The 57,671-nt window shown below is 41.0% G+C and carries 45 protein-coding genes and 1 pseudogene (1 of these 46 running past the window's edge); 21 read left to right on the top strand and 25 right to left on the bottom strand.

The features are described 5' to 3' along the window. On the top strand, window positions 1-323 hold the 3' portion of the coding sequence (locus tag KO530_RS18180; protein ID WP_216049885.1) for a hypothetical protein. It extends 208 nt beyond the left edge of the window; the window shows 323 of its 531 coding nt (coding positions 209-531); its start codon lies off the left edge, out of view; the stop codon is at window positions 321-323. Here the strand turns inward: KO530_RS18180 and KO530_RS18175 are convergent. Continuing rightward, on the bottom strand, window positions 320-1,195 hold the full coding sequence (locus tag KO530_RS18175) for a WYL domain-containing protein (RefSeq protein WP_216049884.1): 876 nt from the start codon (window positions 1,193-1,195) through the stop codon (window positions 320-322). The two genes, KO530_RS18180 and KO530_RS18175, sit on opposite strands and share 4 nt — an antisense overlap. 332 nt (window positions 1,196-1,527) lie before the next feature. Next, window positions 1,528-2,991, bottom strand: a complete 1,464-nt coding sequence (locus tag KO530_RS18170) for an HDOD domain-containing protein (protein WP_216049883.1) — start codon at window positions 2,989-2,991, stop codon at window positions 1,528-1,530. Between the two features lie 391 nt (window positions 2,992-3,382). On the opposite strand from KO530_RS18170, the gene KO530_RS18165 reads away from it, so the two are divergent. The 7 genes from KO530_RS18165 to KO530_RS18135 all read left to right on the top strand — a co-directional run bounded on the left by KO530_RS18165 (window position 3,383) and on the right by KO530_RS18135 (window position 11,419). Continuing rightward, window positions 3,383-3,574, top strand: coding sequence for a hypothetical protein (locus KO530_RS18165; RefSeq protein ID WP_216049882.1), 192 nt, complete (start codon window positions 3,383-3,385; stop codon window positions 3,572-3,574). Window positions 3,575-3,863: 289 nt separating this feature from the next. After that, window positions 3,864-4,523: a GntR family transcriptional regulator gene (locus KO530_RS18160; RefSeq protein ID WP_216049881.1), complete on the top strand. Its 660-nt coding sequence runs from the start codon at window positions 3,864-3,866 to the stop codon at window positions 4,521-4,523. 98 nt (window positions 4,524-4,621) lie between these two features. Further along, window positions 4,622-5,500, top strand: a complete 879-nt coding sequence (gene prpB / locus KO530_RS18155) for a methylisocitrate lyase (protein ID WP_216049880.1) — start codon at window positions 4,622-4,624, stop codon at window positions 5,498-5,500. Between the two features lie 35 nt (window positions 5,501-5,535). After that, window positions 5,536-6,660, top strand: a complete 1,125-nt coding sequence (gene prpC, locus KO530_RS18150; RefSeq protein ID WP_216049879.1) for a bifunctional 2-methylcitrate synthase/citrate synthase — start codon at window positions 5,536-5,538, stop codon at window positions 6,658-6,660. A gap of 78 nt (window positions 6,661-6,738) precedes the next feature. Next, the gene (gene acnD / locus KO530_RS18145) at window positions 6,739-9,336 is read left to right on the top strand and encodes a Fe/S-dependent 2-methylisocitrate dehydratase AcnD (protein WP_216049878.1); all 2,598 of its coding nucleotides are present in this window, start codon (window positions 6,739-6,741) and stop codon (window positions 9,334-9,336) included. Next, the gene (prpF, locus tag KO530_RS18140; protein WP_216049877.1) at window positions 9,333-10,514 is read left to right on the top strand and encodes a 2-methylaconitate cis-trans isomerase PrpF; all 1,182 of its coding nucleotides are present in this window, start codon (window positions 9,333-9,335) and stop codon (window positions 10,512-10,514) included. The genes acnD and prpF overlap by 4 nt, the downstream gene beginning before the upstream one ends. A gap of 152 nt (window positions 10,515-10,666) precedes the next feature. Further along, a complete protein-coding gene (locus KO530_RS18135) occupies window positions 10,667-11,419 on the top strand; it encodes a sulfite exporter TauE/SafE family protein (protein WP_216049876.1) in 753 nt (250 codons plus the stop codon). Here the strand turns inward: KO530_RS18135 and KO530_RS18130 are convergent. Further along, the gene (locus KO530_RS18130; RefSeq protein WP_216049875.1) at window positions 11,393-12,394 is read right to left on the bottom strand and encodes a phosphotransferase; all 1,002 of its coding nucleotides are present in this window, start codon (window positions 12,392-12,394) and stop codon (window positions 11,393-11,395) included. The genes KO530_RS18135 and KO530_RS18130 overlap by 27 nt on opposite strands. 111 nt (window positions 12,395-12,505) lie before the next feature. On the opposite strand from KO530_RS18130, the gene KO530_RS18125 reads away from it, so the two are divergent. Continuing rightward, the gene (locus KO530_RS18125; protein ID WP_216049874.1) at window positions 12,506-14,533 is read left to right on the top strand and encodes an NADPH-dependent 2,4-dienoyl-CoA reductase; all 2,028 of its coding nucleotides are present in this window, start codon (window positions 12,506-12,508) and stop codon (window positions 14,531-14,533) included. A 128-nt stretch (window positions 14,534-14,661) separates the two neighbouring features. On the opposite strand, the gene KO530_RS18120 is transcribed toward KO530_RS18125, so the two are convergent. Genes KO530_RS18120 through KO530_RS18110 form a run of 3 tightly spaced genes read right to left on the bottom strand, consistent with a single transcriptional unit; the run spans window position 14,662 to window position 17,035 of the window. Next, window positions 14,662-15,558 carry a histone deacetylase family protein gene (locus tag KO530_RS18120; RefSeq protein WP_216049873.1) on the bottom strand — a complete coding sequence of 299 codons (897 nt, stop codon included), beginning with the start codon at window positions 15,556-15,558 and terminating at the stop codon, window positions 14,662-14,664. 42 nt (window positions 15,559-15,600) lie between these two features. Further along, window positions 15,601-16,260 (bottom strand): TVP38/TMEM64 family protein, encoded by a 660-nt coding sequence (locus KO530_RS18115; protein WP_216049872.1) that lies wholly within the window; start codon window positions 16,258-16,260, stop codon window positions 15,601-15,603. A 1-nt stretch (window position 16,261) separates the two neighbouring features. Continuing rightward, entirely contained in the window at window positions 16,262-17,035 is a 774-nt protein-coding gene (locus KO530_RS18110; protein WP_216049871.1) for a gamma-glutamyl-gamma-aminobutyrate hydrolase family protein, read from the bottom strand. A 417-nt stretch (window positions 17,036-17,452) separates the two neighbouring features. On the opposite strand from KO530_RS18110, the gene KO530_RS18105 reads away from it, so the two are divergent. Beyond that, on the top strand, window positions 17,453-18,826 hold the full coding sequence (locus tag KO530_RS18105) for a M28 family peptidase (protein ID WP_216049870.1): 1,374 nt from the start codon (window positions 17,453-17,455) through the stop codon (window positions 18,824-18,826). A 24-nt stretch (window positions 18,827-18,850) separates the two neighbouring features. Here the strand turns inward: KO530_RS18105 and KO530_RS18100 are convergent, their stop codons facing one another. From KO530_RS18100 to ccmA, 12 genes are read right to left on the bottom strand one after another with little or no spacing between them, the layout of a single operon-like run. Beyond that, window positions 18,851-19,435 carry a hypothetical protein gene (locus KO530_RS18100; protein WP_216049869.1) on the bottom strand — a complete coding sequence of 195 codons (585 nt, stop codon included), beginning with the start codon at window positions 19,433-19,435 and terminating at the stop codon, window positions 18,851-18,853. 5 nt (window positions 19,436-19,440) lie between these two features. Next, the gene (gene murI / locus KO530_RS18095; RefSeq protein WP_216049868.1) at window positions 19,441-20,247 is read right to left on the bottom strand and encodes a glutamate racemase; all 807 of its coding nucleotides are present in this window, start codon (window positions 20,245-20,247) and stop codon (window positions 19,441-19,443) included. Window positions 20,248-20,275: 28 nt separating this feature from the next. Then, window positions 20,276-21,052: an MlaA family lipoprotein gene (locus KO530_RS18090; protein ID WP_216049867.1), complete on the bottom strand. Its 777-nt coding sequence runs from the start codon at window positions 21,050-21,052 to the stop codon at window positions 20,276-20,278. After that, the gene (gene ccmI, locus KO530_RS18085) at window positions 21,052-22,302 is read right to left on the bottom strand and encodes a c-type cytochrome biogenesis protein CcmI (protein ID WP_216049866.1); all 1,251 of its coding nucleotides are present in this window, start codon (window positions 22,300-22,302) and stop codon (window positions 21,052-21,054) included. Before ccmI ends, KO530_RS18090 begins: the two co-directional genes overlap by 1 nt. After that, a complete protein-coding gene (locus KO530_RS18080) occupies window positions 22,295-22,735 on the bottom strand; it encodes a cytochrome c-type biogenesis protein (protein WP_216049865.1) in 441 nt (146 codons plus the stop codon). Before KO530_RS18080 ends, ccmI begins: the two co-directional genes overlap by 8 nt. Beyond that, window positions 22,732-23,304 carry a DsbE family thiol:disulfide interchange protein gene (locus KO530_RS18075; protein ID WP_216049864.1) on the bottom strand — a complete coding sequence of 191 codons (573 nt, stop codon included), beginning with the start codon at window positions 23,302-23,304 and terminating at the stop codon, window positions 22,732-22,734. The genes KO530_RS18080 and KO530_RS18075 overlap by 4 nt, the downstream gene beginning before the upstream one ends. After that, window positions 23,301-25,346: a heme lyase CcmF/NrfE family subunit gene (locus KO530_RS18070; RefSeq protein WP_216049863.1), complete on the bottom strand. Its 2,046-nt coding sequence runs from the start codon at window positions 25,344-25,346 to the stop codon at window positions 23,301-23,303. Before KO530_RS18070 ends, KO530_RS18075 begins: the two co-directional genes overlap by 4 nt. A 12-nt stretch (window positions 25,347-25,358) precedes the next feature. Beyond that, entirely contained in the window at window positions 25,359-25,847 is a 489-nt protein-coding gene (gene ccmE, locus KO530_RS18065; RefSeq protein ID WP_216049862.1) for a cytochrome c maturation protein CcmE, read from the bottom strand. Further along, a complete protein-coding gene (ccmD, locus tag KO530_RS18060; protein WP_216049861.1) occupies window positions 25,844-26,098 on the bottom strand; it encodes a heme exporter protein CcmD in 255 nt (84 codons plus the stop codon). Before ccmD ends, ccmE begins: the two co-directional genes overlap by 4 nt. Further along, a complete protein-coding gene (locus KO530_RS18055) occupies window positions 26,095-26,841 on the bottom strand; it encodes a heme ABC transporter permease (protein ID WP_216049860.1) in 747 nt (248 codons plus the stop codon). The genes ccmD and KO530_RS18055 overlap by 4 nt, the downstream gene beginning before the upstream one ends. Continuing rightward, window positions 26,841-27,509, bottom strand: coding sequence for a heme exporter protein CcmB (gene ccmB / locus KO530_RS18050; RefSeq protein WP_216049859.1), 669 nt, complete (start codon window positions 27,507-27,509; stop codon window positions 26,841-26,843). The genes KO530_RS18055 and ccmB overlap by 1 nt, the downstream gene beginning before the upstream one ends. Next, entirely contained in the window at window positions 27,506-28,135 is a 630-nt protein-coding gene (gene ccmA, locus KO530_RS18045) for a cytochrome c biogenesis heme-transporting ATPase CcmA (protein ID WP_216049858.1), read from the bottom strand. Before ccmA ends, ccmB begins: the two co-directional genes overlap by 4 nt. Before the next feature lie 211 nt (window positions 28,136-28,346). Here ccmA and KO530_RS18040 point away from each other — a divergent pair, with 211 nt between their 5' ends. The 4 genes from KO530_RS18040 to KO530_RS18025 all read left to right on the top strand — a co-directional run bounded on the left by KO530_RS18040 (window position 28,347) and on the right by KO530_RS18025 (window position 36,386). Beyond that, the gene (locus KO530_RS18040; RefSeq protein ID WP_216049857.1) at window positions 28,347-30,647 is read left to right on the top strand and encodes a flagellar hook-length control protein FliK; all 2,301 of its coding nucleotides are present in this window, start codon (window positions 28,347-28,349) and stop codon (window positions 30,645-30,647) included. A 12-nt stretch (window positions 30,648-30,659) separates the two neighbouring features. Further along, entirely contained in the window at window positions 30,660-30,983 is a 324-nt protein-coding gene (locus KO530_RS18035; protein WP_216049856.1) for an EscU/YscU/HrcU family type III secretion system export apparatus switch protein, read from the top strand. Window positions 30,984-31,107: 124 nt separating this feature from the next. After that, a complete protein-coding gene (locus tag KO530_RS18030) occupies window positions 31,108-36,063 on the top strand; it encodes a PAS domain-containing protein (protein WP_216049855.1) in 4,956 nt (1,651 codons plus the stop codon). 104 nt (window positions 36,064-36,167) lie between these two features. After that, entirely contained in the window at window positions 36,168-36,386 is a 219-nt protein-coding gene (locus tag KO530_RS18025; RefSeq protein WP_216049854.1) for a hypothetical protein, read from the top strand. Window positions 36,387-36,574: 188 nt separating this feature from the next. On the opposite strand, the gene KO530_RS18020 is transcribed toward KO530_RS18025, so the two are convergent. After that, window positions 36,575-37,486, bottom strand: a complete 912-nt coding sequence (locus tag KO530_RS18020) for an AraC family transcriptional regulator (RefSeq protein ID WP_216049853.1) — start codon at window positions 37,484-37,486, stop codon at window positions 36,575-36,577. 368 nt (window positions 37,487-37,854) lie between these two features. On the opposite strand from KO530_RS18020, the gene KO530_RS18015 reads away from it, so the two are divergent. Together KO530_RS18015 and KO530_RS18010 are read left to right on the top strand one after the other, a co-directional pair. Beyond that, the gene (locus KO530_RS18015; protein ID WP_216049852.1) at window positions 37,855-38,283 is read left to right on the top strand and encodes a DUF1330 domain-containing protein; all 429 of its coding nucleotides are present in this window, start codon (window positions 37,855-37,857) and stop codon (window positions 38,281-38,283) included. Window positions 38,284-38,650: 367 nt separating this feature from the next. Continuing rightward, window positions 38,651-39,241, top strand: coding sequence for a PEP-CTERM sorting domain-containing protein (locus KO530_RS18010; RefSeq protein ID WP_216049851.1), 591 nt, complete (start codon window positions 38,651-38,653; stop codon window positions 39,239-39,241). Window positions 39,242-39,890: 649 nt separating this feature from the next. Here KO530_RS18010 and KO530_RS18005 read toward each other — a convergent pair. The 3 genes and pseudogenes from KO530_RS18005 to KO530_RS17995 form a co-directional block, all read right to left on the bottom strand. Further along, window positions 39,891-40,205: a DUF1840 domain-containing protein gene (locus KO530_RS18005; protein WP_216049850.1), complete on the bottom strand. Its 315-nt coding sequence runs from the start codon at window positions 40,203-40,205 to the stop codon at window positions 39,891-39,893. A gap of 494 nt (window positions 40,206-40,699) precedes the next feature. After that, a pseudogene (locus KO530_RS18000) lies at window positions 40,700-41,254 on the bottom strand (hypothetical protein). A 142-nt stretch (window positions 41,255-41,396) separates the two neighbouring features. Further along, on the bottom strand, window positions 41,397-42,899 hold the full coding sequence (locus KO530_RS17995) for a M20/M25/M40 family metallo-hydrolase (protein ID WP_216049849.1): 1,503 nt from the start codon (window positions 42,897-42,899) through the stop codon (window positions 41,397-41,399). A gap of 594 nt (window positions 42,900-43,493) precedes the next feature. Here KO530_RS17995 and KO530_RS17990 point away from each other — a divergent pair. From KO530_RS17990 to KO530_RS17975, 4 genes are all read left to right on the top strand, one after another. Beyond that, on the top strand, window positions 43,494-45,179 hold the full coding sequence (locus KO530_RS17990) for a glycoside hydrolase family 13 protein (protein WP_216049848.1): 1,686 nt from the start codon (window positions 43,494-43,496) through the stop codon (window positions 45,177-45,179). A gap of 589 nt (window positions 45,180-45,768) precedes the next feature. Then, the gene (locus KO530_RS17985; protein ID WP_216049847.1) at window positions 45,769-48,699 is read left to right on the top strand and encodes a TonB-dependent receptor; all 2,931 of its coding nucleotides are present in this window, start codon (window positions 45,769-45,771) and stop codon (window positions 48,697-48,699) included. A 127-nt stretch (window positions 48,700-48,826) separates the two neighbouring features. Beyond that, window positions 48,827-50,317 carry a tryptophan halogenase family protein gene (locus tag KO530_RS17980; RefSeq protein ID WP_216049846.1) on the top strand — a complete coding sequence of 497 codons (1,491 nt, stop codon included), beginning with the start codon at window positions 48,827-48,829 and terminating at the stop codon, window positions 50,315-50,317. Between the two features lie 2 nt (window positions 50,318-50,319). Then, window positions 50,320-51,810, top strand: coding sequence for a tryptophan halogenase family protein (locus KO530_RS17975; protein WP_216049845.1), 1,491 nt, complete (start codon window positions 50,320-50,322; stop codon window positions 51,808-51,810). A 70-nt stretch (window positions 51,811-51,880) separates the two neighbouring features. On the opposite strand, the gene KO530_RS17970 is transcribed toward KO530_RS17975, so the two are convergent. From KO530_RS17970 to KO530_RS17960, 3 genes are all read right to left on the bottom strand, one after another. Beyond that, window positions 51,881-53,269 (bottom strand): MFS transporter, encoded by a 1,389-nt coding sequence (locus KO530_RS17970; protein WP_216049844.1) that lies wholly within the window; start codon window positions 53,267-53,269, stop codon window positions 51,881-51,883. 200 nt (window positions 53,270-53,469) lie between these two features. After that, window positions 53,470-54,702, bottom strand: coding sequence for an MFS transporter (locus KO530_RS17965; protein ID WP_216049843.1), 1,233 nt, complete (start codon window positions 54,700-54,702; stop codon window positions 53,470-53,472). 12 nt (window positions 54,703-54,714) lie between these two features. After that, a complete protein-coding gene (locus KO530_RS17960; RefSeq protein WP_216049842.1) occupies window positions 54,715-55,731 on the bottom strand; it encodes a LacI family DNA-binding transcriptional regulator in 1,017 nt (338 codons plus the stop codon). A gap of 147 nt (window positions 55,732-55,878) precedes the next feature. Between KO530_RS17960 and KO530_RS17955 the strand changes: the two genes are divergently transcribed. Further along, a complete protein-coding gene (locus KO530_RS17955) occupies window positions 55,879-57,345 on the top strand; it encodes a glycoside hydrolase family 32 protein (protein WP_216049841.1) in 1,467 nt (488 codons plus the stop codon). Window positions 57,346-57,671 lie beyond the last annotated feature (326 nt).

The raw sequence follows: 57,671 nt of genomic DNA, 5'->3' as shown, positions 1-57,671 counted from the left end.
GTTTATTGTTGGCTAATATTGCATATCAGACGAAAAACAAAGTGTTGTTGGTGACCCAAGAACTTATCAACGATCTCTCTACGTCAGATTTAGCTAAACTTATCGCACAAACCCAGCAACAAAATGCCATTATTTATTTTGAGTTCGCTGACGACTTGCTCAACGACAACATTGATTACGCCGATACGGACGAACAAATAAACCTAGACTTACTGTTTAGCGTCATTGAAAAATACCAAGGCTTAGTGATATTTTCGTTAACCCAATTTGAAAGTGCAGAGCGCCTCAAGGCTAGGCATATCAGCGTATTAGCTACACATTAACTTTTGTAACCTGGTGCCAAGGCGGTATTTTCTACGCCAATTAATGCTTCCGGATTGGCTAATGCCAATTGACATCCTTGACCAATAAATTTATGCCCTTGAGAGCAATCAACTTGCCACTGTCTTAATAAGTAGGCAGCCAGTGCAGACCTCACGTTTACCCGTAATTTTCCTTCTACCATGGCATAGTCTAGTTGAATAGCTTTTGGATGTTTAATACTGGGGTGAGCCACTAACACTAACTCGATTTGATGATTCCACTGTTCATCAAATTTCCTAGCCTCTAAGGTATTGATGTCTTGTGCTAATGCATTAACAAAGGTAAATCGAGTACACACAAAATCTCTAAAACTTTGATGTTTCCGATCGTAGGCTCTTACATGCCATCGATGACCGTTATTAACAATAGCGTGAGGTACAATAACTCGGGTTGACTCGCCAGAACTGATTGAAACATAACCGCATTCAATAGGCTGCTTAATGTGAATTGCGCGCATCAAGGCGGCAATAATATTTTGATCAGGATGAATTAAACGCACGGCATCAAAACACTGTTCAGACGGTTGTACGCCATTCGAAATTCCGTTGCCAAAGCCGCGACTCAAGGATGTTAAAATCACTTCAGGGTCATGTTTAAAAACTGGTTTAAATTGCTTTGTACGGTGATAACTTTTGGTTTGATGGACAAGAATAAGATTATTCGGAGCAAGGGCTTTGTAAGCACTAAAATCTCGTGTCGATGCCGCTAGACCCGTTTTAAAACGCTGAATTAAGTCAGTGCGCGCTACGTGTCCAAAATACTGTAAACTAAAATCAATAAAAGCTAAACGCTCTTTTTGACCATGATTCATAGTGTCTAATTCATTTTCCATCTTGTTAGTTCCGGTAACGTTTTTTTCAACTATAAGGATTTCCACAAAAGATTGCAATCAAATTGATGGCATCTTTTTGATTTTGATTTACTGATATTTACTTGAGAAAGGACTAAATAAAAAAAAGTTGAAAACTTTTTAAACTTTTTGGTGGTTTTGCGCGTCATACATAATGACAGCGTAGTGAACTGTTGAATCTCCCCGGGCCGTGAGCAGTAAATGCTAACGGCTTTTTTATTGGCCAATGACTTTTTTATTGCCCCTGTTTCATTGATTAGGCTTATCGGTTTAAGTTTACTGGTTAATATCAACAGGTTTTAGCGGACATTGAATTAAGACTGAAGTCGCTTGGAAACATAGGATAAACAAAGATTTAATTGCTCAGCGATTAAATCAAAATGAGCAAAGTCCTCTTCGCTGAAGTAACTTGCTTTGTCAAAAAATTGCGCACTTATCATCCCCACTACTTTCGAATTTACTTTTACTGGCGATAAACACAGTAAGCCATTTTCAATAAACTGTTCTGATTCAAAAGTCAGATAATCACGCCATTTAATATCCTGATAATTTTCGATAAACACAGTTTCGGCATGCTGAATGGCATAATTCATAATGTTCTGTGAGTCGGTTAAAGGAAATGAACAGTGGAATCGCACCGCCTCCCCTTCACTGTCGACAGTCTGCCTACATTCAATTTGACGCTTATCTTGACTAAACACCCAAAAACCACAGCGATGAAAATGAAATATTTGTGATAATAATTGTAAGGTATGGGTAAGGAATTCATTGATGCTACGACTGGTTCTCGTCAGCGCATTTAATGATTTGATGCTGATGATTAATTGCTCTTCGATGGTCAAATTAGCAAGTTCTACTGGGGCTGGTAATCCGCCAAAATCCTTCTGCATGGGCAAAGGTTTAATATAACTTTCCAAAGCAGATGCGTTGTAAGATGCAAGCAACTCAACTGCCAGTTTGCGTGTGGACTCAATCTTAAGTTTTAGTCTATGTTCATCCACATTGATCAGTGCACAAATGTCTTTGATTAGATGATCAAATTTCGCCCTATTCTTAGGCGGAGAACCAATCGCTTCACTGAGTTGATTGGATAAGCTAATGATATTCATCTCTTTGGTGCGACTTTGTGGCTGATTTAACGATTTGATCAGCAACTCCCCCAAGTTCCAGGTGCGAGCAAGCCCTACGCTCAAATCTTTAAATTTAATCCCTGCCGTGGATGCGCAATATTGCTCAAATGCTATTTTTGGCATACCCGCTTTTTGGATCAACTGACGTGTAAGAGGATTGCCGGTACTCCAAAACGACGTTTCACCTATGTTGTACATCATGGCCGCTAAATACACTTCTTCTTGGGTACTTTCATCGTATTCAGGCACCATCATTTTAGCCAGCAATCCAGCAAAAAATGCATTTGCCATTAATTTCATTAGCCTTTCGTAGACCGCTGGCGAAAGATGTTTGCTATTCAACAAACCTTCCAACACCTTGGCAGTTAAACAAATGTTTTTAACTGATTGAATGCCTAGAAATATTGCAGCACGAGAGACAGTAGTCACCCGTTTCACCGGCGAACGACTAGAACTGTTAGCCACTTTTAATAAGCTGGAAGATAACGCCTGATCGTGCAGTATGACTTTACTGAGGCTGGGAATAGATGATCTATCATCATTTGAGAACTTATCTAAAATTCCGGCAATGGATGTAATTGCTGGTAACTCTTCTTTGGCAAGTAACGCTACCCACTGATCTGACGTCAGCTTTGACTTTTCACGCATATATAGTTCCAAACAGCAAAACGAAGCGGAAACACCTTGTCCAAACGATTGCCAAATTAACCATTAAGTCATCAATAACTTAATTACATTTTTATTACACGCCCGAGTATATCAGTGAAATAACGATTGTCTGCACCTTTGTACAGCTTTGATTTGAACGACTAACGCTTAATCTCATAGAACAAGCAATTTAGTTAGGCAAAATTACCACTTTTTAGTCAAAAAACATCGAATGCGAACATAATAAAAAACACATCCAATTGATTTTATTAACTTTTTTATTTGGAATAAATGTTGCTCTAATTGCTATTAAGCGAAATGACAAGTGTTAGAAAAATCAATAATGTAAATCCCCCCGTTACTGTGGTTGGGGGTTAAAAGGAGAATATAGATGTTTACTTTTTTATGTGGCTTAATAATTTTTTGTTTATGGTTAATCCCCATTGTGGCCATTGCCACATCAAACCGCACCTGCGGAGGCGAAAAAGCTGCATGGTTATTAGCTGTTATATTTATTTCCTGGTTTGCGTGGATATTTTATCTATTGTTAGCACCACTCAAATCTCCCCGCTATGGTGCTTAATTCAGCTAACTAAATCATTACCATTGGCATAACGATACACCTCGACTGGCCCTCTGCGAACAATCCACGGCAGAAGGTTGGTCGAACCAAGCTTATCCAATTTGCACTTTCAATTGTCTTTCCACAAATTACATCCATTCTAAGCTCTTACCGCAATTCCTAATACGACAATATAAAAACGGATCCAATCGTTCAACCCCATATTGTCGACAATATTAAGATTTAATATTGAATTAATGTCCATATAGGTCTATATTGTCGACATTACAGATAATATGAAGAAAAATTTTTGGTCAATTTTTTATCAGAATCACCGGTTACATCAGCGGATAAAACCTTTTTCCAACTTCGCAAAGATATTGTTGAAGGAGATATCCAACCTGGTAGCAAGCTGAGTGAAACAGAATTGTCGACAAAGTATGCGGTCAGTCGAGCTGTGGTTCGTGAAGCGATTAACCGCTTGGAAACCTGCCATTTAGTTGAACGCAAAGCAAATGTTGGTGCCAGGGTTGTTTCGTTGACGCCTGAAGGGTTAATTCAGTTGTATCAAGTACGAGAGTCTCTTGAAGGAATGGCAGCCCGCTTGGCCGCTACCAATATGACTGACCAAGAAGTGAACGAGCTCGAATCTTTACTTTCTGAACACTTTCAAGAAGTAAAAGAAGGACAGTCATATTATCAAGAAGCGGGTGACGTAGACTTCCATTACCGGATTATTGTTGGCAGCAAAAATGAACATCTAATTTCAATGCTCATCAATGGCATTTATCACCTGGTTCGCATGTATCGAGTGCAATTAGGTATGGCAGGACCAAGAGTCTCCACGGCGTTTGATGAACATAAACACATTGTTCAAGCGATAGCTAATCGCGATGGAGAATTAGCTGAAATGTTAATGCGCCGACACATTTTGTATTCCAAAAATAATATTGAAAAGAAATTGCAGTAACGTAACTAACCTGAGCTCGGAATAAGACGTCGTAACTCAAAATATATTATTCCCACTTCAGGTTTACAAACTTCACCGATTGTTAAACAGAGGAAATTATGACTCCAGGCAAAAAATTCAGACAAGCATTGATTGACAATAAACCACTACAAATTGTTGGCACTATCAACGCGTATTCGGCCATGATGGCAAAGCAAATTGGTCATAAGGCTATTTATTTATCTGGTGGTGGTGTGGCAAACGCTTCTTACGGCCTACCCGACCTCGGCATGACGTCTCTTAACGATGTCATCGTTGATGTGCAACGCATTACTGCAGCCTGTGACCTACCACTATTGGTAGATATTGATACCGGTTGGGGTGGCGCATTCAACATCGCCAAAACCATAAGAGATATGGAAAAAGCTGGAGCAGCAGCGGTCCATATGGAAGATCAGGTCGCACAAAAACGTTGTGGACATAGACCAAATAAAGAGATTGTTTCCATTGAAGAAATGACTGATAGGATTATAGCAGCTGTAGATGCCCGTACCGACCCTGACTTTTTCATTATGGCTCGTACAGACTCTTTTGCACAGGAAGGTTTAGAGGCAGCAATCGAACGTGCTAAAGCCTATGTTGCGGCCGGAGCTGATGGCATTTTTGCAGAAGCAATTCAAACCGAAGAGCATTACCGCGCTTTCTCAGAAGCTTTAGACGTGCCTATTTTAGCCAACATCACAGAATTTGGTAAAACTGAGTTGTGGAATAAAGAGCAACTCGCGCAGTGGGGAGCCGATATGGTGCTTTACCCGTTGAGTGCCTTTAGAGCGATGAATAAAGCAGCAGAAACCGTCTACACTTCAATACTAAAAGATGGTGACCAAAAAGCCGTTGTAGATAGCATGCAAACCCGCATGGATCTTTATGATTATCTTGGTTATCACGATTATGAGCAGAAATTAGATAGTCTTTTCTCTCAAGGTAAAAATAAATAACCCTATATTTTTCATTTATAAAACAGGACTCTATCATGGTTGACAAAAAACTAAGTGGTGCGGGCCTTCGCGGTCAAAGCGCAGGAGAAACCGCATTGTGCACGGTAGGTAAATCAGGATCTGGTTTAACTTATCGCGGTTACGATGTATCTGATTTAGCAGATAACGCCACCTTTGAAGAAGTAGCTTATTTATTGTTTAAAGGGGAACTCCCCACTGAAACTCAACTGGCAGATTATAAAGCCAGATTGCTGTTAAAGCGTGATTTGCCTGACGCCTTAAAAGCAGTGTTAAAGTTAATCCCTGCTGATACTCATCCTATGGATGTGATGCGCACCGGTTGTTCATTTTTAGGTAACTTAGAGCCTGAAGATGATTTTAGTCAACAACAAGATAGTGCGGATCGTTTGTTAGCCGCCTTCCCTGCAATAATGTGTTATTGGTATCGCTACAGTCATGACAATGTGGAAATTGAATGTACCACTAATCAAGATTCAATCGCCGGTCATTTTTTGAAGTTATTAACAGATCAAGATCCGTCTGAACTTCATCGCCGAGTGATGGACGTGTCGCTAATTTTGTATGCAGAACATGAGTTTAATGCTTCTACCTTTACGGCTCGCGTCTGTGCATCAACCTTATCAGATATGTTCTCATGTATTACCGGCGCGATTGGCACATTGCGTGGTCCATTACATGGTGGTGCCAATGAAGCAGCCATGGATATGATTCAAAAATTCAGTTCGCCTGAAGATGCCAAAGCTAAAATGGCTGAAATGTTGGCCAACAAAGAAAAAATCATGGGCTTCGGTCATGCAATATATCGTGAATCCGATCCTCGTAATGTGATCATCAAATCTTGGTCTGAAAAACTCGGTAAAGAGTTTGGCGATTCCAGCTTGTACGACATATCAGTAGCTTGTGAAGAGTTTATGTGGGATAGCAAAAAGCTGTTCTGTAATGCCGACTTCTTCCACGCTTCGGCCTATCATTTCATGGGGATCCCAACTAAATTGTTTACCCCGATTTTTGTATGCTCTCGCTTAACAGGTTGGGCTGCACATGTGATGGAACAAAGATCAAATAACCGCATCATTAGACCAAGTGCGGATTATATCGGCGAAGAGCCACGTAAAGTGACTCCGATTAAACAACGATAGAACTTTCCTTTTCCAGGCAATCAATAAGTGGGCATTCCTAATGCCCACTCTACTCACGCAATAGCAAGGTAGAAAAATATGAATACTCAATACAGAAAACGCCTTCCTGGTTCCAAACTTGATTTTTTTGACACCCGTGAAGCTGTAGACGCAATCAAACCAGGGGCGTATGACACCCTTCCCTACACTTCCCGTGTATTAGCAGAAAATTTAGTTCGTAGATGTGAGCCTGAAAAACTTAATGCTGCACTAGAACAGATAATCGAACGTAAACAAGATCTTGATTTCCCGTGGTATCCAGCGCGAGTAGTGTGTCACGATATCTTGGGTCAAACCGCATTGGTAGATTTAGCCGGACTCCGTGACGCTATTGCGTTAAAAGGTGGCGATCCTTCTAAAGTAAACCCTGTGGTCCCAACTCAATTGATAGTTGACCACTCTTTGGCTGTGGAGCATGCAGGTTTTGAACCTGACGCCTTTGAACAAAACCGCGCCATTGAAGATCGTAGAAACGAAGACCGCTTTCACTTTATTAACTGGACCAAAACAGCCTTTAAGAATATTGATGTGATTCCGCCAGGTAACGGCATTATGCACCAAATTAATTTGGAAAAAATGTCGCCTGTTGTGCATGCCAGAGACGGCGTTGCTTTCCCTGACACACTTGTTGGAACAGATAGCCACACTCCTCACGTTGATGCCTTAGGTGTAATTGCATTAGGTGTCGGCGGACTGGAAGCCGAAAGTGTGATGTTAGGCCGTGCATCTTACATGCGTCTGCCAGATATTATTGGCGTAGAGCTTACCGGTAAACGTCAACCTGGTATCACTGCCACCGATATTGTTTTAGCGATTACCGAATTCTTGCGTAAAGAGCGTGTTGTTTCCTCATACTTAGAGTTCTTCGGCGAAGGAGCATCGGATTTAACCCTTGGCGATCGTGCGACTATCTCTAATATGACCCCAGAATTTGGCGCATCTGCAGCGATGTTTTATATCGATGACAAAACCATCGATTATCTTAAACTAACAGGTCGGGACGATGCACAAGTACAACTTGTGGAAAACTATGCCAAACAAGCGGGTTTGTGGGCAGACACATTAAAAAATGCTAAATACGAACGTGTATTAACCTTTAACTTGTCCTCAGTTGGTCGCAATATTGCGGGCCCTTCTAATCCACACCGCCGTGTATCTACTGCTGATTTAGCGGCACAAGGAATATCAGGTATTGTTGAGCACGACGGTGACTTAATGCCTGATGGCGCTGTCATCATTGCTGCAATTACAAGTTGTACCAATACCAGTAATCCTCGCAATGTTATCGCAGCAGGACTGGTTGCCAGAAATGCCAACAAACTTGGACTCACTCGCAAGCCATGGGTAAAAACCTCTTTAGCACCGGGCTCAAAAGCGGTTCAGCTGTACTTGGAAGATGCCAAGCTACTGCCTGAACTTGAGCAGTTAGGCTTTGGTATTGTTGGTTTTGCATGTACCACTTGTAACGGTATGAGTGGAGCCTTGGATCCTAAAATTCAAAAAGAACTTATCGACCGTGATTTATATTCCACAGCGGTACTTTCTGGAAATCGTAACTTCGATGGCCGTATTCATCCTTATGCAAAACAAGCGTTCCTAGCGTCTCCGCCGCTAGTGGTAGCTTATGCTATTGCCGGTACGATTCGATTTGATATCGAAAAAGATGTGCTCGGAACTGATGCTCAAGGTAATCCGATTACCTTAAAAGATATTTGGCCAAGCGATGAAGAAATCGATGCCATTGTTGCCAGCAGCGTAAAACCAGAACAATTTAAGAAAGTGTATGATCCCATGTTTGATTTGACTGTGGATTATGGCGAAGATATTGATCCGCTATACGAATGGCGTCCTAAGAGTACTTATATCCGTCGCCCTCCATATTGGGAAGGTGCCTTGGCGGCAGAGCGCACAATGAAAGGCATGCGCGCTTTGGCAGTACTTGGTGACAACATAACAACAGATCACCTTTCACCTTCTAATGCGATTTTAGCAGACAGTGCAGCCGGAGAGTATTTGTTATCAATGGATGTTCCCGAAGTTGATTTTAACTCCTATGCTACTCACAGGGGCGACCATTTAACTGCGCAAAGAGCAACGTTTGCTAACCCTAAGTTGTTAAATGAAATGGTGATCGAAAACGGTGAAGTTAAACAAGGTTCGTTAACTCGCCTTGAGCCTGAAGGTCAAACCGTGCGGATGTGGGAAGCCATTGAAACCTACATGCAACGCAAACAACCATTAATTATTATTGCCGGCGCTGACTACGGGCAAGGCTCATCTCGAGACTGGGCTGCCAAAGGGGTTCGTTTAGCTGGTGTAGAAGTCATAGTGGCTGAAGGGTTTGAGCGTATTCACCGAACCAACTTAATTGGAATGGGTGTGTTACCGCTAGAATTCGAAGCTGGCACGACTCGTAAAACACTGAATATCGATGGCAGTGAGCTTTTCGATGTGAAAGGCGAGCGTCAACCTGGTGCTTCACTAACCTTGATAATAACCCGTACTAGCGGTGAAACCATAGAAGTCCCAGTAAATTGCCGTTTAGACACAGCAGAAGAAGTGTCTATTTATGAAGCCGGTGGTGTATTGCAACGTTTCGCTCAAGACTTTTTGGAGTCAGAAGGACAAGCTCAATGAGTGGCTTTGCTCAACAAATAAAGGTTGCCGCCACCTATATGCGCGGCGGAACGAGTAAAGGCGTGTTTTTTAACCTTGCAGATCTGCCTGAGCAAGCGCAAACAGCTGGCGCTTATCGCGACGCCTTGTTGCTACGTACTATTGGTAGCCCAGATCCCTACGGCAAACAAACCGATGGAATGGGGGGCGCGACCTCTAGTACCAGCAAGACCGTGATTGTGTCAAAAAGCCAACAAGCTGATCATGATGTGGACTATTTGTTTGGCCAAGTGGCAATCGACAAAGCCTTTGTAGATTGGTCTGGAAACTGCGGTAACTTGTCTGCAGCAGTAGGACCTTTCGCGATTCACGCTGGTTTAATTCCTGCCGAGAAGCTGGTTAAAAACGGGTCTGTTACGATTAAAATTTGGCAGGTTAATATCCAAAAAACCATTATCGCTCATGTACCAATGTGTGATGGTCAAGTGCAAGAACTCGGAGATTTTGAGTTAGACGGGGTTACCTTCCCTGCCGCTGAAATACCTGTTGAGTTTATTGATCCTGCCGATGGTGAAGGTGACATGTTCCCTACCGGTAAGGTGTCTGAAATATTGGATGTTCCAGGTGTGGGTAAGCTCAATGCAACACTTATCAATGCTGGAATACCTACGATATTTTTGAATGCTCAAGAGTTAGGTTATCAAGGCACTGAATTGCAAGACGTGATCAACAGCAATAGCGATGCATTGGTTAAGTTCGAAACAATTCGTGCTCACGGCGCACTTAAAATGGGCTTGATTGATTCCCTTGAACAAGCCGCACAACGGCAACATACGCCAAAGGTCGCTTTTGTGGCTCCAGCAGCTGATTATCTGGCCTCAAGTGGGAAAACAGTGGCAAAATCGGAAATCGATTTGTCGGTTCGAGCGCTTTCCATGGGCAAACTTCACCATGCGATGATGGGCACAGCCGCAGTAGCAATTGGCACGGCCGCAGCCATTCCTGGCACCTTAGTCAATCTTGCCGCTGGCGGCGGTGAGCTTGAATCTGTATGTTTTGGTCACCCATCAGGCACATTGCGCGTAGGTGCAAAAGCGGTGCTTAATCAGGGTAAATGGCAAGTTGAAAAAGCCGTTATGAGTCGCAGTGCTAGGATCTTAATGGAAGGCTGGATTAGAGTACCTGAACCAAGCCTTTAATTTACCTTAAACTAAAATAAAAACGGTCAACTAAGTTGGCCGTTTTTTGTTATCTGGATATTAAAAAGTTAAACGCGTCTTGTAGTTCAATGTCAATTCTGAATTAATAGCAGCTTGTCAGATTTCAGCCACCAGCTTATGAATTGATTTTAATGATTGAATTATTTTCCTACACATTGAGTTACCAGCAACTTGGCTTGCTATTTTTAGTCGCATTTTTTATCGGTATGGCAAAAGCTGGTGTGCACGGAATTTCAATGTTCGCGGTGCCAATTCTAGCACTTATTTTTGGTGGCAAAGCCTCTTCGGGATTGATGTTACCGATGTTAATTATGGCCGATCTATTCGCCGTAAAATATTATCACCGCCACGCCAACTGGAGTTTCTTGATTAAGTTATTTCCTTCTGCGGCAATAGGCGTGCTCATCGCCACGCTAATCGGTAATAGCATTGATGACCAAGTGTTTAAGCAAGTCATGGGATTCATCATAATCGCCAGCCTTGGGATTATGCTTTGGATGGAAACCATTAATAAGGAAAAAATACCTGACTACTTATGGTTTGCAATTTTAATGGGCACCCTAGGTGGTATTACAACTATGATTGGCAATCTGGCCGGTTCAGTGATGGCGCTGTATTTATTGAGTATGCGTTTACCTAAAAATGAATATATTGGCACTGCCGCATGGTTCTTTTTGATCATCAACTTATTTAAAGTTCCCTTTCACATCTGGTCGTGGGAAACCATTAGCGTTAATTCGTTTGCATTAAATTTGCTTGGTTTGCCGTTCATCGCGCTAGGAATTTATTTGGGTATTCAAATCGTCAAACGGGTACCTGACAAACAATATCGCTGGTTGGTGATTGCCGTTACAGGATTAGCTGCTGGATTTATGCTGATTTAAATAAGCTAACGCCAATTCGGTTTGTTTCTGCATATACTCATTACGTTTGTAATGTTCAGTTGCCCAGCCACTCAAAAAGCGTTCAAAATCGGCCCATGCTAGCGGGTACAAGGCCCGCCATTGCTCTTCGAGTAATCCAAAATTGCAATTTACTTGATAGTGAAGCAGCGCCTTTTTAAAGTGACTAAAATAATCATTTAAAAGAGTTTCGGCATGCTTAAATAAACCATCTTGATAAAAACAACTACCTAAGAAATACGCCAAATCCTTTACCCCAACGCCACGACCAACGTACTGGAAATCCACAGCAGCCAAGTCATCTTTGTGAGCAGAGAAACAAAAATTGGCCAGTTTAGCGTCACCATGTAGTAGCGTTTGGTAGCTAGCCGAGTTAAGTTGCTGATCGAGCCCAGTCGCTGCTTCTTTTAGTCGTCCTTCTGGCATTTTTTGATATTCATCAGGGCGCGTTTTAAGATGCCAATAGGTGCCAATAGGCCAAAGTTCAGGGGTGGCATTATTTAAAAATCGAGCATGGAAGTAGGCTAACCAACGCACACCTAGTTTCACCAAATCTAGCGGTGCATCATCACATCTATAGGTAAATCCACTGGCATCCAGATCTTCCATTATTAACCAACGTATCTGTTGATTTTGACCCGAGGCAATACACTTAGGAATGCGACTATATTGATCTGTTAGCCCGCTGTAGCTGTCATAAAAAATTTGTTCGTTTTGGTATGAATCTAATTTACGAAGATGAGAAATAGAGGTGTTCCAACCTCTTGGATGTGCAGATTCAGAGTTGGGATTTACGACCTTTACCACATAATTGCGCTGCCTAGTGGGGATATTGTAGCGTGCAATTTCACCATACCCACTCCATAGAGTTTGAATAGATTCTACTTTATGCAGGTTTTGGTCTTGAAAATACCCTTTCAATATTTCCAATAGCGCACTGTGATAACTTTGATCCATACTAGATTCAACACTTTAATTTTAGAGTAGACTTTAACCCATGCTGTATCGATGGTTGCACATCAGCAATATGCGTTCTACTCTTGGCGAATAAGAATTAAGGACAAAGATATGACAACACCCTCACTATTTCCACATTTATTAACCCCGTTAGATCTTGGTTTCACCACATTAAAAAATCGAACGTTAATGGGTTCAATGCACCTTGGACTTGAGGAAGAAAAAGGCGGTTTTGAGAAACTAGCGGCATTTTACGCCAAGCGCGCTGAGGGGGGAGTTGGATTAATAGTGACAGGCGGTGTGAGTCCTAACATAGCGGGTTGGCTCGCCCCATTTGCAGGACGGATGAGCAGCCGCCGGCACGCTAAAAAACATAAAGTCGTGACCGATGCTGTGCACGCCCACGGCGGAAAAATTTGTATGCAAATATTGCATTCAGGTCGTTATGGTTACCATCCGTTGAATGTATCGGCCTCAGCAGTGAAAGCCCCTATTTCACCATTCAAACCTCGCTCACTTTCCTCAAAAGGTGTGTACAACACCATTAAGGATTACGCCAATTGTGCCAGTTACGCGCAATTAGCAGGTTATGATGGCGTTGAGATTATGGGCTCTGAAGGATACCTGATAAACCAGTTTTTCTGTGAACGCACCAATCATCGCGACGATGAATGGGGTGGAAGTCTCGAAAATAGGGCCCGTTTGGCTATCGAGACCGTAAAGCAAACTCGTCAAAAAGTGGGGGAAAACTTCATCATTATATATCGACTTTCAATGATTGATTTAGTCGAAGGCGGGGCTCCTTGGGAAGAGGTGGTGTATTTAGCCAAGGAAATTGAAAAAGCCGGAGCAACACTAATCAATACCGGAATTGGTTGGCACGAAGCACGAATCCCCACAATTTCAACTTCAGTTCCAAGAGCGGCATTCACTTGGGTGACAAAACGCCTAAAATCCGAGGTCAGCATCCCACTTATCACCACTAACAGAATCAATACACCAGAGGTTGCAGAAGCAGTGTTAGCCGATGGTGATGCAGATATGGTGTCTATGGCCAGACCATTTTTAGCCGATCCTGACTTTGTGGCTAAAGCTATGCGCAATGAATCCGATCAAATCAATACCTGTATAGCTTGCAACCAAGCTTGTTTGGACCATGCCTTTGCACAAAAAAGGGCTAGCTGCTTAGTTAATCCCCAAGCCTGCTATGAGACAGAACTGATTTTTAAAACCGTGGCAGAACCTAAAAAACTTGCGGTTGTTGGCGCAGGACCTGCCGGCCTAGCCTTTGCCACTTATGCCGCAGAGCGCGGTCATCAGGTGCATTTATTTGAAAAATCCGCACAGATTGGCGGTCAATTCAATTACGCTAAACAAATTCCTGGTAAAGAAGAGTTTTACGAAACACTGCGCTATTACGCACGCAAAATTGAAGTTTTAGGGGTGAAATTGCATCTCAATACAACGGCTAATGCAGTGATGTTAAAGGAGCAAGGCTTTAATGAAATAATCATGGCTACTGGCATCAAACCCCGTCAGATAGACATTCCTGGTATCGATCATCCTAGTGTCATGAGTTATTTAGATGTGCTGCGAGATCACAAATCGGTAGGCAAACGAGTGGCTATTGTTGGTGCTGGAGGTATTGGTTTTGATGTGGCTGAATACTTAGTAGAACACGAACATCTAACCACTGATTTGGATAAATGGCTGACTCACTGGGGAATTGATAAAAGTTATGCGAATCCGGGCGCGTTAATGCCGCCCCAGATCACGCCAACAGATAAGGAGGTTTATTTACTGCAACGTAAGGAATCAAAAGTTGGTGCGAATTTAGGTAAAACAACCGGATGGATCCACCGCACTTCCCTTGCCCATCACAACGTCAATATGATCAATTCAGTGAGCTATGAAAAAATTGACGACCAAGGGTTTCATATCAAGATTGGCGACAAACCTAAACTTTTGGCAGTCGACAACATTATAATTTGTGCTGGTCAGTTGCCATTCCGTGATTTAGAAGAAAGTTTGTTAGCAGCGGGAATGACAGTCCATGTGATTGGTGGTGCAGATGTTGCGGCAGAGCTCGATGCCAAACGTGCAATTAGACAAGGAGCAGAGCTAGCCGCTGCTATATAAATTCAGCATTTTCCCATGGGCAAAAGCCCATGCTACACACAGGCAATTGAATTGCTAACCTTGTAGGTGGGTGCTTTAGCCCCGCGCTCTATTGATATCTAGGCCGTGCAACGGGAGCAAGAGCAGGCTCAATAAACTCCAGCGGCCTTGAATAACTGTAAATGCACTTTGACTAAGGCATCGATATCTCGCTGATATCCGCCGCCAATGACAGCGGCAACGGGAAGCCCTTTTTGTTCACACAGGTCGAAAACTAACTTATCTCGGGTATACACACCTTGGGTGCTGATACACAAATGCCCTAAATCATCGTTTTCATGCACATCCACCCCAGCGTCATAAATCACGGCATCAGGTTGGAAACTGTTAAGCGCAAGATTTAAAGCACAGTCGACAGTGTCTAAGTACTCAGCATCTGTTGTTCCTTTAGGCAATGGAAAATCGTAATCCGAAACTTGTTTTCGATGGGGAAAGTTCTTTTCGCCATGAATAGAGACAGTTTTAACATTGGCATTTCGTTCCGCCAATTTTGCAGTGCCATCGCCTTGGTGCACATCACAATCAAATATCAAAACCCGATCTACATCTGGATGTTGCAGCATATTTAGTGCACTTAGATACAAATCATTGACCATGCAGAAACCTGAGCCAAAATTGGCGAACGCGTGATGATAACCACCTGTTAGGTTTATTGCCTTGCCTGCGTCTAACGCAAGTTGACTGGTTAAGATAGTGCCGCCAACGGCGGTCAGAGTGCGTTTAATCAATTGTTCTGACCAAGGAAACCCAATTCGCCGCATTGCTTTAGCATCAAGGGTGCCGGTAGTTAGTTGCTGCACATATAAGGGGTTTAAAACCGATTTTAAACTTTCAACATTGACAGCTTGAGGTTGATGAAAGCAAGATTCAGATACACCAACTTGACGTAACGCTGTATAAATTTCCTGATACTTTTGAATCGGAAATCGGTGTCTAACTGGTAAATCTAGAATTGAATAAATAGGGTGGAATACCAGTGGGATCATAGACGTCCAATATATAAAGTTAACCTAAGCGCAGTTTGAATTTTACTGCTCAGTCTGCTTATTCACCATCACTCGATATACAATGAATAGAATAATGGCAGCAACAATTGATGTGGCGGCCAAGCCAGATGGCTCTTTCATCATCTGTAGCGCGCCCTCTCCAAAAAATACCGCACTTAAACCTAAGGGCATAATACCTACTGTAGAACCAAATGCGTACTTCCAGATATTGATATCTAAAGAGCCCCCAATGATACTTGTGACAGTAAACGGAGGAGTGGGTGCTAACCTTAGTGCAAGAACAGCCCAAGCACCTTTATCATCCATTTTATTTTTAACTTTGTCTAAACTATTACTGATTTTTTCGCCAAACACTTCCACACCGATAAATTTACCGACGCCATAGCCGCTCAAACTTGCCAATAAAAAACCCGGTATGCAAATCAATAAACTTATCCAAATATTAAAAACCAAACCAACCGCAAACGCCATTAGTGGGATTGGAATGAGTAAACTTCCACCAATAAAAAAGATCCCCAGAAAAATCAACGCAGTCGCGAAGTTTTGCGGCACACTACTGGTTAAATCAGTGATCTTGTCGATACTCAAATAGTCCCCTAAAGGTGTCAAAAAGTATGCTGCTGTAAGCGCGGCTAAAATAAAAACAACCGACGCTAATTTAATCCCATTACTTTTTTTCATCTTAGCAATCCTCTTTGTTGTTTGTATGTCTGGCCTGTTCAACTAGCCATTGGAAAATGCTTCTGTGCGCTTTCATATAAAACAAATATTCCGGATGCCACTGCACCCCAAGCACCTTGTCACTATCTTTGCTTTCGATAACCTGATTAATGCCGGCTTTTTCTTTTGCTGTCACTTCCAAGCTATCCGCAGGCTCGGCAATCGCTTGAGAATGGATAGCGTTCACTTTGAGGGGATCATCGCCAGCAATGTCACTGATAAGGGAATTGTCTTTAGTATAAATAACTTTTTTGCGAGGAAATGGGCTTCGTATGCGCATTTTCTTCTGCAACAACGGCAGTGTTGATTGATACATGCTGCCACCTAGCTCTGCATTGAGCAGTTGGTGTCCCCTGCAAATTCCTAAGATAGGTTTGTCTTGCTGCATCGCATAATCAATAAACTCTTGTTCCATTGCATCGCGTTCTTTGTCGTACTTTGTTGCTGAGAAGCGGCTTAACCACTCCATCGGATACATCAAAGCTTCTTTTATTCTTAACCATCCTGAACGTTTGACTTTAGGAACTTGTTGAGCAACATAATTATCCGGGTGAATGTCTGAACCACCACCGATGATGATGCCGTCATAATCAATTTTTCCGCTGAATGTTGCCGGTGTAACTCGAACCGGTAAACCTCCCGCTAGACGTACGTTCAAAGCAGTGAATAGCCACGCAGTTAAACCAGAACTATTTGGCCCCGTTATCGCAATCGAAGGTTTGTTATCACTAGCCATAAGTCCGTCCCCGGCTAAAAAAAGCAATTCGATAGGTTGTCAAACTAGGTATCAGGATTTTCAAAGTCATTTATTCCAATTTAAGTAGCACTTATTGAGAGTTAATCAGCAAAGACTGAACCACTTTCGCCTCCTCTGTTAAAGGCAAGCTAACCTCAGTAAAATCATGTAGTTAAAAAATAAACCCATTAAAAATATTGAACTGATTATTGATTTCCTTTGTTTGCAACGTGAATTAATTTCAAACGTAAATGTATTTTTTCTATGAATTGTAATGCTGCGCTATTGCAGAGTTTCTGGATGATTATTTAGGCTGTTCAACGATTAATGATTTAATTTAGATGGATTTATGGTTTTAATAGCAAGGTACGATCTAGGTGGCCTTTGGCCGCACACTTTAAATAACAAGAGGTTGACATGACCCTTTCTAGACTAGTTTTCTGTTTGTTTTTATCAAGCCTAACTTCTGCATACGCCCATGGGAATGTGGAATATCAAGATCAACAAAAATTACATGACATTGCGGCACAAATATCCGCGCAAAATATCGAAAATGATATACGCACTTTGGTAAATTTTGGAACTCGCCATACGCTATCACAGACCCAATCAGATACTCGCGGAATCGGTGCAGCGAGGCGTTGGATAAAAGCTGAATTTGACAAAATTTCATCCCAATGCGGTGGCTGCTTGGAAGTTTATTTTCAGTCAAAGACCATAAGTGGCGAAAAACGCATTCCGAATGCCACAGAGGTAGTGAGTGTTATTGCCATTCAGCGCGGTCAAACAGATCCCGATAGGTACGTAATAATGTCTGGTGATATTGATTCAAGAGTCTCAGATGTGATGGATTTTACATCAGACTCCCCTGGTGCAAATGATAATGCGTCAGGCATTGCCGGAACCTTGGAAGCTGCTCGGGTATTATCCCAATACAAATTTAATGGCTCTATCGTTTATGCTGCGCTTGCAGGAGAAGAACAAGGGCTGTTTGGCGGTAAAATTCTAGCTGAGCATGCACAACAAAATGGTTGGCGAATAAAAGCAGTATTGAACAATGACATGATTGGCAATATTGCAGGAATCAATGGTGTCATTAACAACACCACAGCGCGAATTTTTGCAGAGGGCACGCGACAAACCGAAACCCCAGAAGAAGCAAGAACACGACGCTTCACTGGTGGCGAAGTCGACTCACCAAGCCGTAACTTAGCCCGATACATCGACTGGATGGCTGACCGTTACATTCCTAACTTAGATACTATGGTTATCTACCGCTTAGACAGATTTGCCCGCGGTGGACACCACCGTCCATTTAATGATTTAGGCTACCCTGGCGTGCGTATTATGGAAACGAATGAAAACTACCATCGCCAACACCAAGACCTACGTAGCCAAGATGGTATCAAGTATGGAGATAGCATAGAGGGAGTTAATTTTGACTATGCCGCCAAATTAACCGCTTTAAATGCCGTTTCATTAGCAGGTATGGCGTGGGCGCCCACACCACCTGCCAAAGTCAATATAAAGGGCGCGGTACAACCTAGTACTACCCTAAGTTGGCAGATTGCTTCAGCTGAACAGGCGCCCGATCTAGCGGGCTATAAGATTTATTGGCGATACACTGACGCACCTCAGTGGCAATTTAGTCGATATGTTGGCAAGGTGTCGGAATTCACATTGGCAAATGTGGTCATTGATAACTATTTTTTTGGGGTCAGTAGCGTAAATAAACAAGGCTTTGAAAGCCCTATCGTCTTCCCAGGTGCTGCTGGCGCATTTGGAGAGTAATTCGGCTAGCTAAGAAATTCTGCGTTAATCCAGGGGGCAAGTATTATCGCTCGCCCCCAAATCACATAAAAATGTGTCATCCATTTGTTGCTTCCAGAACAAAAACTCGGATTCATCCACATCAAATGCCCACACCTTCTGAATATGATAAAAACTTTCTTGGCCCTGCATCATTAAATGAATCATACGGGCAATCATCTTGCCGTTTACTTGGCAACGAGTCTGCCAATATTTGACTGAAACATCTTGGGTTTTAGGATGGGGCATGTCAATCGATTGAAACTCTTGGCAGTGCATTTTACCCGGCGCATCCAGCTCAATGCGTTTTTGCACTAAGTCTTCTTGTTGTTGATAATAAATGCTTACAGCAAAGGTATCCGCCCAACGCTGACCTTTTTTTTGCCACATATTAGAGCGGTAAGTATGATCTTCCTTTTGAAATAATTGCCATGATTTAAGTAATTGAATAGAAGGTATGACTAGGTTTTCACCTTGGTATGGGGTGTTTTGACTGGCACACCCTGACAACCAAGAAACCAACAAAACACAACTCATAATGCGCATAGCTAAGCCCCCAGAAGAAGAAACATTTTCACTATATATCAACATGTCTATCAGTGTTCAAATTTGTATACTTGTTCAATTTCATTTGGCCACAACAATTGACATACAGTTAAAAAATCTGCATCGCAGCGACTGGAATAAAGCAGGGTTTTTGCATTTTGTTGATTACTATTTTTTACTCCACTGCGTTCTAAAACGGCCAAGGTTTGTCGAGCAATCGCATCGCTGGTGTTGATTAATTGAATTTTGTCACCTGCGATACGACTAATTTGCGGACTTAAAAAACCGTAATGAGTACAGCCTAAAACAATTTGATCGGCTCCCTCATTGATTAGCGGCAATAGGTATTGCTTAATTAATTCGTGAGTAGCGACGGTATCAAACTCTGCCGCTTCAATTTTTTCCACTAAACCATGACATGCTTGCGATAACACCTGGTTGTGGCTTTTCAAACGCGCAACTAATTGCTGATATTGCTGACTTTTGATGGTGTTGTGGGTGGCTAAAACGCCAATTGTGCCGGACTGACTTGCATTCAGCGCAGGTTTTATTCCAGGTTCTACACCTACAAATTCAATGGGATAAAGTGCTCTTAATTTGGATATGCAGGTAAGAGTTGCGGTGTTACAAGCAACCACAATGAGTTTCACTTGTTGCGCCATTAAAAACTCAACTATGGCTTGGCAACGCTGCAATACAAAGTGTTCAGCTTTGCCACCATAGGGAGCATTGGCACTATCAGCTACATAAATAATGTTTTCATGGGGCAATATTTTACGGATAGCTGCTGCGATGGATAATCCACCGACACCTGAGTCAAAAACGCCAATCGCAGCATTGCTTGCAATACTAAGCAAGAGTAACCCTCTCGATACAAAGACGAACCTATAGGTCGTCTAAAAAGTCTTCGAAGTTTTCGCTTTCAACTTCTGGGTCAGTGTTCAAATCAGATTGCGGTACTTTTCCGTCTGTTACCCGAAACTCCAAGTTTTGGAAGTAAGCGTTTTTCACGAATGCGTACGGGTCTAATGATTGATCTAACTGCCCTTCTTGCTCCATCAATTGAGCGCGAGCTTCAAGTACTTTAATGCCGGTTCGCACTGCCGCTACGTAAAAGGATAAATCTTGCAGCGGAAAGTAGGATGAATCGACAAAGTCACCAGTTAACGAGCGAAGATCAGTTGGACCATAAGCCGGTAACATTAAATAAGTCCCAGTACCGACACCATACTTACCTAACACTTCACCAAACTCTTCTTCTTGCCTGTCTAAGCCAATTTCTTTAGCTACATCAAACAGACCCAAAACACCCACAGTTGAGTTCAGTACAAAGCGTCCTAAACTGGTTAAACTGCCGCCCACTTTACCTTGCAGTAAGTTATTTACTGAATTAGACGGTTCTTCTAGATTCAGAGCAGCGTTGTGCAGTCCTCGCCGAGCTGGCTGAGGCATATAGTCTACGTATACAACAGCTGTCGGTCGCAAAATATAAGCATCAAGCACATCATAGTTGAAGTCCCACATGGCGCGGTTGAACCCTTCGAATGAGTCTCGGGGATCATTGTATTCAACACTTTGTGCTTGTTCATTTGCTGCTTGCTTTGATGCACATCCACCTAGCAACAATGTTGCTAATAACAGCAAACAAAATTTTTGATTCATTACATCAATTCCTTATCGATCACTATCGATTGTGTCATTTTCTCACCGGCTTGAAGTGGTATGGTTACTTCTCCTTGTAACTCACCTTTAGCCTGTGCAACATTTTCATCTAACGAAATTCGCGCCACTAAGCGTGCGCTTTCAAGTTGCGACAACTTAAAACTTGGCATCATTGCATTGGCGTCAGATAACTCGACCTGTATTGGCAAAGCCGACAATCTATTTTTAACCACCGCAGCGGGCATTCTAACCGAGCCATTAGCATCTTGTGCAAATACAAAGATGAACGCATTTTCTGGTATTTTGGCAACAAGTTCGTCGGCGATAGACACCGTAATTAAAACTGACGTTGCGGCCCCTGTTGTATCTACTTGCGTTTCGGCTAACTCATCCATGGACTGTGCGCTTAATTGAGCGATGCGTCTATCAACTTCAGCGGTCATGGGATCATCAGCAGGCAGAATCAATTTCAATTGTTGCCAACTTTCTAACGCTTGCTGAGTATCACCTAATTGGCTCGATGCCACAGCTAGCATGCCTATCGCATTCATATCTTGCGGATTATTAATCACCATTGCTTTTAATAACCCTTGGGCTTTGCGAATATAATTCTCATCGCCTGTCATTACTAGTGTTTGAGTGTAACTAGATAATACACCGCTGTGTTGCGGTGCCAGTAAATAGGCCTTTTCAAAGGCCTGTAACGCTGATTCTGTACGATTTAGAGATGCGTGTAGCCTACCTAATAATAACCAACCAATATAGTCATCTGGCGCACTCACCAGCTTACTGCGCATGGCCAAACTAAAATCATTCAAATCGTCAACGGTCACATTAGGATCAGCTTCAATAACAATTCGCTTGGCTAACTCAGATGACTGTTGTTTCACGTCTTGCCAATGTTGTAAATCGCCAACCTCATTGCTTTTATAATACAAAGTTCCACACAAGATTACGCTAATAACAATGCCGATAAACAAGGGCCAAGAGCCCGCTTGCTTAGCGTCTGAGCCTGACACGGTTTCATCGACTAGCGCTAACTTTAATTCTTTCACAGCGATATCTTTGTCATCAGTAGATATTAATCCTTCATCTACTTCACGATTAAGTTCTTGCATCCGCTGTTTAATAATTTGCGTGTTAGTTAGCACATCTTGCTGATGTCTATTGCGTTTCAATAACCAAGGAACGATTAAAATCCCTACTGCTATGGCCGACAACATGGCAATACCCAGCCAGTAACTATTCATCTTCTTTCTCCAATAACGAATCAGCTTTGGCTAGCACATCTTCATCAAAATCATTCACTTGTTTTTTGCGTTGAGTAAATACAAACCACGCAGCACCTATTACAAAAATAACGGGCAACACCCATAGCCAAATAGTTAATGGAGTGACAGGTGGTTGGTAAGACACAAAATCGCCGTAGCGCGACTTCATAAAATCAACAATTTCGTCTCTACTTTTACCTTGATTAAGCAACTCATACACTTTTCGGCGTAAATCATGGGCAATCATGGCATCAGAATCCGCAATATTTTGATTCTGACATTGCGGACAACGGAGTTCTTGGGTCAAATCCAAAAACATTTTTTGTTTTACCGGATCATCAAATATGTAGGCTTCTTCCAGCGCCCAAAGTGGGCTGGTAAACAACACAAATAACAGGATTAATTTTTTCATTGGGCTATTAACTCATTGTATAGAGGTGCAATTTTATTTCGCCAAACCCGAGTATTGATGTCACCAATATGATGCATTCTAATTACACCTTGCTTATCAATAAGGAAAGTCTCGGGTGCACCAGTTACGCCTAAATCCAAGGAATAATCTCGTTTTACATCAAAGACATTAAACTCATAAGGGTTGCCCAATTGCGCCAATTTAGCAGCCACTTCTTTTTGAATGGTAGGAATACTTTTAATCCCAAAATCTGGGTCGGTATCTTGGTCGTAGTACAAACCTATAATACGCACCCCCTGTTGACTTAATTCAGTTAAATAAGGGAGTTCAACAGCACAGGTTACGCACCAAACACCCCACACGTTCATCAAAGTCACTTGGCCTTCAAATATGCTAGGGTCGTATATCACATCCGGATTCATTAAATCAGGTAATGAAAAATTCGGTGCCGGTTTGTTTAAAACCGTGGAATCCAGTTGTCGAGGATCGCTGTACAGGCCTTTGAATAAAAAAACCGATAACAGCACAAACATGGTAACTGGAATTAAAAATAGTGATGCCTTTTTCATGCTTGTCCTTGTGTTTTGGTCGCGAGCACTTCAGGGGTATCAATTTTGGTTTTTTTAGCTGCCAAACGTCCCTTAACTTTGGCAACTTTAGCCATCCGATAGCGTTTATCTGAAATAGATAAAATGCCACCGAATCCCATAATCAATGAACCGGCCCATATCCAATTCACGAAGGGTTTTATGTAAATTCTCACCGCCCAGGCACCATCATTTAACTGTTCACCTAAGGCGACAAATAAATCCCTGGAAATACCGCTGTCAATTCCTGCTTCGGTCATGCTTGTTCGCTGTACAGGATAAAAGCGTTTTTCAGCTTCTAAGTGAGTGATTTTTTCAGTTAACGTCGTATCCGTATAAACATCCACTATACCCACATGACCTACATAATTGGGGCCCTTTAAATCCCGAACACCGGTAAATTTGAAAACGTATCCACTAATTTCAATCACATCACCAGTGTGCATGCGCACATCTCTTTCTTGCTCGTAATTACTGACTAAAGTAATCCCGATTAACGTCACAGCAAAACCTAGGTGTCCCATTACCATTCCCCAATGACTTGGGGTTAAACGGCGTAAGCGTTGCCAAGTTGTTGAAGATTGAGTTTTGTCGTTTTCCGATGAAACTCTCTGCATTATTTCTTGCACTGTGGAAACCAAAATCCAAACACTTAGAATTGAGCCTAAAGTGGCCATGTATGTCATTTGGTTATAACTAGCTTGGATCAAGAGCGCGCCACACACACTAATTAAAAAACCAATTATTAGCTGTTTTTGAATCGCTTTGGGTGACTGCTTTTTCCATCGAGACAACGGCCCCATCGCTAACAGCAAAACAAAAGGTACAATCAAGTAAGTGAACATTTGGTTAAAGAATGGCGCACCAATTGAGATAGATCCTAAGCCAATCTCTTTATGCACTAAAGGTAATAATGTCCCCATTAACACCACAATTGTGGCCGCAGTTAATAACAAATTATTGCCCATTAACATCACTTCACGGGAAAACCACTCGTATCGACCAACGCTTTTTAAATGAGGAGCTCTAATGGCGTACAATATTAATGAACCACCCACGACCACACCCAGAATAGCAAGGATGAACAAACCTCGAGTGGGATCACTAGCGAACGAATGCACAGACACCAGCACGCCAGAACGGACTAAGAATGTGCCTAACAAACTAAGAGAAAAAGCTGAAATAGCTAACAATACAGTCCAAGACTTAAAGATCTTACGCTTTTCAGTTACCGCTAAACTATGCACTAAAGCTGTGCCCACTAACCAAGGCATAAAAGAAGCATTTTCTACTGGATCCCAGAACCACCAGCCACCCCAGCCTAGTTCGTAATACGCCCACCACGAACCCAATGCAATACCAACTGTCAGAAAACACCAAGCTGCTAATGTCCAAGGGCGAGACCAGCGGGCCCAAGTAGAATCTAGCTGGCCAGATATGAGCGCTGATATAGCGAAAGCAAAAGCAACAGAAAATCCTACATAACCCATGTACAACATAGGAGGATGGATAATCATTCCAAAATCTTGAAGAAGAGGGTTAAGATCCCGTCCATCTACAGGGTAAAAAGGTAAAAGACTTTCAAATGGATTAGAAGCGGTCAAAATAAACAAGTAAAACCCGACCGCAACCATTCCCAATATAGATAACACTCGCGCCACCATCGCCTGTGGAATACTGTTACTCAGCACAGCGACAGCGACAGTCCACACTGAGAAAATCAACACCCAAAGTAAGAATGAACCTTCATGTCCACCCCAAACTGCGGTTAGTTTGTAATACCAAGGCAGTAAGCTGTTGGAATGATTCGCCACATAAGCAATACTAAAATCATCGGTATAAAACGCATTCATTAATGCCGCAAAAGCGATGGCGGTGAAAACAAACATACCAATAGCCAATGGCTTTGCTAACGCCATGTATTGGCTTTGGTTTTTGTACGCTCCCCACATGGGGTAAATCGACAATAGTATTGACATAAGTAAGGCCAATACCAAGGAAAAATGTCCTAATTCTGCAAACATGTTTAATTAATCCTAATATCCAGATCCAGCTTTCTGATCTGTTTGTAAATTGTCGGGTTTTACATGCTTGATGCCTTTCATTTTTTCAGCCAATTCGGGCGGCATATATTCTTCATCATGTTTAGCTAAAACTTCATCGGCAACGATGAGGTTATTTTCAGTTAGTCTGCCCGTTGCCACTATGCCCTGACCTTCACGAAAAAGATCAGGTAAAATGCCGGCATAACGCACGGTTACTATGGGACCGGTATCGGCTAAATCAAAACTCACGGCCAAACTTTCCTGATCCCGTTTAACGCTCCCCGGAACCACCATTCCGCCAATACGCAGACGTTGACCAATAGTTGGCGTGACACCTTCTTTACCGTCGATGATTTCAGAGGGTGTGTAAAAGTGGTCAATATTTTCACTTAATGCGCTAAGCATCATCCATACTGCAGCGGCTACTAAGAGCACAACGGCTAATATTCCAAACAAACGTTTTTGACGTCTTGGATTCACGATAATTCACCTTTCTTTTCAGATGTTGACTGTGCTTCTTCACGTGCTGAATCAGCTGCTTTTTTCTGTTTAATTCGTTTTTTACGGGCAATTTGTGCGTTAACCGCTTTGATGAGTTGTTTTTTAGCCCAAATACTTTCGTAGACAACCAAAAAAACAGCCAAAAACGACACACCAAATGCCAACCAGACATAAAAACCATATCCGCCCATTTGCCAAAAAGCTTGCCAAGAATCGAATTGAAAATTCATGATTTGCCCTCTTTCAATAAGGTTTTAACAGCCCAAGGACGGTGTATTTCGCGACGCAACAATTCGTTTTGCAAACGCTTTAAGGTGATTGCACCAATTAATAAGACTGCTGCCAACAAATTAACCATTAACGGCCAAAACATTTCTGGCGCAATAGATGGCTTATCAAATTTGCTGATGGTTGCACCTTGATGCAAAGTATTCCACCACTCAACCGAGTAGTGAATAATGGGTAAATTAATCACACCGACAAGGGACATAACCCCGGCTGCTTTTCCTGCCTGTACTTTATCGTCGAAGGATTTGTATAACGAAATTACCCCAAGGTATAAAAATAACAACACCAGTTCAGACGTTAATCTGGCATCCCATACCCACCAAGTGCCCCACATAGGTTTACCCCATGCTGCCCCGGTAAATAACGCAATAAAGGTCATCATCGCCCCAACTGGTGCAATCGCAATCATCGCCATATAGGCTGTGCGGATTTGCCAAACTAAACCAATAAGCGCGGCAACTGCCATCGCAGCATAGGCACTCATCGATGTGATGGCACTAGGGACATGAATATAAATGATGCGAAAAGAATCACCCTGTTGGTAATCAGCTGGAGCAAACATCAACCCCAAAATCAGGCCAACGACGAGGGTAATTGCCGCACTGATTGAAAACCAAGGCAATAAGGTTTGACAGAGTTTGTAAGTAGACTCTGATTTAGCGTAGGGATGTAACCACTTCCACATTAGCTTTGACTCACTTTTAATGCATAGGCAATGGCCATAGGAGCCAATGCAAGAGCTAGTAATAACATTGCTCCAATTAAGCCTAAATGGGCTGAATAGGATATCTGCAACGATGCTGCATCTACCGCCGCGGTTGCAAATATCAATAAAGGTACAAAAACGGGTAACAATAACAGGGCGAGCAACACACCGCCTTTTTGAAGTCCAACGGTTAAGCCAACCGCTACAGCTCCAACTAAACTCAGCAACGGAGTTCCCACTAATAAGGTCGCTAGCAATGCCCAGTACATATCTAAACTAAGGTTTAAAAAAACCCCTAACAATGGAGACAATAAAATCAAAGGAACAATGCTGGCTAACCAATGCACCGCCACTTTCACCACGCAGACAAGGGGCATAGATGCGCCACTCAACATTATCTGCTCAAGGGTTCCATCCTGAAAATCGTCTCGAAATAACCTTTCCATACCTAACAATGAAGACAAAATTGCAGCTACCCAGATAACACCAGGGCCAATTTTTTGTAAAATTTCAGGGCCAGGACCCACACCTAATGGAAATAAACTGATCACCAATACAAAAAACATCATGGGCTGCAGCAGCTCTGCCCGCTGACGAAACGCCAACGCTAAATCACGTTTAAATACCGCCAATAAAATAGACGTCATATGCGATATTCCAACAGCAACTCGGATGTGGGGTAATCCACCTCTAAGGTTTGGTGAGAGGTAATAATAATCGCCCCACCTACACTCAAATGTTGAATCATTTTGTCTCGCAACAAGGCAATCCCTTGGACATCTAAAGCTGTGAAGGGTTCATCTAAAATCCATAGTTTAGCGTCAGTTTTCAACCACAAACGCGCCAAAGCAACACGACGTTGCTGACCAGCAGAAAGCTGACTTACTGGCACATCTTCTAAGCCAACCAACCCTAAACTAGCTAACAATTCGAATAATTCTGACTCAGTGCAGTTAACTTGATTTAATTGACACCAAAATCGTAAATTTTCAATTCCGTTAAGATTGAGACTTAAGCCTAGTTTGTGTCCAAAATAGACTAAATCTTGAAAATAACTTTCACTGACATGCTGAATATCTTGATGCTTATACTCTATTGACCCTTCAGAAGGATCGGCTAAACCAACCAAAATTCTCAACAAACTGGTTTTTCCAGCGCCATTTTGGCCACGCACATAAAGTAATTCGGAAGGTTCGATTGAAAATTCAATGTTCTCAAACAAAGTTCGATCTTGCTTCACACATCCCAAATTTTGCCCACGTAACAATGCCAAGTTGAGTCATTCTCCAGTTAGGCTATATACAACAACGACTTAACTAATTAGCAAATCAAAGTCGTTTTAATTTACTGAAAAGCTACAAGCCGAAAAATCGGCGCAAATGATACCATAGCAAAAAGCCAAATCCAGCTATTAGATTCTATATCTACAACAGGTTATGCTTAGTCATTGTTAAATCTACTGACGCTTTGCCGATAACCTGTTTATGTCAGATATATCACTAAACGCTCAACAACTTGTGCAGGCTGCCGCTCAGCTTTCGAAGTTGTCATCAAACTCGCCAGTAGCAAAGCAGGCTGCGCAGGTTATTATTCAATTTTTAGCTAATAATCAAATTGCTTTAACGCTACCCAAACAGCAACACACAGTGACCTTGCCACGACCGAATAACTTGCCACAGTCGTTAAACGCGACACAAGTGCAAGCACAATTACAGAATCATACCAGTTCGTCGGGTAATCAAAATACTACTTCAGCACTATTGTTATACAGTCCGTCAACCAAAACAGACGTTCAATCGGTAATTGCCAGCCTCAATCAAAAACAACTCGCAACCATTTTAAATGCCATTAGCAGCAAGGCTTCACCAGCAGCACAAACTAACAATGTCGCTGTGGATGCAAAAGTGATTAGTAGCAATGGCAACACAGCCAATTTAGCAACCTCGATTAATGCTAAATCACAAATAATCAGTGTGAATTTACCGGCGTCAGCAAAAGTGTTGCCAAGCAATCAAAATGTCCAATTGCAGATAACCCCAAAGGGTAACCAATGGCAGGTTAGGCTGATAGTAGACAGCCCAAACATCTCCCAGAGTGTTGCAAAAACGGATGGGAATAACCTGAATCCTGCCGCACCCAAAGAGGTTATTCAATCAGGAAAGTCAGAACAGATAAACCAACAAGTAACGGCAGACAAATATTCCCAAAACATCCAATTACAGAAACGTCCCGAGCAAATTCAACACAGCAACCAAAGCAATATTGCGCAAAAAGTAATTATGCTTAATTTGACTAAGCCAGATATCGTTAAATTGTTACAATCTGATTCTGCGCGGCTAAATAATCCATCTCACAACATTTCATTAGCGGTTCCTCGTCAAATATTGATCGACACACTGACCCAACAGCCACAATTACGTTTAGACAATGCAATCCCTAAACTTTTAAATGTTGATGTTAGTGTGAAAAATGTCAGTATCGATTTACTCGCAGCTGGTAAAGGAGAAATTAAAGGTCCGGTTAAAACTCCTCTTGCGCAGCTGCCGCTCACTGAAGCCCAAGTGCAACAAGTTAAAAATGCACTGTTTTTGCCAAGTGATGCAAAACAAGGAACTGCGCAATCCACTAAAACGTCGATTATGCGTCCAGACGGGGGAACCAATAAACCCGAATTAAATCTCAAGGTTCAAGCCGACGGCCAGTCTCCTAGTGCCGATAAACGCGCCGCTGAAGCCAACTTAAATCAGCTAACTCCCAAAGAAGCTGCGGCTAAGGCAATCCAATCAGATAACACGACGATTGAAAAAAACCTGCAAACCTTAACCCAAAAGTTAGACTCGATACCTGTAGCTCAAAAACAACAAGTACTTGAACAAATAAGCGATTTAATGCGACGGGTTTTACCCCAAGCTGCCAGTCCAAGCGAAACCTTACAGAATATAGAAATGGCACTGCGCGATCCCATTTTAGCCAAATCGCCAGAAACTAAAGCGCTTGCCGAAGCGATATTGAAACAGCTGCAACAAGGCACACCGCAAGGCAAAGAGGCTGACGCTGAAAACATCAAACAACTCATCACTCAAGCGCCCCTTAATTTGTCACCCATTCAACTCACTCAAGCCATTTCCTCACAAGGAATTGTTGCAGGTCTGATGACGATGTTACAAATTAGCTTAGCTTCTAGATTGAATAGAAACCAACCGCAAAACAGTGAAAAAATCGCGCAGATAGTGAGTAGCATCATATCGAGTTCCGGTAAAGCAGCGGCTCCGCAAACCCAGCGCAGCCTGAATGATCTGAACCAAATGGAACAGAAGCATCAGTTACTTAAACAGTTAGGGCGTATGTTTGCGCAACACCAATCGAGTAAATTAAGTAACGCCGAACAAGCCTTGCAAGGACAAGAAACATTTTATTATGTTTTACCCAGCGGTGTAGGCGAACAGAAAAAAGACATCGAGTTATTAATAAAACGCGAACCAGAAAAACACGCTAGCGCTGAAAAACAACACAACAAGTCAGCGATTTGGCATTTAACGATGAAAATGGACATTGGCGAAATCGGCCAGATACTCACCAAAGCCAAATTACAACAAGATGAATTGGAGCTAGATTTATACACATCCAACGAAGCTGTAAAAGAGCTGGTTTATAACTATCTTCCGTTGTTCAAAAAACGATTGAAAAGTTTAGGTATTGAAGTGGCAAAAGCGCAATGCCAGCTAGGTAAAATACCCGAGCATTTGCACACTCGTCCTTATCAAATTTTTCAAACTCAGGCTTAATAAGTAACGATTATGACCGACCCAAAAAAATCAAAAAAGACCAAGAGCGCTGTAGGTATTCAATACCAAGAAGGAAAGAAACAAGCGCCCAAAATTATTGCCAAGGGTTTTGGTGACTTAGCAGAAGAAATAGTCTCCCTAGCCAAACAAAGTGGTGTGTTAGTGCATGAAGATCCCTATCTCAGTGATTTTCTCGCCAGAATGGATTTAGGCCAGGAAATCCCCGAACAATTGTACCATGTGATTGCAGAACTCATCGCCTTTTCATACGTTTTGCAAGGTAAGTTTCCTGAAAGCTGGGCGGCAAGTCACCACAAATTATCGACCAAAGCCTAATGGCTTACTTATTGTTTACCAATGACTTGCGTATTGTTTTCTACACCTAGTTGTTTTTAAAAAGATTTGTTGTACCAAGCTGACAGGTTAATCTGGTTGCAATATGTTGAATGGGAATAATTTAATGACGCTGCACGTATTTAAAAAAGTGTCCAGAACCTGCATTGCGCTTGGCACACTGCTGATGACTAACAATGTGTATGCGATTGGCGAACAAGTACTGGCGCAATCCGCAGATAACATTGAATACGGATTAATTGCTATTGCTGCAATCTTCGTTGTGCTGTTTGTGCTAACGATATTTTTTAAAATCAATCAAAAAAGAGCGCTTAATCAGCTCGCCGAAAATCAACTTATTCTCAAGCAAAACACCCAGTATTTAGACAATTTCCACGTTGGCATGGTTCAAGTTAATCATGCAGGCGAAATACAGTATTGCAATAAATTAGCGGCATATTATTTAGGAAATAGAGCAGAAAACTTGCAAGGTAAAGGCTTGAACACGCTATTTGAACAACAATATAGTGCGCAAATTGAAAACGGAATCAAGGCTAAAATTCAATGCAAAGAGCAACTTATCGGACCGGTTAAAGATCGAAATTTAGTGCTCGAATTTGCACCACAAAAAGACAATCAACAACAGATCGCTTCAATTATATCAATTGTCGACGTTTCGGCTTCTCAGACTCAAATAGATTCCCTAAACGATGCCTTAAACTTAAATAACCAAATATTAGATAACACCCAAATTGGCCAATTAGAAATCGACTTGTCAGAAAAAACATTCAGCACAAATAGCGTTTTTTCCAACATGCTGACAAACACTGACAAACAGCTTAGCGGTGACATAAAACAGTTTGAACAATACGTTTCACAAGATACACAGTTTGCTTGGAATCAAGGATATAAAGATTTAGAACGAGGCCAACAGATTGATTTAGAATGTAAATTGGATGCGCATGAAGGTGATCTATTTGTCAGATTTATCGGTTTCCCGTTAGCCTTGGATGAAAAAGGTAAGGCGTTAAAAGCCCATATAACTGTCACCAATATCAGTCCGCAAGTTGTTTTGAAGCATCAACTAACCGCTAACAAACAAATTGTTAAGGGCATGCTCAGCTCCATTAGTCACCCTACTCTGCTACTAGATGAAAATAGTTTAGTGGTTGCATGTAACACAGCATTTGAATTGTTTTTTAATACTTCTGTGGACAATTTACGCAATCAACCGGCTAAACAACTATCTATTTTGCCTGCTGATATTCAAGCTATCATGCCCCAAGGTCAATCCCCCAGCATGGCATACTCTGCCAGTGTCGGCAGTGCCAAAGAAATAACTTTAGAGCTAGCTTCGGGTGATAAAAAAACCTTAAAAGTGAAAATTCAATCTTTCCGAGATGAAACCGGCAACCCCGCAGGCTCCATATGTTTAATGGAAGATATTACAGAGCTGCAACACACTAAAGCGCTACTTGAACATGAGCGCCAACATTTCTCTAATATCATTGATAAAGCGCCCCTAGGCATAGTCATGATTGATGACGATGATCGCATTGTGCAGGCTAATAAAGCATTAACACTGCGCTTGGATCTGACCGAGAAAGAACTGATGAAAGGCTCGTTTTATCAACTATTTAATGATCCCAAAAACTCTGGAAAAGCCGCCAAGAAATTACATAAAAATGGCAGCCTAGAAGGATTTCATGCAGACTTAAAAGGCAAACAACAGCAACTCCATCCAAGTGAACTGAACATCGAACTGTTTGACCGCGAAAAACAGCACTTTTTGTGCTGGATATCCGACATTAGTGATGAACAGTATCAACAAGATAAATTCGAGAGTTTGTTGTTACACAGCAGTATGCCAATGGCTGTATTAACCGAAAATGGCTTCAATAAACTAAACCCTGCGGCCTGTGAGTTTTTCTCTGTGGAAGACGAAGAAGACCTATTTGGACACTACCCATACTCTAAAAAACTGAATGATAGTGAAGCTGATCTCGAAAACTTCCAGAACAAAATTGAGCAAATAAAACAAGACGGAAAAGCGTTATCAATGACCTGGCAACATAGCCGAGGTAGCAACAAACTGCCCTGTCAGGCCACATTTGTACCTATGTTTAAAGGCCAAGATTTTGATTCAATCTTGTGTATTTGGACGGATCTTAGAGCTATCAAAAAAGCCGACCAAGAACGCTTAGAAGCAATTAACTTACATCAGGCGGCCGAGCGATTAATTGTTGAGAAGCAACAGTTATTAGAAAGCAGCCAAGACCAACTTGCCAGCAAAGTAAGGTCGTTATCAGCTACCCAATCGAAGTTAAAAGCGGCGGAAGACGATATATCCGATAAAACCTCAGAGCTAACTACTTTGCAGCAAGCACATGACAATGTCACTGCACATTTAACTCAATTGCAGCAAGACTATCAACAAAGTCGAGAATCACTGGCCAACAGTGAAAAAGCCAACCAAGATTTAGCCGATCAACTTGAACAAACCAGTAAACGAATTCATGGCTTGGAAAAACAACGAAATCAAATTGCAGATGAACTCCAGTACAGTAATAAAAAGTATAAAGATGCGCAAAAAGAGCTAGCTGAAAGTGAAAAAACCGCCAGTAATTTAGAACTTGAACGACAAGAACAACAACAAAAAATGGCAGCTTTTGAGGGGCAAATTAGTGATCTCAAGTCGTCTATTTATCAAAAAGACAAACAAATTTCAGATGTAAACGGTCAGATTAGCGCCTTGCAATCGAAGTTATCGAGCTCCAGCCAAGCCAGTGAGAAATTACGCCAACTGTTAATTAACCAACGAAAAGCCAGCGAACTAGCTGAAAAACAACGTCGCGACTTAGAACAATCCTGTTTTGTTGCACAATCTGAACTATCCAATAAAGCTCGCCACATTGATCATTTGCAACATGAAATGGACAAGTTTGAAGAAATGTCTAATCAGCAAAAAGGCGACATGGAAAAACAACAGGCATTGTTACAACAAGAGCTTGAAAATAAACAACGCCAGTTGCAAAAAACCCAAGGTATTTTAAACGAAACCAAACGCCAGTCAGAACAAGATAAAGCTGAAAAACAACTTCAACAACAGCGGTTACAACAATTACAAGAAGACTTAAAAGAAGTAGAACGCCGCAGTGAACAGCAGCAACAAAAAATAGCTGAAGCCGATAAACACTGGGCTCAGCAACAGCAAAAACTGCAACAAGAGCTACACAGTAAACAACAAAAACTGCAAGAAACTCAACGTATTTTGCAGCAACAAGAGCAACAGTTCGAAGCAGAAAAATCAGCCAAAGCTCAGCAGCAAAAAGTGTTTGAAAAGTTACAACAAGAATTAGCTGAAATGGAAAGACGCAGCGAATTGCAGCAGCAACAAAAAAATGATGAAGCAGAATTAAGACTGCAAGAACAGCAACGCCAATGGCAACAAGAGCGGGAACAGCAACAGCAAAAGCTGAAACAAGCGGAACAGAACTTAAATCAAGCCAAGCAACAAACTGAGGCAGAAAAAGCACAACAACGTGAATTAATGCAGCGTTTACAATCTGAATTAGTCGATATGGAAAAACGCAGTGAACAGCAGCAAAAACAGATTATCGAAGAAGCAAACCGTCGCTGGAAAGATAAACAAGATGCGTTGCAAAAAGAACTGCAAATTAAACAACAGAAATTACTTGAAACCGAACAAGCTTTGCAACAAACCGCACGCCAAACTGAAGCAGAAAAAGAAGCTAAGCAGCAACAGCAAAAGATTTTTGAGCAGCTGCAATCTGAATTGCTAGAAATGGAGCAACGCAGCTCTGAGCAGCAACGGGAAATGCAAGAAAGTGATCAACAGTGGCAACAACGTCAAGAAGCCTTGAAAAAAGAAGTACAAGCAAAACAATCACAACTGCAGTTGACCCAGAAACAATTAGACGAAAATCAGCGCCAAACTGACAAAGAAAAACGTCAACGTCTTGAACAGCAACAGAAGCTAGATCAGTTAAAACTAGAATTATCAGACGTGGAAAACCGCGCTACTAAACAAAAAGAAATGTTGCAAGGAAGCGATGAACAGTGGCGTCAACACCATGCAGAAATCGAGCAACAGAAAAAACAATTGCAACAATCATTACTTGAAGCTGAGCGTCAAAACCAACAAATGCAGGAGAAACTGCAACAAAGTCTACAAGAATTACAACGTGCAGAATCACAGGTCAGTGATACTCAATCTGGTGAACAGAAATTGCAGTCTGAATTAGAGCAAGCAAAACGAGAAGCTCAAGAATTGCAAGACAGACTAAAACAACAGGAACAGCAGGAATTGAAGCTGCAGCAACAACTGGCTGAACAGCAAAAAGCATTGCAAAACAGCGAACAAAATGTGCAAAAAATGCAAAATGAGCAACAACAGTTGGCTACTGAATTACAGGCAATCCAAGCTGAATACGACAACACAAAAGCCAGTTTAAGCGCGCAAGATAACAATCAGTCAGAATTAAGTGAAAAATTAAAGCAGCTAGAACAAGAGTTAATTAGCAATAAGAGTCAAATTGCCAATAAAGAAACTGAGCTGCAGCAAGCACAAAAGCAACTTGAATCCAGTCAGGCCAAATTGCAAGTTAAAGAAAAAGCCCTTGTCGCAGCCCACAAAGAGGAATTGAAACAAGCGCAAGAACAACGCCCTACTCCTGAAGTTCAAGAAACCCCTGAATTTGCCAAGCTAGATATGCCAAGGGATCCTCATATTTGGTTCGATTTATTGCCATTCTTGCAAAAGAATCCACCTAAACAATCGCTGGCAATTGATCTTGGTGCGTTAATGAGTGAATTAGAAAGTGCCATGCAAAATATGGATAATGCAGTGATGGAAGACAACAACAGCGCAATACTGACACAAGCACGCAAGCTTGCACATATTGCTCGCAAAGTTAACTCTAATCCATTAGACGATGTTGCGACTCGATTAGAAGCAGACTTCCGGCAAGGACAAGTTGATAGCATTTCCATTTTCTGGCCTAGCGTAAAAGAATCCATCATGACCACGCTCAGAGTGATTTATTCCCATTTAAACAAATAAGATTCAAGAATATAGGCTTAGCATTGCAAATTTGCTAAGCCTCACTCTTGCTAATTAAACAGTGAACATGCACTATTCAAAAAATTCTTCAATTTCGTCTAAACATGCAAAATCAAATAATTTATCAATTCCCCAGCGGTCAAGTAGCCAACCGCTTTTTAAATGATGTGAATTCCGAACAACGGCCGAATATCAAAGCAAAACTTTATCGCGGCTCGTTGAAGGTACAAGTTACATATCATTACTCAGACTCAGGGTTCGACAGCACGAGCGCAGAACTAGATGATCTAGCTAGCAAGTACGAAGGTGAAGAAGTAAGTTAGTGGACAAAGTTATAGACCCTTAAACTTTGAGCTGACAGTCATCTATGTGCCAATTGTAGTCAAAGCGGTGGCTCGAACAAACTGACTATGATGGAATGCCACCAAAGCGGTCCTAGAAAAACGAAACCAAAACGGCTGTCCATCCCCAAAATCAACCTTCTGCGCTACTAGTAGATTTAAAATTGAGGTTAGGTTAAAACTTTCAGCTTAACCATAATTTCAGATTCTAGAAAACCATCAACTCTAACGTCATTTAAATAACGTTCTAACATGGGTAAATTATCTGGTTCGAAACCACTGCCAGGCAACCAACAGCTAAACAAATAGAGCTGTGCTTGGGTGATATCTTCTGGAGATCCTTTAACATAAATCACAGCATATTTCCCTTCAGGTAAATCTCCTACCCTAAAGGGGTCAGTAACATGTACCCTATCATCAATTTCTATTGATGCTTCATATTGGCACTTGTGAGCAGCTGTCAATGAAGGGTTGTCATAACACCAAGCTAACCTATATTGTGACTTCTCAGGTATTCCTTGAAGCTTAGCCCAATGAGTTAATATATCCCATGTTTCAAATAACGACTCTGACTCATAACCACCTTTTGATACTAATTTGCTTAATCGTTTTTGTTTTATTGTTTTAACTTCCACATTTATTGGATTATTGTTTTGAGACGTTCTGTCTGTTGATGCGGGATACAACTCATTAGGATTAAATTTCTTTCCGTATTTACTAAAAATATCACCGAGATTGGGTAGCTCTTCAGGTTTTGGAGAACGAATTTCGGTAGGACTATAACCAAAATATTTTTTAACTGATTTAGCAAAATTCGAGCTAGAAGAAAAGCCACAATCCAATGCAATATTTGTAATACTAAGCTCTCTTCTAAATACCAATAAATTAACCGCTTTTTCCAGTCTTTTTCTGCCCACATAATTGTTCAACGTTTCATTCATAACACCACTAAAAATACGATGAAAATGAAAAGGTGAAAAATGACAATGATTTGAAACTAATTCCAAACTAAGAGGTTGGGCTAGATTTGATTCAATATAGGTAAGTGCCGTCAAAATTCTTTGTTTATATATAGGATTCATTTCAACCTCCTATTGTCACTGAAATAGCAAGGCTATTACTTAGTCTTTCTACTTTAAATGAACAGCATAGATCGGCAGATATAAGTAGAACGGTCGTGGAACCAGTTTGTGTGCTATTTGACGGTTGCAATCCAAACTTAGTATATAAACAAAGTATAAACGCGAGATAAATGAAATTCCTTAATACCCGTGGATTCGTTTTCATGATAAATGGCCTCTATTAGTTCAATTCAATTAAGTTTATCAACGAATGCATTAGTGGGATTTTCCAATATTGCTATTCTTAAGACTTTCTAGCAAGAATGGAAAAGCACAAGAGAAAGGTGCACGTATAATTCATGGAAAATAACATTTAGAGATGAATTATCATGCAAGCTAGTTACTTAAATCCAACCGACGAATCAGCAAAACAACTATTTTCAAAATCAATAAGAGGCGAAGTTATTATGCTTAACTTACTTCGTTTTAAAGAAATTGCAGACTATAGTCAATTTTCTGATATAGCACCTAAAACACCTACAACAGGAAAAGAGGCTTATCAAATTTATATTAATCAAACGTTACCATTCTTAGAGAAAAGTGGCGGTGAAATTATGCTACTTGGTAAAAGTGAACATTTTTTTATCGGCCCAATGGAAGAAAAGTGGGACTTAGTGATGATAATAAAACAAAAGTCATTAGATAGTTTTCTTTCGTTTGCGTCTGACCCACAATATCAAGTTGTACTAGGGCATAGAGAAGCCGCAATTGTTGATTCAAGGTTATTACCTATTGAAGCGATAAGTTCTCTTTTATAAAGTATATTCACAAATAATTATTTCAATATAGTTTATGGATACATACCGCCAATTAACTTCATATAACGTGACAAATCGATCCGCATAAGGAAGCTTAATTAAAGTGTTTCAATGCTAATACCATCGGCGGCTTTCTCAGTAATATCGCCGTAGAAGTCGTCTGTCACTTAAGTGCCAAAAGCGGAGATGGGAACATCAATCCTTGAACTGGCGCTGTGGGCAGTTAGCCGACTGTCAGTATTTTTTACACTTCTTACAAGATTTTGAGAATCACGGAATTAAACTACCAATAAAAACAGAGACTTAAAATGTTGGATCTCATTTTGCCTGTAGTATATTAGTTTTTGTTATTAATCTGGAAATAAAAATGAAAAAAACTGTTTGTTTGTTTATTTGTTTGTTTGTCAATTCAGTAAATGCAACGCCAATTACAATTGATTTTGATGACTTAAGCCAAGGAGTTATTGTTGGTAATAACTATTCGGGGCTAGGTGTTACTTTTGTAGATGCAATAACTAGTAATAATTTTTCGGCACCTGGATCTACAGGCCCTAACGTCATTAGACATACCAACTCGGTCTATCAGCCACAACCAAGCGACCCTATTGAGGCAATTTTTAGTTCACTTGTTTCTTCGGTTAGTTTAACTGGTATCGATGTTGGTCTAAATGGTTTTGTTTTAAGTGCATATGATGCTGGTAGTGGCGGTAATTTATTGGCAACAGAGCAGATTTTTGGTTCATCAATAGGTTCTGATGAGTTCTATACTTTAAGCCTTTCAGCATCAGGAATCCGACGTGTGGAGTTTTCACAGGTACAAGATGTAGGGGTAGGGGATGGCATCGTATTTGATAACTTCATTTTTGACATAGAGGCCGTACCTGAACCAACATCACTCGCACTTTTGGGATTGGGTTTGGTTGGTGTTGGGTTTTCAAGGAAAAAGAAAACTACCTAATCAAAAATCACTTTTAGAGAATAAGCCTCGTTGTATCGGGGCTTTTTTATGCCTAACAAAAAAATACACTGTAAAGCATTACTATCCTGAATTTACTACAAACCTAGCTAAGTATCGAAATGAGCCTGCATGTGCTGGCTTACAACCTGAAACGAATGATGACCACAATGGGATTTGCTGGGTTGATGGAATCCATCAGACAATAGAGTATTAGACGGATTAACGCTATTTACTTCCCTTCGTCACAGCTGGTTTTTAGAATGGATTGATGTTTACTAAGGAGAAATTGCGGTTGTTTTTGTTGAAACGACAGCCTTCAACGTCTTATGTTGATAGAACTTTGGTACAGAAACCTTCGGCGTCGCATGCAAGTCCTCCTACCATAAGATAATTTATTCTTTATTTAAAAGTTCCGGGCTGTTCTTGCAACAAAATTTTTGTACAAATTTGAACCGCGTACGTCGACTATTGACGTAAACAAGCAATAGCGATTAACGTATTCGAATGCCTCCTTATCGCTCAAAGCCGACAGTCGGGACTTTGTAAAGAGTTTCGAGGTGGAGCGAGCCGAAAGATGCTTAACTCCGCCCCCCTTACTGGTAGAAATCCAATTTGCTTTATCTTTTTACTTTAACGCCGCACTGCGGGACTAATTGTTGCTCGTCCACTGCACATTACTTTCATCTTTTATTGCAGCCTTCAGTAAATCGATTAAGGGTAAAGCGCGGTGAGAAAGACTGACAAAAGACGTTTTCTCCATATCGTCAGTAGGTTCTTCTGATTCTGGTTGTTGCTCTGCTACCCCCAGCGCAGCTTCCAAATTCGCCAGTGCTGAGGGGACATCTTTTGCAAGTATTGCACTGGGAACAGTACCGCTGTGCCCCATCATTTTCAGTAATTGCACTGCTATATCTCCGAACATGGTAATGTTGGCACTAGGCTGACTGGAAAAAGTTACTAGCATGATGATTTAACTCTCTAGGGCTGCTCAATGAATGTAAGATGAGTGTACACCTATACGACACCCTTTACTTCAACTACCTAGTTCCCCTTTTACTGACTGCGACAGCTAACTAACCTTAAATGCACCGACCGCGACATCTTTTATTAACAGTTTTTCAGATCCTAGATACTTGTGGAGGCAGTCTTATGATTGCAAATCCCTAAAATCCACGGTTTACATTTCAAACTTAAGACTATTCGCAACCGACTAAATTTAGATTTCCATTAACGAGGGAAAAGTAAGATGGACAGGCATCTTTTAATTAGTGGAAATTGAGGCCTTTAATTTCTGTCGGAAGTTGATGAAAGTTTTTTAATGTGCTCATAGTTTAGATAAGTACCAATACAATCATCGGTTTCTGGAAAATGAGCGTTATTAATGTGAATTTAGTACGGAGGGAGGCATGTCTCTTGTGCAAAGATACAATTGAAATGAATAGGTTTAATGGGTAAATGTTAACCTAAAGAACTCTTTAACCGACGTTTTCGCTTGTAGCGTTTTAAAGTGTCTATTTGACCTGCTACCACGCTAAAATTAGTTTCAAACGTTAGAAACATATCTTACCAGGTGTGTTCATCCAATCCTAAGCGCTGCAATATGGGTGACTCATCCACTTCAATGGTAGCTTTTTTGTTAGGCGCTATGCAGCGACCAGATAGGTCAACCAATTCAACATAATCTATTAAGTCAAAGGCTAATCCGAACGGTTGAAGTTGCTTTGGATTGCCAACAAAAGGCATTAACGTAGAGGGCTGATACCCTTTATTGAAATCGTGAATACGGCGTTTAATACTGGTGTGATTACTCATCACCGCATAGGCACAGACTTCAATTACAAAAACCGTGGTTAAAAATAGCAACCTGTCCTCTACCCACTGGCGACGATGCTTTTAGCTTTTCCCCGTCAGTTTATCTTCTCCACATAAAAAGGCCCGCCGAACATAGCGAGATACGCAATGATAATAAGGGGGATCGAAAAGGTTGATTTGTCGCTTCCTTGCCAGTGGCATCATTCATTCCTTGAATTAAGCATACTAAAACATAGTTTATTTGGTTTTCCTAGTAGTCTAGTTTGTGGCTGTCCATGCAAATCTATTCATTCTGCGCTAACGTGGGTGAAGTCGCGACGATAATATTAAGAAACTGAGATATTTATTCATTCAATTGATTTACAAATGCATGAAGCAAGTTCACGTATATACGTTGGCCTTTCTTGAAACTATCAATACGCATATATTCATTGTCAGCATGAAAATTTTCGTCACTCCTTTGGAAACCTATGGAAACTAAATTTGGGCCACCGCCGTCGGGAACAGATGACAGGGCGGGCACGGTACCACCAATATAGACTATAATCGGAGGGGTGCCGAAAAAGTCTGTTAATACTTGTTTGCCTATTCTAAAGCCTAAATCACTTTCATCGAAAACAGGTGCAGTACCCATCACACTTTCTTTGAAACCTACTTTCAACCCCCATGGAAGACTATCTTTGACGTGCTTTTTAAGCATTTCCAATACTTCTTTAGGATCATGATCAGGCCCTGTCCTTGCTAACATTCTAAACCAGGCAGTGTGAGGTATAATAGAGGCCTTGCCTTGAATATAACCAGCTTTAAACCCTGTAATGTCTACCGAGGTACGTATCCAAGGTCGCTCATAAAAGGTGTATTCTTTCTCTCCAATCCATTGGTCGATGCCGAATTTCTTTAAATCCTCAGTTTCCTGATTAGGGTCTACAACAGCAGCGATTTCCTGTCGTTCTTTTTCGGAATATTGCTTTAGGCCATTATAAAATCCTTTAATAGCTATTGATCCATCATCATTCCAAAGAGAAGCAATCACTTTAGAAGCTGCCAATGCAGCGTTCGGTGCAACACCTCCATAAATGCCTGAGTGTAAATCGGTATTGGCCGATGTAATTGTGACTTCAAGGTCTGCTGCTCCACGTAGTCCTTTCCACATCATTCCCTGATTGTCACCTTTCATCATTGCATCTACATTAATTCCATAATCAATGTCATTTAGCCATTCTTGATTTGAAGCTAACCATATTGGCAAATGTGGACTCCCGATTTCTTCACCGCCATCCAATAGCAGCTTAATGTTGACAGGAAGCTTACCATCCACCTTTATCAATCCTTCGATGGTACTAATTAAAGCAATGATAGGCCCTTTGTCATCGGTGGCGCCTCTCCCATAAAGCCTTTCATTTCTTATCTCTGCATTAAATGGATCGCTTTTCCAACGTTCTTTAGCGACAGGTTGCACATCAAAATGCCCATAAAAAAGAATGGTGGGTTGATTTTCGTTTCGTGTATAAGAGGCAGTAACTATTGGCAATTCATTGGTGAAATGCACTTCTGTGTTTTCCATACCAATCGAGTGGAGCCTGTCTTTAAGCAAGTTTGCAGCTTTTTGGAGTTCAGGCTTGTTTTCTGGCTTCATCGACATGGTAGGGATGGCAATCAGTTCAACTAACTCATTGATATGTCTTTTATGATTTTCTATGAAAAACCTATCATATTCCTTTAGTTGCTTTTGAGTCGCCTTATTTAGGACCAATGCCTTATTCCGATCTTGGCTTTGAGCAATAGAATTATGATGGTAGCTAAAGAAAATTAGCAGTGTGAAATAGTAGATTATATTCTTTTTCATTATTAATTCTCTTCCTTCCAACTGTTTGTGTATCGTTAGTCGCGGAAATTTCTAAATCATTTTCTACTAATTAAATAACTAGGCATCCAGCCTATCAGGTTTGTTAAATCCATGAAACTGAATGTCTCCAATGACTATAATTCGCTCAAAGCTGCCTACCAGGTGAGGTTCTAACCTATTCATCGAAACTTTAAGATCAGATATGAACGACTACAGTTAAGCCATTTAATCAGCTAAGCGCGTTAATCTGCATCCAACGAATATCAAGTGCTTTGTTTTTTACTGTTTGTTTTCTCAGCAGCATTTTTCAGAGCCTCTAAATTCAGACAATAAACCTAAATACGCACTTAATCGATTAACTAATAATTAATCAAATTTTATTTTAAATCTTATAAATTTAACTTAATTAACATTTTTTTAGCATTAAGTGACTATTCTGGCTATTCTTAGTTAACTTAATCGTGTTAGTTTATTGGCGTTTTTCAGACTTTAATACTGAGAGTCGAAGAAGTTAATACTGGCAGTAATAAACAGCTATAAGATGAAATAGGTAGGTTTAGCGACTTATATTTGCTGAAATTTGGAGATAAACAAATGACTACGTCAAAAAACTCTTTGTCAAAGAAATGGTGGAAGGAACAAATTATTTATCAAATTTACCCTCGCAGTTTCTTTGATAGCGATGGTGATGGTATCGGTGATTTAAACGGCATTATTGAAAAACTTGATTATATCAAGAGTCTCGGCGTGACCGCTGTGTGGGTTAACCCATTTTACGCTTCTCCAAATGATGACAATGGCTATGACATAAGTGACTACCGTAAAATTATGGACGAATTTGGAGACATGAATGATTTCGATGAGATGATAAAAGGTTTTCACCAACGCGGTATCAAATTCATCATGGATCTTGTGGTAAATCATTCGAGTGATGAGCATGAGTGGTTCAAGCAGTCTCGTAGTTCTCGCTACAATTTATACCGTGATTATTATCACTGGTGGCCGGCAGAAAAAGGCAAACCGAACCATAGGTTCAGCTATTTTGACGAAAAAGGCGACGCTTGGAAGTACGATGAGCAAACGGACTCGTATTACCTACATTATTTTTCAGCTAAACAGCCAGATTTAAACTGGGAAAACCCTGAACTACGCCGAGAGATATACGACATCATGCATTTTTGGGCGAAAAAAGGAGTTGATGGCTTTCGACTCGATGCATTCCAATTTATCTCTAAAGACACCACTTTCCCGGCTTTTCCTGAGGGCTATCAAGATGACGTGGTGGATGTAATAAAACACCATGGCATGGGACCCACCTTGCACAATCACATTCGTGAAATGAACCAAGAAGTGCTAAGTAAATATGAAGTATTTGCCGTAAGTGAGGGAGCAGGCAGTAGTTTTGAAGATGCCCATTCACTCGTTGACGAAGATCGCAATGAATTGCATATGGTCTATCATTTTGAAGGCGTCGAAATAGGGAATGGATTGGATGATCCTCACACTTTAGCCGATTTCAAAGAAGTCCACTCTAAGTGGGAAGAAGCATTCAAAGACAAGGGTTGGATTTCGATATTCTTAGCGAATCACGATGTCCCGCGCATGGTATCGAGATTCGGCAATGATAGTGATGAATTTAGAGCCGTATCGAGCAAAATGCTTAACACTTTCATACTGACTATGCGTGGCACCCCCTATTGCTATTTTGGTGATGAATTAGGGATGAAAAATATTTATTTTGAGGATATCAACGAGTATCAAGATATTGCCGCCATAAATGGCTATAAAAAAGCCTTGAGTGAAGGCAAAGACATGCAGAAATTCATGCAAAACCTTCGGTTTTACTCGCGGGATAATAGCCGCACGCCAATGCAATGGGATAACACTGAAAATGCTGGCTTCACCTCAGGCTCACCTTGGATATCGGTAAACAGTGACTATAAAGAGGTCAATGTTGCAAGCCAAGAGAACCGTGCTGATTCAGTATTAAATCACTTTCGAACGCTAACCAAACTTAGAACCGAGAATGACATTTTAGTATACGGCGTTTACCAACAAGTAGAGCCGGATCATCCGCATATTTATGCTTATACCAGAAGCCTTGATAACCAAACTTGGTTAGTAATACTCAGTTTTGTTGAAACTGATGCAAACTTGAAATTACCAAACAATATGCAAACTTTTGAAATTCAAGCTAACAACTATTCACAATTGAGTATCGATGATGGCTGGCTAAAATTAAAACCTTATCAGGCAGTGGTTTTATCTCAAAAAGAGTAATCTGAATTTACATAGTACTATTTAGGCTAGATGACAAACTAATGATAAAACCAAAATGGATTAATAATTAGTTTGTCGCTAAGCAAGCTTTAAAGTCGTTACAAAAACAAAATTGTAACCTTTGATATTAATTCCATGTTAATGCTTTTTGATAAGCCCTCAATTCAAGCCTTAATTAGCATCAAAAAAGCTCAAAAACTTAAATCATTTAGTGAAAAAATTTGCTCTCTTAGTTTTCTGTAAACAAAAGTCATTTTTGCTACTTCAACATCTACATTTAAAATTTTTATTGTGTTAGCGCACTCAAAATTGCTTTAACTCGGTTTAACGAATCTTCGAGAAATATGATAACAAACTGAATTAAAAGAAAATTTTAAAATCACCATAGAGCTTAATCTAAATAATATTAAGCTTATATATTAGTTACAAAGAGGTTATGCAAAAGAGTCATTGTGATAAAAAATAACACCAACCACAGAAATAACCTTAATCGTTTAAGAAAAATATTGATCTCATTTACATTTGATAGTATTTTTAACATTGCAGTAACAATATTGACTATAAAAAACGCACTGAGCGGGGCACACACATGAAAACGAGCACATATTTTAAACCAGCGTTATTATCAGCTGCTATCTCTGCAGCTTTGATATCAGGCCAACCACTAGCACAAGAAGCCAATGCCGTAGCAGAAGATGTAGAAGTCATCTCGGTCAGCGGGATACGCGGCTCCCTAATTCGAGCGCAAGCTGTCAAAATGGACAACTCCTCGATCGTAGAAGCTATTTCAGCAGAAGATATTGGTAAATTACCAGATTCATCAATTGCCGAATCGTTAGCTCGCTTACCAGGAATGTCTGGTGAACGTGTGGGTGGCCGAACTTCTGGTATTTCAATACGTGGATTTAAAGAAGATTTTACTGGTACATCGTTAAACGGTCGAGAGTTGATCGGGATTGGCGATAACCGCGGTGTTGAATACGATTTATATCCATCAGAGATTATGACAGGCGCTACCGTTTATAAAACCACTGATGCATCGTTGATGGTTCAAGGTATTGGCGGAACTGTAGACTTACAAACGGTACGACCTTTACAAGCTCAAGAAACATTGACAGTTACTGGCGTATACGAAATAAGTGGCCGTGAATCTGACAACCCTGAATACGACAACAAAGGTCACCGTTATTCGTTATCTTTCGTAGAGAAGTTTGCTGACGATACTATTGGTTTGGCTGTCGCCTTAGCCACAACTGAATCGCCTAACAACCAACGTAAATTTGGTGTGTGGGGCTATAATCCAGCTAACGAAGATGGTCAGATTTTACCATCAGGCCTAGATACAAATGTGCAAAGTACAGTATTAGAAAGAGATACCATTTCAGCGGTATTGCAATTCCAGCCTAATGATGACCTTGATATCGTTATTGATGCATTGGATATCAGTTTCTCTGATTCGGGTATTATTCGTGGTTTCGTTGAACCTTTTGAAGCCGCAAATGTGACGGGTTCAGGTTTCAACACTACAGGTACGCAAGTTAACGCCAACTCTGTTTTGATTAATAATCCTAAGCAAAAAGACGGCGATTTGAACGTGTATGGTTTGAACATTGAATATCACGTTAATGACAATTGGTCGGTTGAATTGGATGTGGCTCGAAGCAAATCAACTAAACGTGATTTACAAGGTGAGTCTTACTCAGGTTTAGCACGTAACGGTGCACTTGACGCCTCTGACCCTTCTTTGTTTGGTACTCGTGAATTCGTGATGAGTCAAAATGGTATCGACTTTACAAGTACTTCTGGGCTCGACGCATTCTCTGATCCAAACGCTTTGCAATTAACTGGACCTCAAGCATGGGGTGGCGGTTTAGCTAACTTAGCTGACAACTTTGATGATCATTCTGAATTGCAAGCAAATGGCCAACCATTTAGTTATGTTCAAGCTCAAGATGGTTTCTTAAATTATGCAGACTTCAAAGAAGAATTAACCACAGTGCGCTTTGAAGTGGTGGGTAATTTGGATGGTGACATCTTCCATACCCTCACAGCAGGTATTAACTACAGTGATCGTTATAAGGATAAAGACAACAAAGGTTTCTTCGCTACTGCGTCTGCCTACCCTTTATCTGATTCGATTCCTTCTAAATATTTGTACGACGGGTTAGCTGATTTAACTTGGGCTGGTCTTGGTATGGTTGTGGCTTATGACGGTTTTGCCCCTTATCAAGATGGCGAATACACCTTAAATGACGCGGGTCTACTTGAACCTGACCGTTTAGGTGATACCTATGTGGTTGAAGAAGAAGTCACTACACTATACGCTAAAGTAGACTTTGCCACTGAACTAGGCGACTTCCCAGTTATGGGTAACGTGGGTGTTCAATACGTTCAAACAGACCAAACTTCATCTGGTTTCAACGGCATTGTAGGCTCCAACTTTGCAGTCTGTGATGACAACAATGATCAGCAAATTGATGATAGCTGCCGTGTTTCTGGTGGTGCTGATTACAGCCATGTTCTTCCAAGTGTCAATATCAGCATGGAAGTGGGCGACAATCAATTTGTTCGATTTGCAGCCAATAAAGCCATTAGTCGCGCTCGTATAGACCAAATGAAAGCCTCTAGTTTTGTGAAATTTGATCAAAACATCACGCTGATTGCAATCCCAAATACAGTTGAGGCAGTTAACCAGTACGGTTCTCCTTGGTCTAAATTTGCGGGTAACCCTGAACTACGCCCCTTAGAATCAAATAATTTTGACGTTTCTTACGAGTATTATTTTGAAGATGAAGGGTATTTATCTGCGGTTTTATTCTATAAGGACTTAGTCAATTTAACCCAAGAAAGTAGTGGTGATAGCTCACTTATTAACTTCAGAAATGATGAAACAAATAATGGCGCGGATTACTACATTCCAGGCTTCCATGATCGTCTAGCGTTATTTACTGGGCCCCATGAACCAGCAGGTGTGGTTTATAACGAAGGCGACTTAATCACGCCTCCAGACTACGGCACATACTCCTTCTTTGAAGATGGCTTAAAAGGTGACGTACAAGGTTTAGAGCTTACTGCAAACGTACCATTTGGCATGTTTAGTGATACCTTAGACGGCTTTGGTGTGGCTGCTTCTGCTATTTTCATTGATGCAGAGTTAGATGATGGATCACCTCTTGTTGGTCAATCAGACTCGACTTACTCGTTGACAGCATACTATGCAATGGGTGGTTTTGAAGTGCGCGTAGCCGGAACTGACCGTGGTGAATATTATACATACCAACGTGGTGGCTCAAACAAAATTGATACTGTTCAACGTAACGGTGTGACTTTGGTGGATGCTCAAATTAGCTATGACTTTTCTGAATCTGAGCATGACTATTTGCAAGGTCTACGGGTTTCTTTACAAGGCACAAACTTAACTGATGTAGACGATGAAATAGTTGATGCGAATGGTATTGTTACCACACGCCGTCAATTTGGACCATCGTATATGCTGAACGTTAACTATTCTTTCTACTAAACAGTTATACGCTAATATTAACTGATGAAAAGCCTCAAAGTTGAAAGACTGTTGAGGCTTTTTTACGTTTATACTGGAAAACATTATTGTAACCTGTCGCTTATTATAAAAATTAAGGAGCATGTAGATGCAAAAGCCGGTCAGAAAAGTAGTTATAGCTGGCGGAGGCACCGCGGGTTGGATGACGGCGGCCTTACTTAAAAAAGTATTGCAAGAACAGGTCGAGATTGAGTTAGTTGAATCAGAAGATATCGGTATTGTTGGCGTTGGTGAAGCAACTATTCCTCCTATTCAACTATTCAATCAATACCTTGGTGTAGATGAAAAGCAGTTTCTTCGCGAAACCAAGGCATCAATTAAGCTTGCGATTAAATTCGAAAACTGGCGAGTGCCCGGTGAAAGCTATTACCATACTTTCGGTGCCCCAGGTGCAAACATTGGATTTTGTAGTTTTCAGCATTTTTGGTTGCACGCTAAACAAGCCGGTGCAACAGCATCATTGTGGGATTACGATCTTAATTACTTAAGTTGTGAACGGGGCTTATTTAACAAAATTAATACGCAAAATCCTGTTTACGAAATGCAATATGCCTATCATTTCGATTCAGGTTTGTACGGCAAGTTTTTGCGTAAATTAGCAGAAAATTTAGGGGTAAAACGCACTGAAGGACTAATTGAACATATAGTTCAAGATAAAAATAGCGGCTTTATTACCCAGTTGCACCTCAAAGATGGCAATAAAATCAGTGGTGATTTATTTATAGATTGCACGGGGATGCGAAAACTTCTGATTGGTAAAACCTTGGGCGTAAACTTTCAAAGCTGGGAAAGTTTACTGCCTGCCGATACTGCTATCGCGATCCCAACCGAACGATTTGCAACAACATTGCCGTACACCCGCAGTATTGCCCATAAGAAGGGCTGGCAATGGCGCATTCCCCTCACCCATCGAAATGGTAATGGTATCGTCTACAGTTCTAAGTACATGTCGGACGACGAAGCCCATGACACCTTGATGAGCAACCTAGATAGCAAGCCCTTGGATGAGCCAAGAAAAATCAGTTTTGAAACGGGTCGCACTGAACAACAATGGCATAAAAACGTGATTGCTATTGGCTTATCCAGTGGTTTTTTAGAACCACTGGAGTCAACGAGTATCCATTTGATTCAAGCAGCCATAGTGCGTCTACTAAAAATGTTTCCAAATAACGGAATTTCAGAGGCAATGACACATATGTATAACGCTGAGTCAAAACGGGAATTCGAAACCATCGCTGACTTTATTATTCTTCATTATCATGTGAATGAGCGAGATGACTCTGATTTTTGGAAGGACATGCGTAACATGGCGATACCTGAAAGGTTGCAAGAAAAGATTGCAGCTTTCCGTTCATCAGCAGCCATTTTTAATGACAACAACGATATTTTTAGAGATGCGTCATGGTTACAAGTGATGTTAGGGCAAGGAATACACCCACAAGACTATCATCCAGTTGCCAAAAAGTATGGAGATCATGCACTGTTAGATGTGATGCAAAAAGTGTTAGCAGAAAAGCAAAAGCCATTATCTAGCCTGCTTCCCCATGATCAATTTATTGCTCAGTTCATAGGTCAGTAAACATGCAGCCTAGTAAAAAAATTACGATTGTTGGCGGCGGCACTGCAGGTTGGTTAGCGGCAAACCTGATGGCTAAACAGTGGCAACAAAAAAATATAGAAGTCAGCGTTATCGAGGCCCCTGATATTGCCACTATTGGTGTGGGGGAAGGTTCGACTCCGACCTTAAAACGTTTTTTTGAAATCATGGATATACCTGAGTCACAGTGGATGCCTGCATGTCATGCGACTTATAAAGTCAATATCAGGTTCGAGCACTGGAGTCCAGAATCGAATATTGAATCCTATAGCCACCCCTTTATCTCGCAACTAGATACATTTAGTGAGCGTCCGTTTTATGCCAACTGTTTTGGTCGACGAATGGGCCAGGATGTGACTACATCGGCCGATAAGTTTCTGTTCAATGGTTGGTTGGCAAAACATAATTTAAGCCCAGTTACGCCGGAAAACTTTCCATTTAAAATTGAATACGGTTATCACTTTGACTCGGCGTGCTTGGGGCGATTTTTACAACAACATGCAATGAATTTGGGAGTCCGACACCAAGCATTAAAAGTACAGAACGTAGAACTCCACCCCGATGGCAGCATTGCTCGACTTCACACCGATAAAGGTCAGGTAATTGAAGCTGATTTTTTTGTGGACTGTAGTGGTTTTAGCTCTTTACTGCTGCAAGGTGCTCTAGGGGTCAAGTTCAAGGACTTTAGCAACAACTTATTTAATGACTCTGCGCTAGTAATAGGCACTAAACCACTTGCGCAAGTGCCTGTTGAAACCGTATCCACAGCTCTTTCCAACGGCTGGGCTTGGCGTATCCCCTTGCGCAATAGGACGGGTAATGGCTATGTTTATAGCGCCCAACATATAACAAAGAATGATGCCGAAACAGAGCTACGACAACACCTCGGTTTATTAGACACCGACATTGAATGCCGGCATTTAAAAATGCGTGTAGGTCAGGTAACTAAACACTGGAGTAAAAACTGTATCGCCATCGGACTGGCTCAAGGATTTATTGAACCGCTAGAAGCTACTGCGTTGCATTTAACACAAATATCAACTGAGATGTTTATTGATTGTTTTGAAAAAGGCCATTTTTCTAACCAGTTTCAAAATGACTACAATAATGAAATGAACGAACGTTTTGAACGAATAAGAGATTATATTGTTGCCCATTACAAACTCAATACCCGCCAAGACAGCGAATATTGGAAAGCGAATCGCAACAATATGGCATTATCTGAGTCGCTATTACAGATACTCGATACTTGGTATAAGAAAAATGATTTGAGCAAAGAACTAGCTCGCCAAGGCATAAATCAACATTTTGGTGCGATCTCTTGGCATTGTTTATTGGCCGGATACGGCGTGTTTCCACAGCTTAATCAACGCGCAACAAATAAAGCTACAGCCCCTGTGATTGATTACTTTAAAGACAATCAAATACAACAATTATTTGCAGGCTGTATCCTAAACTTTAAACCTCAGATGTAATGATATATAAATAATAACCGAGCGTTTAAAAGCCCCTGAATGCTAATCAATTTAGGGGCTTTGTATCCGTTTACTCAGAATGATTTAAACTTCGGCGTTCAGTAAGTTCTTTCTCTATACGAGTTAAAAGCGGTCTATCTATCTTGTAGAACAACATCAATAACCCTCCTAGCGCAAACAACACCGCTGGCAGTAATGTTGCCATTACCCTAATTCCTTCCAATGCAAAAGCAGACACAGTTTGATTGGCGACAAAACCGACATAAGCAAGAATAAATCCCGGCAGAGCGCCACCAACAGCCGAGCCAAATTTTAAGGCAAACATAGATGCTGACACAGTTAAACCTGACGTTCTTTTACCGGTTTGCCATTCTCCAAATTCAGCGCAATCAGTAAACATAGCAAACAACAAAGTAATCACCACACCAAACGAAGTTATCCCTAAAAAGTGCAGGAACACAGCAGTCCAGAACATATCAGGTGGAATGAAATAACTCATCACTAGGAAAACTGTGTGCAATAAACACATCACTAACACAATAGTATGTTTGTTGAATAATCGAGTTAACATGGGTGTCCATAAAGAACCGACAATTTGTCCAAAAAGACCAATTGATGAAAACAATGCCACGCGGTCAAAGATAAGGAAAATGGCTTCTCCATCATCCCCCATGTAGTATTTTACGTAGAAAATAATAGATGAGAAACGAGCCACTAATGCCACAACAAGCAAAACACAAGAGATAGCTAAAACCACCCAAGATGTATTTTTAATCAACACTTTCATATCTTTTCTAGCAGATGAGTCGTGTTTAGGTAATTTTATTCTTTCTTTTGTTACCGCAAAGGTGAACCAAAAAAGCGCAATAGATAACACAGCAAAAACACTAATGGTTAAACGAAACCCAAGTACGTCATCACCACCACCTAATAAACTGACTAACGGTGTGGCAAAAGCTGCGATTAATAAACCGCCAAGACCAGCACAAATAAAGCGGTACATGGTAGCCTTGGTTCGCTCTTCTGCGACGGGCGAAATCACGGCAAGTAGAGCCGAATAAGGTACATTCATCGCAGTAAACGCGATCATCACCCCAATGTAAGTCACGTACGCATAAATCAACTTACCAGTATCGGAAAAGTTTGGACCGAAAAATATCGCAAAACCCAACAACCCATAAGGAATAGCTCCCCACAAGAGGTATGGTCGATATTTCCCCCAGCGAGACTCTGTTCTATCGGCGATAAGTCCCATGACAGGATCGCTAACAGCATCGGTAATTTTCGAAATCAATAACATCAAGCCAACGGCAGCAGGGGCAAGACCGTAAACATCTGTGTAGTAGTAAAGTAAATATAAACCGAAGAAACCCAAATAAAAGTTTGAAGCCATATCACCGACGCCATACCCTATTTTTTCTTTAAAGCTCAATGGCGCTCTGCTTGAATCAGTAGACATGAATTCTCCAAACCGGTTTCTAGTTAATGACATTAAGACAAACTGAATAACGATGCGCATTAACGGTTGCTTTACATTTATTTAACTTAAACGATTAAGTTAGATAAATCAACAATATTTTCGAATAGGGTTCAGCTGGAAAGGGAAATACTTGGTATACCTATTTACATAGTTATTAGTGGAAGGTAATTGCCTGCTCTTTACGCTGTGGATTGAATGGGCTTTTTATCAGACGTCAGCACAAACATAGAAACAATGACAAAAAAGGCCACAACCATTCCAATTAGTTTGTAGGCAGCGGCAAAGCCAATTTCATCGTACAAAATCCCAGTTACTATTGATAACCCACTCGCTGCAAATTGCGACATAAATTGAAAACCAACAATATAAATAGTCGCAGACAATCGTGCGTCAAAAGTCGCGGAAATATACTTAAAAATAGCAATAAGCATGATTGGCAGTTCCACGGCATGAAGTAGCTTCATAGCAGAAATAGAATAGGGATCATCGGCATACCCTGAGCCAATAATACGTATGGCCATTACTACGCCACTAAGCACTAAGCCATTTTTAGCGCCAATCTTATTCACTAAAAAAGGAGCTAAAAACATACCACCTGCTTCGAGGAACACTTGCAACGAATTTAAATAGCCGAACATTGCATTACCTTCAGCTTTCGTTGGAAATTGCGCTGCGAAATACACCGCAAACTGCTGATCGTAGACGCCATAAATACACGACACACCAATCACAAATGAGGTAAACGCCCAAAACTTTTTATCCCTAAATAAGCAAATAGCATCAATAAGTTTTAATGCACTTGCCTGCTCGCCATCGTTCATCTGCTTCGAGTTGTCTTCACTAACAGTGACAAAAAACAGACAAGTTAAAAATATAACCGCACACAAACTAGCCAGCACAAAATTTAACGTTACCGAAATATTAAATATTTGACCGGTGAAAAACGTAGCCATTGCCCAACCTACAGAGCCCCACATTCGAGCCTTCCCAAACTCAAAACCTGTGGTTCTTGCAACCCGTTCTATGTAGGTTTCGACGGCACCAACCCCCGCAAAGAATGCCACCGAGCAAAAGAAACCGCCGACAATTGCGCCAACATAAAGAGATGCCATTAACATCGGGGTATAAATATAAATAAAGAATGGTCCGCTAAGCAAAAGCATGGCCCCAACAAACCAAAGCAATTGTTTACGCAGGCCTAATTTGTCTTGAATGAATCCATAACAAGGCATAATAAAAAGTGCAGTAATCGCATTTATACTAAATACAATTCCTGTTTCTGCACCGTTTAATCCAATGGCTTGGTTTAACCAAATCGGATAAATTGAAAAGCAAAATGACCAAGTTAAAAAGAAACTTAAAATACATCCGCTTAACAACCAGTAATTACGTCTTGCTATGTGATCAGACATCTGTGGCCTATATTATGAAGTTGCGTAGCCATGAGAATCTCTAAGAACTAATTCTCCGCTTATTTCTATTATTTCAGGGGTTGTAACCTGCTGTTTATTAATGGCTAATTGAGCTGCTCTTTGCCCCATACTGAAATAAGGCAAGCTCACTGTAGTGAGTTTGGGCAACAAGTTTTCGGCAATTAATTTGTAGTTGTCGTAACCAACAATTGAAATGCTTTCTGGAATTTGAAAACCGAGCTTTCTGATCAGCATATAGACACGCATTGCCATTTTATCGTTACCACAACAAATAGCGGTGGGCGGCTCTTGGCGGGATAAAAGCGTTTGCAACACTTCAGGAAGATTACAAAACTCGTCTTCGCTATCACGACATACGCCTACCTGTATCAAACCACGATCAACGTCTAGATTTGCAGCTTCATGAGCTTTACGGTAACCATCAAGCCGTAATTGTGTTGCAGGCATATCTTCAAAAAGGGTTAAGTAAGCTATTTTTCTGTGTTTTTTTGCGATAAGTTCATCGGTGATTTGATAAGCACCTAAGTAGTCGTTGGGTAAAATGGTAGGGTGACTCAAGTTGGCTTCAAAGCAGTTCACAAGTATAAGAGGGCATTTTTTGAAAGACTGTTTTATTTTAACTTGGCGACGATAAATCGTTGCAAATATAATTGCTTCTGCCCTTTGCCTTCTAAAATCATCCACCAAGCGGGAAAAACTTTCGTCGCTACCGCCGGATTCACCAATCATCAGCAACTTCCCTTGCTTTTCACATTCGCTTTGGATACCCGCAATAATGTCAAAAGAGTCTGGAGTAGTGGTGAGTTTTTCAGTAATTAAACACACTATTCCTTTGTCACGGCCTCGTAAAGATTGGGCTGCTGCAGAGGGGTAGAACTCCAGCTCTTGCATTGCAGATTCAACTTTTTCTTTGGTTTTTGAGCTCACGCCTGCAAAACCGCTTAATACCCGAGAAACGGTTTTAATTGACACATTTGCTTTTGCTGCAACATCTTTAATTGAAGACATAAAAACCTTGTTGAGTAGCCGATTACTAAAAGGCCAATTTGACACTATTCCAACATTAAGTTGACATTTATTTAAAACTCGCCATTATAATGACCATCGATAGACATTTTATCAAGTCTTTTTTTATTAATTTTTCTAGAGGTGCATATGCAGCAGTTAGATAACCAAAACCGTCCAAGTACGAATCGTACTTGGAGGCCTCATTATCACTTTTTTAAACAGGGTTTTTGGATCAACGATCCTAACGGATTATTTTATTTGGACGGTAAATACCATTTATTTTTCCAACTCAATCCTGATGACGTGGTTTGGGGGAATATGCACTGGGGCTACGCGACTTCAGAGGATTTGATTCATTGGCAACATCAACCCATTGCGCTTCATGCCGAGCCAGAAGGCTTAGGTTATATTTTTTCTGGTGGCGCTGTAGTGGATATAAATAATACCGCAGGTTTTGCCAGCTCGAATTATCCTGCGGTAATCGCGACATTTACACATCATTCAGAAAATGAAGTGCAAGTTCAAAGCATTGCATATTCAGTTGATGGCGGAAAAAGTTTCACTAAGTATGCGCATAATCCGGTTATTCCAAACCCTGGCTTAAAAGATTTTAGAGATCCAAAAGTTGTCTGGTACGCAGAAAAAAAATACTGGGTAAAAGCCGTGGTTGCGGGTCAATGTGTCTATTTTTATCAGTCCAACGATCTTAAAAGTTGGCACAAACTCTCCGAATTTGGACATAACCACGGAGCTCATGGTGGCGTATGGGAATGCCCGGATCTGTTTCCATTAATTTGTAGCGAAACTGGAATCGAGCGTTGGGTTTTATTAATTAGCATTAATCCTGGTGGCCCCAATGGTGGCTCAGCCACACAATATTTCATTGGCGACTTCGATGGTGTTGAATTTACCCCTCAAGACTCTCTACCTACAAATAGCCCAACCCATTGGTTAGACTATGGCACTGACTGTTATGCCGGTATTACTTGGGACAATACCCCAGAGATATTGAAAAGTCGGACTTACATCGCTTGGATGAGTAACTGGGATTATGCGCGAGACACGCCCGATAATACGTGGCGAGGCGCGATGACCTTGCCACGAAAAATCAGCTTAGTGAAAAACCAATCCGGTTACCAACTCGCGACCCCGCCCGCGATTGAATTCAATGCTGAAAATTCATTAAGTACAATCGAAGTGCTTAGGCAACAGCCGTTAAACATACCCGAAGCATACAAGCTATCCTTTACTCTTAGCTCACAGAGCCGTAAAACCGTTCTGCAATGGCAAAGTGCGAATAAAGAAACCTTTGTTTTGACACTTGATTTTGCAAACAAACGAATTTTGGCGGATAGAACTCACAGTGGCTTTGCTGAAAAAGGATTTGATTCAATCGTTGAAATGCCTATTGATGTTCTGCAGCACCAACTTGTTGAAATTGAAATTTACGCAGACACTTGTTCGTTCGAACTGTTTTTCAATGGTGCTCGGCAATGTATTACTATGATGACCTTCCCTACAGCGCCGTTTAGCGAACTTTGTATTGCCCACGATAGTGAAGAAAATAAAATTGAAAAAGTTAGGTTAAGCACTTTTGCTATAAATGCAGTTTGATTTAATTTGCATCCTCAAGGGATTGAAGAGGTTGGCCGCGGGTAGAACACTCAAAAACAAAAGGTCGCAATAAGCGACCTTTTACAACTGCAATTACGCAAAAAACATAAGCTTACTACTTCTCCATTTTAGACATGTCATCTAACGGTTTAGGCATTACATTTGAATAAATCTGTATATACTTGATAATGCTAGTACCGACTCGCGACAAAGCTTATTCCTCTTTTTAAGACAGCCACAAACTAGACTAGAGCTAAAATTTAGACAGCCACAAACTAGACTAGCACTTTGACGCTATCAACTAAACTATAGGTATAAGGTTCATA

Source organism: Aliiglaciecola lipolytica (assembly GCF_018860635.1).
In the GTDB taxonomy this organism is placed as follows: domain Bacteria; phylum Pseudomonadota; class Gammaproteobacteria; order Enterobacterales; family Alteromonadaceae; genus Aliiglaciecola; species Aliiglaciecola lipolytica_A.
Note: the sequence above shows the minus strand (reverse complement) of the source record. Positions and strands in the feature narration are given on the sequence as shown.

Bases quoted from the DNA above. Each gene is read 5' to 3' on its own strand.
- KO530_RS18175 (WP_216049884.1), bottom strand. From the start codon at position 1,195: ATGGAAAATGAATTAGACACTATGAATCATGGTCAAAAAGAGCGTTTA.
- KO530_RS18170 (WP_216049883.1), bottom strand. From the start codon at position 2,991: ATGCGTGAAAAGTCAAAGCTGACGTCAGATCAGTGGGTAGCGTTACTT.
- KO530_RS18165 (WP_216049882.1), top strand. From the start codon at position 3,383: ATGTTTACTTTTTTATGTGGCTTAATAATTTTTTGTTTATGGTTAATC.
- prpB (WP_216049880.1), top strand. From the start codon at position 4,622: ATGACTCCAGGCAAAAAATTCAGACAAGCATTGATTGACAATAAACCA.
- prpC (WP_216049879.1), top strand. From the start codon at position 5,536: ATGGTTGACAAAAAACTAAGTGGTGCGGGCCTTCGCGGTCAAAGCGCA.
- acnD (WP_216049878.1), top strand. From the start codon at position 6,739: ATGAATACTCAATACAGAAAACGCCTTCCTGGTTCCAAACTTGATTTT.
- prpF (WP_216049877.1), top strand. From the start codon at position 9,333: ATGAGTGGCTTTGCTCAACAAATAAAGGTTGCCGCCACCTATATGCGC.
- KO530_RS18135 (WP_216049876.1), top strand. From the start codon at position 10,667: ATGATTGAATTATTTTCCTACACATTGAGTTACCAGCAACTTGGCTTG.
- KO530_RS18130 (WP_216049875.1), bottom strand. From the start codon at position 12,394: ATGGATCAAAGTTATCACAGTGCGCTATTGGAAATATTGAAAGGGTAT.
- KO530_RS18125 (WP_216049874.1), top strand. From the start codon at position 12,506: ATGACAACACCCTCACTATTTCCACATTTATTAACCCCGTTAGATCTT.
- KO530_RS18120 (WP_216049873.1), bottom strand. From the start codon at position 15,558: ATGATCCCACTGGTATTCCACCCTATTTATTCAATTCTAGATTTACCA.
- KO530_RS18115 (WP_216049872.1), bottom strand. From the start codon at position 16,260: ATGAAAAAAAGTAATGGGATTAAATTAGCGTCGGTTGTTTTTATTTTA.
- KO530_RS18110 (WP_216049871.1), bottom strand. From the start codon at position 17,035: ATGGCTAGTGATAACAAACCTTCGATTGCGATAACGGGGCCAAATAGT.
- KO530_RS18105 (WP_216049870.1), top strand. From the start codon at position 17,453: ATGACCCTTTCTAGACTAGTTTTCTGTTTGTTTTTATCAAGCCTAACT.
- KO530_RS18100 (WP_216049869.1), bottom strand. From the start codon at position 19,435: ATGTTGATATATAGTGAAAATGTTTCTTCTTCTGGGGGCTTAGCTATG.
- KO530_RS18090 (WP_216049867.1), bottom strand. From the start codon at position 21,052: ATGAATCAAAAATTTTGTTTGCTGTTATTAGCAACATTGTTGCTAGGT.
- ccmI (WP_216049866.1), bottom strand. From the start codon at position 22,302: ATGAATAGTTACTGGCTGGGTATTGCCATGTTGTCGGCCATAGCAGTA.
- KO530_RS18080 (WP_216049865.1), bottom strand. From the start codon at position 22,735: ATGAAAAAATTAATCCTGTTATTTGTGTTGTTTACCAGCCCACTTTGG.
- KO530_RS18075 (WP_216049864.1), bottom strand. From the start codon at position 23,304: ATGAAAAAGGCATCACTATTTTTAATTCCAGTTACCATGTTTGTGCTG.
- KO530_RS18070 (WP_216049863.1), bottom strand. From the start codon at position 25,346: ATGTTTGCAGAATTAGGACATTTTTCCTTGGTATTGGCCTTACTTATG.
- ccmD (WP_216049861.1), bottom strand. From the start codon at position 26,098: ATGAATTTTCAATTCGATTCTTGGCAAGCTTTTTGGCAAATGGGCGGA.
- KO530_RS18055 (WP_216049860.1), bottom strand. From the start codon at position 26,841: ATGTGGAAGTGGTTACATCCCTACGCTAAATCAGAGTCTACTTACAAA.
- ccmB (WP_216049859.1), bottom strand. From the start codon at position 27,509: ATGACGTCTATTTTATTGGCGGTATTTAAACGTGATTTAGCGTTGGCG.
- KO530_RS18040 (WP_216049857.1), top strand. From the start codon at position 28,347: ATGTCAGATATATCACTAAACGCTCAACAACTTGTGCAGGCTGCCGCT.
- KO530_RS18035 (WP_216049856.1), top strand. From the start codon at position 30,660: ATGACCGACCCAAAAAAATCAAAAAAGACCAAGAGCGCTGTAGGTATT.
- KO530_RS18030 (WP_216049855.1), top strand. From the start codon at position 31,108: ATGACGCTGCACGTATTTAAAAAAGTGTCCAGAACCTGCATTGCGCTT.
- KO530_RS18025 (WP_216049854.1), top strand. From the start codon at position 36,168: ATGCAAAATCAAATAATTTATCAATTCCCCAGCGGTCAAGTAGCCAAC.
- KO530_RS18020 (WP_216049853.1), bottom strand. From the start codon at position 37,486: ATGAATCCTATATATAAACAAAGAATTTTGACGGCACTTACCTATATT.
- KO530_RS18015 (WP_216049852.1), top strand. From the start codon at position 37,855: ATGCAAGCTAGTTACTTAAATCCAACCGACGAATCAGCAAAACAACTA.
- KO530_RS18010 (WP_216049851.1), top strand. From the start codon at position 38,651: ATGAAAAAAACTGTTTGTTTGTTTATTTGTTTGTTTGTCAATTCAGTA.
- KO530_RS18005 (WP_216049850.1), bottom strand. From the start codon at position 40,205: ATGCTAGTAACTTTTTCCAGTCAGCCTAGTGCCAACATTACCATGTTC.
- KO530_RS17995 (WP_216049849.1), bottom strand. From the start codon at position 42,899: ATGAAAAAGAATATAATCTACTATTTCACACTGCTAATTTTCTTTAGC.
- KO530_RS17990 (WP_216049848.1), top strand. From the start codon at position 43,494: ATGACTACGTCAAAAAACTCTTTGTCAAAGAAATGGTGGAAGGAACAA.
- KO530_RS17985 (WP_216049847.1), top strand. From the start codon at position 45,769: ATGAAAACGAGCACATATTTTAAACCAGCGTTATTATCAGCTGCTATC.
- KO530_RS17980 (WP_216049846.1), top strand. From the start codon at position 48,827: ATGCAAAAGCCGGTCAGAAAAGTAGTTATAGCTGGCGGAGGCACCGCG.
- KO530_RS17975 (WP_216049845.1), top strand. From the start codon at position 50,320: ATGCAGCCTAGTAAAAAAATTACGATTGTTGGCGGCGGCACTGCAGGT.
- KO530_RS17970 (WP_216049844.1), bottom strand. From the start codon at position 53,269: ATGTCTACTGATTCAAGCAGAGCGCCATTGAGCTTTAAAGAAAAAATA.
- KO530_RS17965 (WP_216049843.1), bottom strand. From the start codon at position 54,702: ATGTCTGATCACATAGCAAGACGTAATTACTGGTTGTTAAGCGGATGT.
- KO530_RS17960 (WP_216049842.1), bottom strand. From the start codon at position 55,731: ATGTCTTCAATTAAAGATGTTGCAGCAAAAGCAAATGTGTCAATTAAA.
- KO530_RS17955 (WP_216049841.1), top strand. From the start codon at position 55,879: ATGCAGCAGTTAGATAACCAAAACCGTCCAAGTACGAATCGTACTTGG.